Here is a 57,671-nt window from a genome sequence, read left to right as displayed (position 1 = left end):
ACAAAGCCGTCGGTGTGGTTGGCGGCGCGGGCGCGGCCGTTGGCGGTGAACGGGAATTTGCCGGATTTGTAGGCGATGCCCTTGGCCTTCAAATCTTCTTCGGTGGCGCCGACGCAGGCGATCTCGGGGCTGGTGTAGACCACGCCGGGGATCACCTCGTAATTCACATGGCCATGCTGGCCCGCCAAAATCTCGGCGACGGCCACGCCTTCGTCCTCGGCCTTGTGGGCGAGCATCGGGCCGCGCACCACGTCGCCGATGGCGTAAATGCCGGGCACGTTGGTGGCGAAATGATTGTCGATGACGATCTGGCCGCGCTCCAGCGCGACGCCGACGCCCTCGAGACCGAGTCCATCCGTATAGGGACGCCGGCCGATGGCGACCAGCACCACATCGGCGTCGAGCACGGAGGCGTCGCCGCCGGCGGCGGGCTCGACGGTGACCTTGGCGGCCTTGCTGGTGGTCTCGACTTTCGAAACCTTGGAGCCCAGCTGGAATTTGATCCCCTGCTTCTCCAGCAGGCGCTGGAACTGCTTGCAGGTCTCGAGATCGAGGCCGGGCAGGATGCGATCCAAATATTCGACGACCGTGACTTCGGCCCCGAGACGCCGCCAGACCGAACCGAGTTCAAGCCCGATCACGCCGGCGCCGACCACGATCAGTTTTCCCGGCACCTTTCCAAGCTCAAGCGCGCCAGTCGACGAGACGACAATCTTTTCGTCAATGGTGACGCCAGGAAGCTGGGCGACATCCGAGCCGGTGGCGATGACGATGTTCTTGGTTTCCAAAACCTGCTTGGAGCCGTCAGCGGCGGTCACTTCCACTTTGCCGGCGGCCGGAATGGAACCGGTACCGAAAAAAGTGTCGACCTTGTTCTTCTTCAGCAGGAAGCCGACGCCCTGGACGTTGGCGGCGACCGTGTCTTCCTTGTGCTTCATCATGGCGGCAAGGTCGAGTTTCGGCTTGCCGACGGTCACCCCGAGCTTGCCCAGGCCATGCGCGACGTCCTCGAAAACTTCGGAGGCGTGCAGCAGCGCCTTGGACGGGATGCAGCCAATGTTCAGGCAGGTGCCGCCATGGGTCTTGCGCTTTTCCACGATGGCGGTCTTGAGGCCCAGCTGCGCCGCGCGAATGGCGCAGACATAGCCGCCGGGGCCGGAGCCGATGACGATGAGGTCGTAGGACATAAAAATCTCCGCTGGGAAGCATCATGCCCGGCGAGGCCGGGCATTGGGGGCGTGATCAGAGGTCGAGGACCAGACGCGCCGGGTCTTCCAGCGCTTCCTTCACGCGGACCAGGAAGGTCACGGCTTCCTTGCCGTCGACGATGCGGTGGTCATAGGACAAAGCCAGATACATCATCGGGCGGATTTCGATCTTGCCGCCGATCACCACCGGGCGCTCCTGGATCTTGTGCATGCCCAGAATGCCCGACTGCGGCGCGTTCAGGATCGGCGTCGACATCAGCGACCCGTACACGCCGCCATTGGAGATGGTGAAGGTGCCGCCCTGCATCTCGTCGATCTTGAGCTGGCCGTCACGCGCCCGCTTGCCGAAATCGGCGATGGTCTTTTCGACCCCCGCGATCGACAATTTGTCCGCGTCGCGCACCACAGGAACGACCAAGCCCTTGTCGGTGCCGACGGCGACGCCGACGTGACAAAAATTCTTGTAGATGATGTCGGTGCCGTCGATCTCGGCGTTCACCGCCGGGATTTCCTTGAGCGCATGCGTACAGGCCTTCACGAAAAAGCCCATGAAGCCGAGCTTCACGCCATGCTTCTTCTCGAACAGGTCCTTGTACTGGGTGCGCAGGCTCATCAGCGGCTGCATGTCCACTTCGTTGAACGTGGTCAGCATGGCCGCGGTGGCTTGCGCCTCCTTCAGGCGGCGCGCGATGGTCTGGCGCAGCTTGGTCATTTTCACGCGCTCTTCGCGCGAGGCGTCCGACGGCGCCGAGGGGGCGCGCAGGACGGGCGCAGGCGCGGCGGCCGGCGGCGTATAGGCGAGCACGTCGCCCTTCAACACCTGGCCGCGCTTGCCGGAGCCCGGCACGGCGGAGACATCGATGCCGCGATCGGCGGCGTTTTTCGCTGCGGCCGGGGAGGGCGGCGCGCCAGCGCCAGCGGTGGCCGGAGCGGCGGCGGGCGCGGCAACCGGAGCCGGCGCGGCGGCGGGCGCCGCGGCCGGGGCGGCCGCAACAGCGGCGCCGGCGCCGCCGATCTTGCCGAGCAGCGCGCCCGGCGAAACCGTATCGCCGTCCTTAGCGATGATTTCGGCCAAAGTGCCGGCGGCCGGCGCATTGACTTCGAGCGTGACCTTGTCGGTTTCAAGCTCCAGGAGGGGCTCGTCGGCCTTCACCGCATCGCCGATCTTCTTGAACCAGCGGCCGATGGTGGCTTCCGAAACGGATTCGCCAAGGGTGGGAACGATAACGTCGGTGGACATGTGCAACCTCATCCGCGAAAGCCGCGGGCTCAATGGGAAAGGAGGGGGACGCCGTGCGGCGTCCCGATTCAGTTGGCGAAAGCGTCGTCCAGAAAAGCCTGGAGCTGGGCGAGGTGGCGCGACATGGTGCCGGTCGCCGTGGCGGCGGAGGCCGGACGGCCCACGTAACGGGCGCGCGTGCTCTTGCCCCCGGCGTTCGTGCACACCCATTCCAGATAGGGCTCGACGAAGGACCAGGCGCCCATGTTCTTCGGCTCTTCCTGGCACCAGACCACATCGGCCTTCTTCCAGCGCTTCAGGCGCTCGACCAGCGCCTTGAGCGGCATGGGATAGAGCTGCTCGACGCGCAGCAGATAGACGTCGTCGATGCCGCGCTTTTCGCGTTCCTCATAGAGGTCGTAATAGACCTTGCCGGTGCACAGGATGACGCGACGGATCTTGTCGTCCTTGACCAGCTTGATCTTCTCGTTGGCGTCGGTCTCGGCGGTGTCGGAGAGCAGGCGGCGGAAATGGCCGTCGCCGGTGAGTTCGTCGAGCGTGCAGACCGCGCGCTTGTGGCGCAGCAGCGATTTCGGCGTCATCAGGATCAGCGGCTTGCGAATGTCGCGCTTCAGCTGCCGGCGCAGAATATGAAAATAGTTCGCCGGGCTGGAGCAGTTCGCCACCTGCATATTGTCTTCGGCGCAGAGCTGCAGATAGCGCTCCAGGCGCGCCGAGCTGTGCTCGGGCCCCTGGCCCTCATAGCCGTGCGGCAGCAGGCAGACCAGGCCCGACATGCGCAGCCACTTGCGTTCGCCCGAGGAGATGAACTGGTCGAACAGCACCTGCGCGCCATTGGCGAAATCGCCGAATTGCGCCTCCCACAGCACCAGCGCATTGGGCTCGGCCAAGGAATAGCCGTATTCGAAGCCAAGCACCGCCTCTTCCGAGAGCATGGAATTGATGACTTCGTAATAGCCCTGACCCTCGCGGACGTGGTTCAGCGGCACGTAGCGGCTTTCGTTTTCCTGGTCGATCAGCACTGAATGGCGCTGCGAGAACGTGCCGCGCTCGCAATCCTGGCCGGAGAGGCGGACGCGATAGCCGTCGTCGAGAATCGAGGCGAAGGCCAGGGCTTCGGCGGTCGCCCAGTCGATGCCCTCGCCGGTGTCGATCGCCTTGGCGCGATTGTCGAGGAAGCGCTGGATGGTCTTGTGAAGGTTGAACCCCTGGGGGACCGTGGTCAGAACTTTTCCGTAGGCCTTGACCTTGTCGACATCGAGCGCGGTCTTGCCGCGACGCGCGTCTTCGAGATCGGCGCTGGGCACGGCGCGCAGGCCGGACCAGCGGCCGTCGAGCCAGTCGGCCTTGTTCGGCTTGAACCCTTGGCTCGCCTCATATTCGGCGTCCAGGCGGCTGCGCCAGTCGGCCTTCATCTTGTCGACTTCGCCCTGGGTGACCAGGCCTTCGGCGATCAGTTTTTCCGCATAAATATCCAGCGTCGACTTATGCGACCGGATCTTCTTGTACATCAGCGGCTGGGTGAAGGACGGCTCGTCGCCTTCGTTATGGCCGAAGCGCCGATAGCACCACATGTCGATGACGACGGGTTTCTGGAATTTCTGGCGGAATTCCGTCGCCACCTTGGCGCAGAACACCACGGCCTCCGGGTCGTCGCCGTTGCAATGGAAGATCGGCGCCTCCACGGTCTTCGCCACGTCGGACGGATAGGGCGAGGAGCGGGAATAGCGCGGATAGGTGGTGAAGCCGATCTGGTTGTTGATGATGAAATGCAGCGACCCGCCGGTGCGATGGCCCTTCAGGCCCGACAGGCCAAAGCATTCGGCGACCACACCCTGGCCGGCGAAAGCGGCGTCGCCGTGGATCAGCAGCGGCATGATCGAGCGGCGGTCGTCGGGGGCGCGGTCCGTGTCCTGGTCGAGTTTTGCGCGCACTTTGCCCAAAACCACGGGATCGACGATTTCCAGGTGCGAGGGATTCGCCGTCAGCGACAGATGCACCTTGTTGTGGTCGAATTCGCGATCCGACGAGGCGCCGAGATGGTATTTGACGTCGCCCGAACCCTCGATTTCATCGGGCAGGAACGAGCCGCCCTTGAACTCGTTGAACAGAGCGCGGTGCGGCTTGCCCATCACCTGGCACAAAATGTTCAGGCGGCCGCGATGGGCCATGCCCAGCACGATTTCCTTGGCGCCGAGCGCGCCGCCGCGCTTGATGATCTGTTCGAGCGCCGGCAGCATGGCTTCGCCGCCGTCCAGACCGAAGCGCTTGGTGCCGGTGTAGCGCACGTCGAGGAATTTCTCGAAGCCCTCGCCCTCGATCAGCTTCTGCAGGATGGCGCGCTTGCCTTCCTTGGTGAAGCTGACCTCCTTGTCCGGACCTTCGATGCGTTCCTGAATCCAGGCTTTTTCAGCCGGATCGGAAATGTGCATGAACTCCCAGCCGATGGTCGAGCAATAGGTGCGGCGCAGGATCGCCAGCATCTCGCGGATAGTGGCGTAGTCGAGGCCGAGCACGTGATCGATGAAGATCTTGCGGTCGTAATCGGCTTCGGTGAAGCCGTAGGAGGAGGGATGCAGCTCCTCGTGATCCTTCTGCGGATCGATGCCCAAAGGATCCAGGTCGGCGTGCAAATGGCCGCGCATGCGATAGGCGCGGATCATCATGATGGCGCGCACGGAATCCTGGGTGGCGCGGTGCAGTTCAGCGGTGGAAATCTCACCCTTGCCAGCCGCCGCCGCCTTGCCCTTGATCTTGTCGGCGAGCGCCTTTTCATTGACCGGCCATTGGCCGTCGAGCGCGGCGACCAACTCGCTCTGCGGCGCCAGCGGCCAGTTCTTGCGCTTCCACGAGGCGCCTCGGGCATTGGCCTCGACGGAGGCCGCGTCGTCGTTCAGGCCGCCGAAGAATTCGCGCCACTCGGCGTCGACGGCGGCGGGATTCTGCTCATAGAGCGCGTAGAGCTGCTCGATATAGGCGGCGTTGCCGCCAAACAGGAAGGACGAATCGGCGAAAGCCTCGTTCGTCTGCGATCGGCCGTTTCCTCCGCCGCCATTGGTTGTGCTGTCGTGACGCGCCATGGTTGTTCCTCTCGACCCGCCGCCGCCGAAGCGACTTGCCCGCGGGATCAAAGCATTCGTTCAAGAACGCATTCGAGCCTCGTCTTCCCGGCCCCGCCGACGGCTCTATTGATCGGCGGAACAAAAACGCGGGCGAATGTTCAATTCGCCCGCGCCGAAATCACTTGCCCTTGAGCACTTCAACCAGGGTGGAGCCCAGTCGCGCCGGCGAGGGAGAGACGCGGATGCCCGCGGCTTCCATCGCGGCGATCTTGTCTTCCGCGCCGCCCTTGCCGCCGGCGATGATCGCGCCGGCATGGCCCATGCGGCGTCCGGGAGGGGCGGTGCGGCCCGCAATGAAGCCGACCATGGGCTTCTTGCGGCCGCGCTTGGCTTCGTCGGCGATGAACTGCGCCGCATCCTCTTCCGCCGAACCGCCGATCTCGCCGATCATGATGATCGACTCGGTCTTGGGGTCGGCCAGGAACAGTTCGAGCATTTCGATGAATTCGGTGCCCTTGACGGGGTCGCCGCCGATGCCGACCGCGGTGGTCTGGCCGAGGCCGACCTGCGAGGTCTGGAACACCGCTTCATAGGTCAGCGTGCCCGAACGCGAGAGAATGCCGACATTGCCCTTCTTGAAGATATTGCCGGGCATGATGCCGATCTTGCACTCGTTCGCGGTCATGACGCCCGGGCAGTTCGGGCCGATCAGGCGCGACTTCGAGCCCATCAGCGAGCGCTTCACCTTGATCATGTCCTCGACCGGGATGCCCTCGGTGATGCAGACGATCAGCGGGATTTCCGCGTCGATGGCCTCGCAGATCGCGTCCGCGGCGCCGGGCGGCGGGACGTAGATCACGGAGGCGTCGGCGCCCGTGGCGTGCTTGGCTTCGGCGACGGTGTCGAACACCGGCAGGCCCAGATGCTTGGTGCCGCCCTTGCCGGGCGAAGTGCCGCCGACGACCTTGGTGCCGAAATAAGCAAGGGCCTGCTCAGAGTGGAACGTGCCGTTCTTGCCGGTAAAACCCTGGGTGATGATCTTGGTGTTGTTGTCGATCAGGATGGACATTTCTCAAGCCTCCTTCACGGCCTTGACGATTTTCTGGGCGGCGTCGTCGAGGTCGTCCGCAGGGATGACATTGAGACCCGATTCGGAGATGATCTTCTTGCCGAGATCGACATTGGTGCCTTCCAGGCGCACCACCAGCGGAACTTTCAAGCCCACTTCCTTCACCGCCGCGATCACGCCTTCGGCGATCACGTCGCATTTCATGATGCCGCCGAAAATATTGACCAGAATGCCCTTCACATTCGGGTCGGCGGTGATGATCTTGAACGCCGCCGTCACCTTCTCCTTGCTGGCGCCGCCGCCGACGTCGAGGAAGTTGGCGGGCTCCATGCCATAGAGCTTGATGATGTCCATGGTCGCCATGGCGAGGCCGGCGCCATTGACCATGCAGCCGATGTCGCCGTCGAGCGCGACATAGGACAGGTCATATTTGGAGGCTTCGATCTCCTTGGCGTCTTCCTCGGTCTCGTCGCGCAAAGCGAGAATGTCGGGGTGACGGTAGAGCGCGTTGGAGTCGAACGACACCTTGGCGTCGAGCACCTTGAGGTCGCCCTGCTTGGTGACGATCAGCGGGTTGATCTCCAGCATGGACATGTCTTTGGCGACGAAGGCCTTGTAGAGAATGTCCACCAGCTTGCCCGCCTGCTTGGCGAGTTCGCCGGAAAGATTCAGCGCCTGCGCCACGGTGCGGCCGTGGTGAGGCATGACGCCGGTGGCCGGATCAACGGAAAAGGTCTTGATCTTTTCAGGGGTGTGGTGGGCGACTTCTTCGATGTCCATGCCGCCTTCGGTTGATACGACGAAGGAGACGCGGGAGGTCACGCGGTCGACGAGCGCGGAAAGGTAAAACTCCTTCTCGATGTCGGAGCCTTCCTCGATATAGAGGCGGTTGACCTGCTTGCCCGCGGGGCCGGTCTGGATGGTGACCAGGGTATTGCCAAGCATCTGCTTGACGTTTTCCTTCACCTCTTCGACGGATTTGGCGAGGCGCACGCCGCCCTTTTCACCGGCGGCGGCTTCCTTGAACTTGCCCTTGCCGCGGCCGCCGGCGTGAATCTGCGACTTGACGACCCAGAGCGGACCGCCGAGCTCCTTCGCGGCGGCCTCGGCCTCCTCGACTTTCAAAACAGGAATGCCGCGCGAAACGGGCGCGCCGAATTCCTTGAGGATGGCTTTCGCCTGGTACTCGTGAATATTCATTCAAAACCTCCCGGGGAGAGATGGACGGCGCCGCCAACCTGTGTTCGTCGCGCGGCGCCGCGGTCCCCGGCCAGGGCCGGGGACTTTAAAAATCAGGCGAGCGCCGGATTGATCTGCTTGCAGGCGGCGATCAGGCCCTGGACCGAGGCCAGCGACTTCGCGAACTGTTCCTTCTCGGTCGCGTCGAAGGAGACTTCGATGATCTTCTCCACGCCATTGGCGCCGATCAGCGCGGGCACGCCGACATAGGTGTCCTTCACGCCATAGGGGCCGTCGAGATAGGCGGCGACCGGCAGGACGCGCTTCTGGTCCTTGAGATAGGATTCAGCCATGGCGATGGCGGAGGCGGCGGGCGCATAGAAGGCCGAGCCGGTCTTCAGCAGCGCGACGATCTCGCCGCCGCCCTTGCGGGTGCGGTCGACGATGGCGTCGAGCTTTTCCTGGCTGATCCAGCCGGACTTGACCAGTTCCGGCAGCGGCACGCCGCCGACCGTGGAATAGCGCACCAGCGGCACCATGTCGTCGCCATGGCCGCCGAGCGTCATCGCATGGATGTCCTTGACCGAGACGCCGGTGGCTTCGGAGAGGAAATAGCGGAAACGGGCGGAATCGAGCACGCCGGCCATGCCGACGACCTTGTTGGCCGGCAGGCCCGACGACTTCTGCAGCGCCCAGACCATGGCGTCGAGCGGGTTGGTGATGCAGATGACAAAGGCGTTGGGGGCATATTGCTTGATGCCGGCGCCGACCTGATCCATGACCTTGAGGTTGATGCCGAGCAGGTCGTCGCGGCTCATGCCGGGCTTGCGCGGCACGCCGGCGGTGACGATCACGACGTCGGCGCCTTCGATGGCCTTGTAGTCATTGGCGCCGGAGAGCGACGCGTCAAAACCGTCGACGGGGGAGGACTCGGCGAGGTCGAGGGCCTTGCCCTGGGGGGTGCCTTCGGCGATGTCGAACAGGACGATGTCGCCAAGCTCCTTGAGGCCGGCGAGATGGGCCAGCGTGCCGCCGATCTGGCCAGCTCCGATCAGTGCAATCTTGTTACGCGCCATGGGTCCTAGTCCTTGCTCTTGGTGTCCGCGCCGGAGGCCGCGGGGGTGGCGTCAATGTCGGAGAGGGCTTGTGCCTCCAAGCGGTCAGGCTTTCAAGTCGGGAGAAAGACTAACGGGGGCGCCCCGGCGCCCCCTGCTGCGACAACAGGCCGCAGCTTTAGCTGAAAAAGCCCTGCAGGAACAGAGGAGTGCAGCAGATTGTGGCGCGCCCGCCCCCTTGCGCGGGGAACGGGTGACAAAAAACAATTTTTGTCAGATATCAAAGTCGGGATCGCCGTAAACCAGGCTGCGCTGGATCGCGGCGAAAGCCCGGCCGGCGCGAAAGGCGAGGTCCGGCGCGGGAATGCCGCGGTCGAGCGCGATGGAGATCGGCTGGATGAAACGGTGGGCGAGGTCGAACACCAGCGCCATCGCCCGGCGCCGGTCGGTCATGCGGAACGAGCCCGCACTGATCCCCTCCTCGACAATGGCCTGAATCTCGCCCTGGATCTTGTTGCGATGCTTGCGCGCCACCACGCGATTGGTCTCGATGGCGTCGCAGAGCAGTTGGAACAGGGCCGGATCGGCCTCGAGCTTGGCGCGATAGGTTTTTTGAATGGCCGAAAGCGCCCGCTCCAGCTTGTCATAGGCGGGATCGGGCCCCTCCTTGATCACCCGCAACTGACCTTCGAGCGCCGCCAGCCAGTTCGCCGTGACCGCGTCGAACAGCGCGAGTTTGGAGGGGAAGTAACGATAGACATTGGCGTGCGACATGCCGGCGGCTTCGGCGATGTCGAGAATGGTCGTCCGCTTCGGACCGAACCGGCGCAGATGATCGCAGGCGTGCTCCAGGATTTTCTGGTCCGCCGTCGCCTCGATCTGCCGCGCCGGGGCGGTCATGTGTCGATCAGTCCCGCCATGTCGCCGCTGGCGCCGATGCTGCCGTGGGGCAGCGCCAGATAGTCTTTCGACCGCATTTCGATCAGCCGCGATACCGTCCGATCGAATTCGAAGGCTTCGCGCCCCTCCGGCGCCCGATAGATCTCATGCGGCTCGACCGCGGCGGAAGCCAGCAGCTTGACCCGCTTGTCATAGAGCGCGTCGATCAGATTGATGAACCTCTTGGCCTCGTTGCGCTCGTCGGGGGCGATCACCGGGATGTTGTCGACGACCAGAGCGTGGAAACATTCGGCGATCATGACGAAATCCGCCGCGCCCAAAGGTTTTTTGCACAGATCGGCATAGTCGAAACGGGCGACATGGCCGGCGGCCTGCGGCACAACGATCTCGCGCCCGAGGATCGGCAACCGGCTTTCCGCGCCTTTGATCACGCCGCTGAGTTCGGCGAAGGCCTTGTCGAGAATTTTTCGCGCCGTTTCGTCCGGCGGCGTCAGCCAGACCGGGGCGTTTTCCAGCCGCTCCAGCCGGAAATCCCGGGGCGCGTCGAGCTTGACCACCTCCATATGCGCGCGGATCAGCTCGATAAACGGCAGGAACAGCGCGCGGTTGAGGCCGTCCTTGTAGAGATCGACGGGATCGACATTGGAGGTGGCGACCACGGTGACATTGCGCGCCCAGAGCGCCTGGAACAGCCGCCCCAGGATCATGGCGTCGGTGATGTCGGTGACGGCGAATTCGTCGAAACACAGCAGCGTCGCGTCTTTCGCCAGCGCCTCCGCCACGGGAGCGATGGGGTCGTCGCCCTTGACGGAATTCGCCTTCTTCTTCTGCCGCCAGTCGAAAATCCGCCGATGCGCGTCGGCCATGAAGGCGTGGAAATGGACGCGGCGCTTGGTCTCCAGCACGACGGAGTCGAAAAACATGTCCATCAGCATGGTCTTGCCGCGCCCGACCGACCCCCAGATGTACAGGCCCTTTGGCGCTTCGGCGGGACGTTTCGCGCCGAACATCCAGCCGAGCGCGCTGGATTTTTTGGCGAGGCGCTGCACGTCGAGCGCCTCGCGCAGCTTGTCGAGCTTGGCGGCGACGGCGGCCTGATGCGGGTCGTGCTCGATGCGTCCCCGCGCCACCAGGGATTGGTAATGCTCGACGATGGGGGGGAAGGCGCTTTCCATTGGCTCGAACTAACGGCGCCGCAAAACCGCTGGCAACCCTTTCTTTCGCCCATAGAGCGGGAAATCGTGGACAAAGGGCTGGCGACGCCCGCGCGGCTCTGGTTTTCTTCAACAAACCGACGATTCGATTCGCTTGCGGGAACCGACCATGATCAAACCCGTCCTCCAGGCGCCCGTCCCCCCCGAAGCCGAGAAACGCAAGCCGGCGCGGCTGCTGGAGCTTCCCGGCGAGAACGGCGATCTCGCCGGCCTGCTGCGCCAGGCGGCGGCGGCGCAGCGGCTGGCGGAGGAACGGCTGCTCGCCGATCTCGGCATCACCCCGCCGCAAATGGCCGTGCTGCAGCTTCTGGGCGCCCAGCCCGGATTGCTGGCCGCCGATATCGCGCGGCGCGCCAAACTGACGCCGCAGACCATCAGCCTGATCGTCGCCAATCTGCGCCGCGCCGGCCTGGTGCGGGAGGAGGAGGGAACGCTTCGCGCGCGTCCGCTCGCCCTGACCGAACAGGGCGAGACGGTGTTGCGGCGCGGACGCGAGCGGGTCGAGGCGGCGTCGGCCCGGCTTGTCGAGGGCATGCGGCCGAAACGCGAGCGCGCCCTGCGCCGCTGGCTCGCCGGCGTCGCCGCCGGGATCGCGCAGCCCGGCGCGCTCGACGGCGACGATCTATAGGCCGCCGAGCGCCCTGATCGCCCGCCAATGTTCGGCCGAGACCGGCTGAACCGAAAGGCGGGTGTTCTTCACCAGCGCCATTTCGGCAAAACGCGGATCGGCCTTGATCTCGTCCAGCGTCACCGGACGCGGCAAAGGTTCGACCGCGCGCAGGTCCACCATGCCGAATTTCTGGCTCTCATCAGTCGGGTCAGGGTGAAACGTCTTGATCACCTCGACCACGCCGACCACGGCCTTGCCGACATTGGAATGGTAGAAGAAGCCGAGATCGCCGAGCTGCATCGCCTGCATCTGTTTTTTGGCGAGATGGTTGCGGACGCCGGTCCAGCCGGTTCCGTCCTTGCCGCAGGCGACCATCTGGTCCCACGACCACGCGTCCGGCTCGCTCTTGAACAGCCAGTAGGCGCTCACGCCACATAGGTCCCGACGACGGGCTTGTAGGCGCGCAATTCGACCGAAGCGAACAGGCCGGCCTGCGCATAGGGGTCCTGGGCCAGCATGGCCCGGGCTTCCGCCTCGTCGGCGCAGTCGAGCACCAGCATCGAGCCGCACATCTGGCCGGCCGCGTCGAGGAAGGGGCCGCCGAGCTTCACCTTGGGGGCGTGGGCGGCGAGGAAGGCGAGATGCGCGGCGCGATTTTCGGTGCGGACGCTGAGGGACTCGGGCTTGTCGAGGCAGAGGGCGACGTAGTGCATGGAGACGACCGGATTTTGGAAGGGGCCAAATGCTTGCACCAAGCCTCGCCCGCATTCAATCCCTATATCTTGCCCCATATCTTGTAAGCGTCGCGCGTTGGCCCTAGCCTGACCGGCGTTGCGATGTGGAATTTTTCTCAAGAACCCGGCAGGTCCCCATGAGCATCTTCGGTTCGATCATCGGCAAGATTTTTGGTTCGTCTCACGCGCAAGCGGCGCCGGCCGACACGCCCGCCACCGAGACACCGGCCGCGCCCGCCGCCGCCTCTCCCGCCGCCGCGGCCGTCGATATCGCCAAAGTGTTGGACGATCTCAACGAAACCAATCCGGAAACGCTGGACTGGCGCGTGTCCATCGTCGATCTGTTGAAAGTGCTGGGTCTGGACTCCAGCCTCACAGCCCGCAAACAGCTCGCCGCCGAACTGAAATTCGACGGCGACACCAGCGATTCCGCTGCGATGAACATCTGGCTGCACAAAAAGGTCATCGAACTCGTCGCCGCCAATGGCGGCAAGGTTCCGGCGGACCTGCTGAAGAAGTAACCCGGAAAATCGTGGACCGCCCTCGTGCTTCGAGACGCGACCTCCCGTCGCTCCTCAGCATGAGGGCTACTCAATTGTTCCTATAGAGAAATCCCTCATGGTGAGGAGCCCGCGGAGCGGGCGTCTCGAACCATGGCCATGGGAAGAAAGGGTCGCGCTACCCCTCAGCCTTGAACGGCCTGCGCATCAGCGCGCCGATGGCTTCGCCGACGCCGGTGCGCCCTTCTAAAATCGCCTGCACCGCTTCCGCGATCGGCATTTCGACGCCGAGGCTGCGCGCCTTTTCGGTGAGGACCGGCGCGGTCCAGGCGCCTTCGGTCAGCGCCCCGTGGCCGGCGACCTCAGGCTTTTCGCCCTGTCCGATGGCGAAGCCGAGCGAATAATTGCGCGATTGCGGCGAGGAGCAGGTGAGCGCCAGATCTCCGAGCCCTGACAGACCCATGAGCGTCTCGGTTTTCGCCCCCTGCGCCAGCGCAAACCGCCGCATCTCCGCGAACCCGCGCGCCAGAAGCGCGGCATGAGCGCTGGCCCCGAGGCCGGCGCCCAGCGCCACGCCGCAGGCGATGGCCAAAACGTTTTTCACGGCCCCGCCGATTTCGACGCCCATGAGATCGTCCGAGCGATAGAGCCGGAAATGCGGGGCCGCGAGTCGCGCGCACAAAATTTCGGCGAGTTCGATGCGGTCGGCGGCGAGCGTCACGGCGGTGGGCAGGCCGCGCCCGACGTCATGGGCGAAGCTCGGCCCCGAAAGCGCCGCGCCGGGCTGGTCCGGCAGCACTTCTTTCAGCACCTCGCGCATATAAAGACCGGTGCCGCGCTCAATGCCCTTGGCGCAGCTCACGATGGCGGAGTCCGGGCGGAGGCGCCCCTTGAGCTGCTCGCAGACCGAGCGCACCACCTGGGCCGGCGTCACCATCAGCACATGATCGGCGTCGCGCACGCAATCGAGCTCGTCGGTCGGCTCGATATTTTCTGCGAGCGGCACGCCGGGCAGCAGCGCCTTGTTCTCGCGATCCGCGCGCAGCGCCGCCGCGAGCCAGGATTCGTGCGCCCACACAAAAACTTTGGAATGCTGCCCCGCCGCCATATTGGCGAGCGCGGTGCCCCAGGCGCCGGCGCCGAGCACGGCGAGTGTGGGACGCGCGCTCATCGGCTGGCCTCGCTGTTGTCGCGCCGCGCCCAGATCGAATCGAAATGGCGGGTGAAGGCGCCCGCGGCCTCGGGGCTGTCGATCACCAGAATGTCATTGTCCTGGCGCCGCTCGCCCGCCCAGGAGAAATTGGCGGAGCCGGCGCGCAGCCAGCGCCCGTCCACGGCGAAAGTTTTCAAGTGCATCATGTCGTTCTGCTCGGCCTTGATCCTGGCGCTCACATTGGGCTGATTGACCAGCGCTACCACATTTACATTGGCGTCGGCGATGCGGCGAAATTGTTCGGGGTCAAGGTAAATCCGGATTTTGACTCCCCGCTCCGCCGCCGCCGACAGCGCCTCGATGATCCGCTGGTCGCTGAGGACGTAAGCGGCCATGTCGATCCTGTCCCTGGCCCGGCCGATCAGATCGAGGTCGATGCTGTCAAAACCGTTTCCGGGACCATAGGCGATGCGAACCGGCGCGGTCACGGAGGAGTCCAGGCGCAACAAGGCCTTGGGCGCCGCGAGCGCGACCAGCATCGCCCCGGCGAAAAACAAGAGTTTCCAGGGCATCACGCCTTGCCATGCCAGCGCGGATCCTGCCGGCTGTCGAGCGGCCAGCGCGGACGCGCGGCGAAATCCATGCCGTCGACAAACCCCAGCCGGAACCGCTCCAGGCCGGCCCAGGCGATCATCGCGCCATTGTCCGAGCACAGGCCGATCGGCGGCAGCGCCAACTGCAAGCCGCTTTCGAGGCACAGCCGCGCCAGCCCGCGCCGGATCGCGCCATTGGCGGCGACGCCGCCCGCCGCCACCAGCGCGGTCGGCGGTTTTTCCGCGAGCAGCCGCAAAGCCGCCCGGCAGCGGTCGACGATCACATCCACCGCCGCCGCCTGGAAGGAGGCGCAGAGATCGAACACGTCCTGGTCCGTCAACGGCGCGATCTTCTCGGCTTCGAGCCGCACCGCCGTCTTCAGCCCGGAAAAGGAAAAATCGGGATTGCGCCGGCCGGCCATCGGCCGGGGAAATTCGAACCTTTCGGGATCGCCAAGCGCCGCCGCCTTTTCCACCTGGGGACCGCCGGGATAGGGCAGGCCCAAAAGTTTCGCCGCCTTGTCGAAAGCCTCGCCGAGGGCGTCGTCCACCGTCGAGCCGAGCCGGCGATATTCGCCGACGCCCTCGACCGAAATCAGCTGGCTGTGGCCGCCGGAGACGAGCAGCAGCAGATAAGGAAATTCGACGCCATCGGTCAGGCGCGGGGTGAGCGCATGGCCCTCGAGATGATTGACGGCGACGAACGGTTTTTTTGTCGCCAGCGCGATCGCCTTGCCCATGGTCAGGCCGATCATTACCCCACCGATCAGGCCGGGGCCGGCGGCGGCGGCGACGGCGTCGATGTCGGCCAAAGTGCAGCCCGCCTCGTCGAGCGCGCGGCGAATCAGAGGGTCGAGCGCGTCAATATGGGCGCGCGCGGCGATTTCCGGCACCACGCCGCCATAGGCCGCATGTTCGGCGATCTGGCTCAAAACGGCGTTGGAGAGAATTTTTCCACGCCCGGCGGCGTCGGCCTCGACGACAGCGGCGGCCGTTTCATCGCAGGTGCTCTCGATGCCAAGCACGCGCAAGGCTTGCATAGCCCCCTCCAACGCGGCGAATCGCCGCAAAAAAATGCCAAATTTCGGACAAAGCTCGGCTTCCGTCGCCGAACTCTTTTCCCTATAGTCCGGCGCCCGAAGAAAAGAAAACCGCAAACAACCTTTCTGGAGTTTCGTCTTGACCGTCCGGCTTAAAATTGGGACGCGCGGCAGCCCTCTGGCCCTTGCGCAGGCCTACGAAACCCGCCGGCGTCTCGCCGCGCATTTCAAGACCTCGGAAGACGCGTTCGAAATCTGCATCATCAAGGTGATGGGAGACGAAATCCTTGATCGCGCCCTGAGCGAGGCCGGCGGCAAGGGTTTGTTCACCCGCGAACTCGACCAGGCCCAGCTTGACGGCCAGGTCGACATTTGCGTGCATTCCGCCAAGGATCTGCCGACCCTGCTGCCCGAGGGCCTGATCGTCGCCGGCTATCTGCCGCGCGAAGACGTCCGCGACGCCTTCATCGGCGGCGCCGCTCCCACGCTGATGGAACTGCCGCAAGGCGCCCGCGTCGGCTCGGCCTCGCTGCGCCGTCAGGCGATGATTCGGCGCTTACGCCCTGATTTGCAGATCGAGCTGTTGCGCGGAAATGTCCAGACCCGTCTGAACAAGGTCGCCAGCGGCGAATTCGCCGCCACCCTGCTGGCGCTCGCCGGCCTGCGCCGCCTCGGCCTCGCCGACAAGGTGACCTCGGTTCTGACGCTCGACGAATTCCCGCCGGCTTGCGGCCAGGGCGCCATCGCCATCACGGCGCGTCCCCAGGACAAGCAGCTCCTGGAAGACATTGCGGCGATCTGCGATCCCGCGACCGGCTATGCGCTGAACGCCGAGCGCGCCTTCCTGCATGTGCTCGACGGCTCCTGCCGCACGCCCATCGCCGGCCACGCCACCGTCTCCGGCGACCAGCTCAAATTCTACGGCCTGGTGCTGCGCAAGGACGGCTCCGAATCCTACGACGCCCGCGTCGAAGGCCCGGTCGCCAACGCCGCCGCCCTCGGCGAGGAAGCGGCCCGGAAAATCCTGGCCGCCGCGCCGAGCGACATTCTGGCGTTCTGAGCCATGCGCCTGCTGGTGACGCGCCCCGTTGACGAGGCGGAGCGCACCGCCGGCCGGCTGTCGGCTCTCGGCCATGAGGCGCTGGTCGCGCCGGTGATGGAGGTCGCGCCGACCGGCGCGGCGCTCCCTAACGGTCCCTTCGATCTTGTGATCGCGACCAGCGCCCGCGCGCTGCAAAATGGCGCGCCCCTCGCTGCGCCTCTGGCCTGCGTCGGCGAAAAGACCGCCGCGGCCGGCCGCAAGGCCGGCTTTGCGGTCGCCGCGGTCGCGCCCGATGCGGAACGGCTCGCCGATCTGCTGCTCAAGGAGCCGGGGACAAAAAAAATCCTCTATCTCGCCGGGCGCGAACGTCGGGCGGACCTCGAATCCCGCCTGGGCGAGGCCGGTTGGCGCGTCGAGCTCGTCGAGGTCTATGCGGCCCGCCCCGTCGCCGCCTGGCCCAAAAAAATCGTCGATGCGCTCGCGGCCGGCGAGGTCGACGGCGTGCTGCATTATTCGCCGCGCAGCGCCGGCCTGGCGCTGCCGCTGATGGGCGAGGCGCGCGGGCGCCTGAAACACTTCTGCCTGTCGCCGGCGGTGGCGCTGGCCTGCGCGGAAATTCCGGCCGAAAAAGTCTTCGTCGCTTCTCAACCGACGGAAGACTCTTTATTGAGCCTGCTCAAGGGGCTCTAGGCCTCGAAGGAACCAATAACAAATGAGACTCCTGGCGGCTTCGGTCCTCGCCATGCTTGTTCTGCCCGCCGCCGCGGCCGAGACGCAGCCGGCCGCGATCGGCCTGTGGCGCGTCGCCGACGGCTCCGCGACCATCCGCATCAAGCGTTGCGATGAGGCTTTGTGCGGTTTCGTCGCCTCGGCTCCGGCGCCTGAGCCGGGCGCCGCCTCCGCCATCGGCCAAAAAATCCTCATCGACATGCGCCAGGACGGTCCCATCTGGCGCGGCGCCATTTTCAATCTCGACGACGGCCAGATCTATACCGGCGAGATCGCGGTCGAGGGCGACCTTCTCAAGGTCAAGGGCTGTCTGCCCGCCGGTATTTGCGGCGGCGAGACCTGGCGGCGCGAGCCGGACGAACCGGAACCCGCGCCCGAGCCTCAGCCGAAGCCCAAGACCAAGAAGAAAGCGCATAAACCGCCGCCGCGTTGACAAGGCGCCGCCCCCCTCTTAAGTCTTCGCCGCTTCGCGCGCGGAAAGCGCAAAATGGTGTTTGGATTGCGTCGGCTTGTCACAGAACGCCTGACGCTCCTTGTGCTATGCAACAACGCCTCCCACATCTGGGCGGCGCGACAGTCGTCGATTGAAGGGTCGTTGGAATGTTCGGAAGCCTTGCAAAAAAAATCTTCGGCACCGCCAACGATCGCCGCCTGAAGAGCTACAAGCCCCGCGTCGCCGCGATCAACGCGCTGGAGCCGGAAGTCGCGGCTTTGTCCGACGAGGCGCTTCGCGCCCGCACCGACGAATTCCGCGCGCAGCTCGCCAAGGGCGCCAAACTGGACGATCTGCTGGTTCCCGCTTTCGCCACCGTGCGCGAGGCCGCCAAGCGGTCGCTGGGCCTGCGCCATTTCGATGTGCAGCTGATCGGCGGCATGGTGCTGCATGAAGGCGCCATCGCCGAGATGAAGACCGGCGAAGGCAAGACGCTGGTCGCGACGCTCGCCTGCTATCTCAATGCGCTCGCCGGCAAGGGCGTGCATGTCGTCACCGTCAACGACTATCTCGCCCGCCGCGACGCCGAGAATATGGGCCGCGTCTACAGCTTTTTGGGCATGACCACCGGCGTCATCGTCCACGGTCTCGACGACAGCGAGCGCGCCCGGGCTTACGCCGCCGACATCACCTATGGCACGAACAACGAGTTCGGCTTCGACTATCTGCGCGACAACATGAAATATGAGCTGAACCACATGGTTCAGCGCGGCCACGCCTTCGCCATCGTCGACGAGGTCGATTCGATCCTGGTCGACGAGGCGCGTACGCCGCTGATCATCTCCGGCCCGTCCGACGACAAGTCCGACCTCTATGTCGCCATCGACAAGCTGATCCCGCATCTGGTCGCCGGCGATTTCGATCTCGACGAGAAGCAGCGCAACGTGTCGCTGACCGAGCAGGGCAACGAGCGCGTCGAGGAGCTGTTGCGCGAGCATGGCCTGCTCACCGAGGGCTCGCTCTACGAATCCGCCAATGTGACGCTCGTCCATCACGTCAATCAGGCTTTGCGCGCCCATAAGCTTTATGCGCGCGACAAGGATTACATCGTCCGCAATGGCGAGGTCGTCATCATCGACGAATTCACCGGCCGCATGATGCCGGGCCGTCGCTATTCGGAAGGCCAGCACCAGGCGCTGGAAGCCAAGGAAAACGTGCAGGTCCAGCCGGAAAACGTCACGCTGGCGACCATCACCTTCCAGAACTATTTCCGCCTCTATGGCAAGCTCGCGGGCATGACCGGCACCGCCGCGACCGAGGCCAACGAATTCGCCGAAATCTACCGGCTGGACGTGGTGGAAATCCCCACCAACATGCCGATGGTCCGCATCGACGCCGACGACGAGGTCTATCGCACCAGCGAGGAAAAGCTCAACGCCATCCTCGCCGAAATCGAGGAGGCCACCGCAAAGGCGCAGCCGCTGCTGGTCGGCACCACCTCGATCGAAAAGTCCGAACAGCTCGCCGACCTCTTGAAGTCGCGCGGCTACAAGCAGATCGATTTCGGCGCGCCCGGCGCGCTCGACAAGCTCTATGCTTCGGCGCGTTCCGGCAAACCCTCGAAGAATTTCGCGGTTCTTAACGCCCGCTTCCATGAGCAGGAAGCCTATGTGGTCGCCGAGGCCGGCGTGCCCGGCGCCATCACCGTCGCCACCAATATGGCGGGCCGCGGCACCGACATTCAGCTTGGCGGCAATGTCGACATGCGCCTGCGCCAGGAATGCGAGGGGCTCGAGGGCGAGGCCCGCGCCGCCAAGGAAAAGGCGATCCGCGCCGAAGTCTCGGAATTCAAGCGCAAGGCGCTGGAGGCCGGCGGCCTCTACATCATCGGCACCGAGCGCCACGAAAGCCGCCGCATCGACAACCAGCTGCGCGGCCGTTCGGGACGCCAGGGCGATCCCGGCAAATCCAAATTCTTCCTGTCGCTGCAGGACGACCTGATGCGCATCTTCGGCTCCGACCGCATGGACAGCATGCTGGTCAAGCTCGGGCTGAAGGAAGGCGAGGCGATCATCCACCCCTGGATCAACAAGGCGCTGGAAAAGGCGCAGCAGAAGGTGGAAGCGCGCAATTTCGACATGCGCAAGAACGTGTTGAAATTCGACAATGTGATGAACGACCAGCGCAAGGTGGTGTTCGAACAGCGTCGCGACATGATGGCCCAGGAATCCATCGCCGACGTGATCACCGAAATGCGCCATGGCGTGGTCGACGATCTCGTCTCCTCCAACGTGCCGCATGACGCCTATCCCGAGGCCTGGAACATCGCCGGTCTCGACGAGGGCGTGAAGGCGCAGCTCAATCTGGAGCTGCCGCTCGCCGACTGGTCCAAGGAAGAGGGCATTGCCGACGAGGAATTGCGCGAGCGCATCGAAAAGGCGGCGGACGAGTCCTATGAGGCGCGCGAGCAGCGCAACTCGCCCGAGATCATGCGCTATGTCGAGAAGCAGATCCTGTTGCAGACCCTCGACCATTTGTGGCGCGAGCATCTGGTCGTGCTCGACCATTTGCGCCAGGTGATCGGCTGGCGCGGCATGGCGCAGCGCGATCCGCTCAACGAATACAAGTCGGAAGCGTTCGAACTGTTCGACGCCCTGATCACGCGGCTGCGCGAGGTCACGACGGCGCAATTGATGCGCGTGGAAGTGTCGGTGGAGCCGCCGTCCATGCCGTCGCCGCCGCCGATGTTCGGCTCGCATGTCGATCCGGCGACCGGCGAGGACGAGGAGGCGCTTTCGCGCATCAATGCGGCGATCGCCGCCGGCGAATTCACGCCGGTCCCGCTGACCGGCGAAGACGCGGCGCCGCGCGATCCGAACAATCCGGAAAGCTGGGGCCGGGTCGGCCGAAACGAACAATGCCCCTGCGGCTCCGGCAAGAAGTACAAGCACTGCCACGGCGCCACCGCCTGATCTGAGTCGGCGGTTAGGATCACGTCTGCGGCGCGCCCTTCTCCCATAGCCCGTCGAAAGACGGGCGTCCCTTTGGACGCCCTATGGCGGGAGAAGGTGGCCCCGAAGGGGTCGGATGAGGGGTTCTTCCCGAAACGATAGGATGTTGCGCGGTGACGAACGCCCCCTCATCCGTCTCGCGGTCTGACGACCGCGAGCCACCTTCTCCCGCAAGGGGAGAAGGGATGGCGCCGACAATCGCCGAAGTCCTGGTCCCCGTCGCGGTCGACCAAACCTATTCCTATGCGATCCCGCCGGGTCTCGCCTTGTCATCAGGCGAATTCGTCGAAGTCCCACTCGGCGCCCGCAAAACCTACGGCGTCGTCTGGGCCGTTCGCCCTGGCGGCGCCGCCAATCTCAAGCCCATCGAAGCGCGGCTGGATTTTCCGCCGCTCCCGCAAAAACTCCGCGATTTCCTCGACTGGGTGGCCGCCTGGTCGCTGGCGCCGCGCGGCATGGTGCTGCGCATGTCGACCCATGCGGCGGTCGAGGCCGGGCCTGAGCCGTTGCGCATCGGCCTGCGCGCCACCGGGGTGCCGCCCAAGCGTCTGACGGAAGCGCGGGGGCGGGCGCTGGCGGCGCTGCCCGCCGAGACGGCGCTGACCAAGGCGGAGCTGGCGCGCGTCGCCGGCGTGTCGCCGAGCGTGATCGACGCCCTGATCGACGATGGCGCGCTTCAACCCGTGGCGCTCGGGCCCGAGCCCGCCGCCCACGCCCCGGACCCGGACTTCTGCCGCGCGCGCCTCTCCGAAGATCAGGCCAAGGCCGCGGCCGCCTTGCGCGAGGCGGCGGGTCGAAAAGAATTCAAGCCGATCTTGCTGGAGGGCGTGACCGGTTCGGGCAAAACGGAAGTCTATTTCGAGGCGGTCGCCGAGGTTTTGGCGGGCGGCGGGCAGGTGTTGATCCTGATGCCCGAGATCGCGCTGACTTCGCAGTTCCGCGATCGCTTTTCCCAACGTTTTGGCGCCGCCCCCGCCGAATGGCATTCGGAACTGACGCCGCGCCGCCGCGCCCGCGTCTGGCGCGGCGCTGCGGACGGCGAGGTCCGGGTCGTCGCCGGGGCGCGTTCGGCCCTGTTCCTGCCCTTCCAAGATCTGCGGCTGATCGTGGTCGATGAGGAGCACGAAGCCGCCTACAAGCAGGAAGAAGGCGTAATCTATCACGCCCGCGACATGGCGGTGGTGCGCGCGCGAAACGAGGGCTGCGCTGTCGTGCTGGCCTCAGCGACCCCGTCGATTGAAACGCGCGAAAACGCCCGGCAGGGGCGCTACGGTTCTTTGCGTCTGCAAAGCCGGTTTGCCGGCCGGCTGATGCCGGCGATCAAGGCCATCGACTTGCGCGCGAACGCGGCGTCGCGCGGAAAATGGGTGTCGCCGCCGCTGGTCGAGGCGCTCAAGCGCAATCTCGAGAGGGGCGAGCAATCGCTGCTGTTCCTCAACCGCCGCGGCTATGCGCCGCTCACATTGTGCCGCGCCTGCGGCCACAAGTTCGAATGCCCCAATTGTTCGGCCTGGCTGGTCGAGCATCGTTTTCGTCGCGCCCTGGTCTGCCATCATTGCGGCCATGTCGAGCGCCGCCCCGACATTTGCCCCGCTTGCTCCGAGGCTGACACGCTGTCGGCCTGTGGGCCGGGCGTCGAGCGGCTGGCGGAGGAGGCGGCCGAGATTTTGCCCGACGCGCGATTGCTTGTCCTGTCCTCCGACATGCCCGGCGGAACCGAAAGGATGCGCGCGGAATTGCAGGCGATCGCCGACCACAAGGTCGATCTGGTGATCGGCACCCAGCTCGTCGCCAAGGGCCACAATTTTCCCCACCTCACCCTGGTCGGCGTGGTCGACGCCGATATTGGTCTGTCCAACGGCGACCCGCGCGCGGCGGAGCGCACGTTCCAGCTGCTCAACCAGGTCGCCGGACGCGCCGGTCGCGGCGAGAAGCCGGGCGCGGCGCTGCTCCAGACCTATCAGCCCGACCATCCCGTGCTGCGCGCGTTGCTGTCGGGGGATTTCGAGCGTTTTTACGCCGAGGAAACACAGGCGCGGCGTATCGCGCGCCTGCCGCCGTTCGGCCGGCTCGCCGGGGTGATCGTCTCCGGCTCCGACCGCAACGCCGCCGAACTTTTCGCCCGCGCGCTCGCCCGCGCCGCCGCGCTTCCGCCGGAAAATCGCGCCTGGCGCGTGGCGCCGCCCGGCGCCCTTCCTGGAGAGGACGACATCGCCGTTTTCGGCCCCGTCGAGGCGCCGATCGCCATGGTTCGCGGCAGATATCGCTTCCGTCTGCTGATCAAAGCGCCACGCAAGGCGAATATTCAGGCGTTCCTGCGCGCCATGCGCGCAAATGCGCCAAAGCCCACCAAAGACTTGAAGATCAGCATCGACGTCGACCCCCAAAACTTTCTCTGACTTTGCGTGTCCTCATTTGGTAGCAGGGCGTGATTTCGCAGGCTCTCCATGGGTTGCGCCGCCCGGCGCCCTATGTTACGTGAACGCCGCCTTTCGGTTGGAGCGCCTCGGCTGATCCAACCGTCTCCAGACAGTCCTGCCCGGATCAAAGCTTGGCTTGAGCGCCAGACATTCCACGGGCATGCGTCAGACTTAATATAGGGGGCCTTTCCGCGTGGCTGAAGTCGAAGACTCCGTTAATCCGACATCTGGCGTTGCGGAACGCTATGCCCAGGCCCTGTTCTCGCTGGCTCAGGAAAAGAACGTCACCGAAGCCGTCGCCGAAGCGCTCGGCAATTTCGGCGCGATGATCGAGCAGTCGCCTGATCTGAAGCGTTTCGTCGCCAGCCCGGTGTTCTCCGCCGAAGAGCAGCTCAAGGCGATCACCGCTCTGCTTGGCCAGTGCGGCTTTGGCGACATCACCGCCAATTTCATCAAGCTCGTGGCCTCCAAGCGCCGCCTGTTCGTCCTGCCCGACATGATTCGCGCCTATACTGCGCTGAACGACAAGGCCAAGGGCGTCGCCCGCGCCGAGGTCGTGGTCGCGGCTCCGCTTTCGTCCGATCATTCCGCCGCGCTCGATTCCGCGCTGCGTCAGGTGTCGGGCGGTCAGACCGTTAAGGTCAACGTCAAGGTCGATCCCTCGATCATTGGCGGCATCGTCGTCAAGCTCGGTTCGCGCATGGTCGATGCCTCGCTCAAAACCAAGCTCAATTCGCTCCGCACACGTATGAAAGAGGTCGGCTGATGGATATCCGCGCCGCAGAAATCTCTGCGATTCTCAAGAACGAGATCGCGAATTTCGGGAATGAAGCCCAGATCACCGAAGTCGGCCAGGTTCTGTCCGTCGGCGACGGCATCGCCCGCGTCTATGGTCTCGACAACGTCCAGGCGGGCGAAATGGTCGAGTTCGAGAACGGCATCCGCGGCATGGCGCTGAACCTCGAAGCCGACAATGTCGGCGTCGTGATCTTCGGTTCCGACCGCGACATCAAGGAAGGCCAGACCGTCAAGCGCACCGGCGCCATCGTCGACGTCCCCGTCGGCAAGGGCCTTTTGGGACGCGTTGTCGACGCTCTGGGCAATCCCATCGACGGCAAGGGTCCGATCGTCGCCGACAAGCGCGCCCGCGTCGACGTCAAGGCTCCCGGCATCATTCCGCGCAAGTCGGTGCATGAGCCGATGGCGACCGGCCTCAAGGCCATCGACGCCCTGATCCCGATCGGCCGCGGCCAGCGCGAGCTGATCATCGGCGACCGTCAGACCGGCAAGACCGCCGTCGCCCTCGACGCCATTCTGAACCAGAAGCCGCTGAACCAGGGCACCGACGAAAGCGCCAAGCTGTACTGCGTCTATGTCGCCGTCGGCCAGAAGCGCTCCACCGTCGCCCAGTTCGTGAAGGTGCTGGAAGAGCAGGGCGCGCTCGAATATTCGATCGTCGTCGCCGCCACCGCCTCCGACCCGGCCCCGATGCAGTTCCTGGCGCCGTTCGCCGGCGCCGCCATGGGCGAGTTCTTCCGCGACAATGGCATGCACTCGCTGATCGTCTATGACGATCTGACCAAGCAGGCCGTCGCCTACCGTCAGATGTCGCTGCTGCTGCGTCGTCCTCCGGGCCGCGAAGCTTATCCGGGCGACGTGTTCTATCTGCACAGCCGCCTGCTGGAGCGCGCCGCCAAGCTCAACGACGCCAATGGCGCGGGCTCGATGACCGCTCTGCCGGTGATCGAAACCCAGGCCAACGACGTGTCGGCCTATATCCCGACCAACGTGATCTCGATCACCGACGGCCAGATCTTCCTCGAAACCGATCTGTTCTACCAGGGCATCCGCCCGGCGGTGAACGTCGGCCTCTCCGTGTCGCGCGTCGGTTCGTCGGCGCAGACCAAGGCGATGAAGAAAGTGGCCGGCAAGATCAAGGGCGAGCTCGCCCAGTATCGCGAAATGGCCGCCTTCGCCCAGTTTGGCTCGGACCTCGACGCCACCACCCAGCGCCTGCTCAACCGCGGCGCGCGCCTGACGGAGCTTCTGAAGCAGCCGCAATTCGCGCCGCTGAAGATGGAAGAGCAGGTTTCGGTGATCTACGCCGGCGTCAACGGCTATCTCGACGGCCTGCCGGTCGCGCGCATCAAGGCTTATGAGGAGGGTCTCCTCAACCTGCTGCGCACCAGCCATGCCGAGATCCTGGAAGCGATCCGCTCCTCCAAGGACCTCAAGGACGACGTCGCCGACAAGCTGAAGGCGGTCGTCGAAGGCTACACCAAGTCCTTCGCCTAATCCGAACCGGACCCGTCGTTTCGGCGACGGGTCCGCTCCCATTAAAGCTCCGGCCTAAAAATCGCGAGCGGCTTTCGAGCGGATGAACCATGCCCTCGTTGAAGGATCTTCGTAACCGCATCGCTTCCGTGAAGGCGACGCAGAAAATCACCAAGGCCATGCAAATGGTCGCCGCGGCGAAGCTGCGCCGCGCGCAGACGGCCGCGGAAGCTGCTCGCCCCTATGCCGAACGCATGGAGACGGTGCTGGCCAATCTCGCTTCCGGCATTTCCGGCGGCGGGCCGGCCCTGCTTTCGGGCAATGGCAAGAGCGAGACGCATCTTCTCATCGTCGCCACCGCCGAGCGCGGCCTGTGCGGCGGCTTCAACTCCTCGATCGTCCGCCTTGCGCGCGAACGCATCACGGCGTTGCAGGCCGAGGGCAAGACGGTCAAAATCCTCTGCATCGGCAAGAAGGGTTATGAGCAGCTCAAGCGCCAGTATGAAAAGCTGATCGTTGAGGTCATCGACCTGCGTTCGGTGCGCCAGCTCGGCTTCGAAAACGCCGATCCCATCGGCAAGAAGATCATCGGCTGGTTCGAAGATGGCCAGTTCGATGTGGCGACCCTGTTCTATTCGAAATTCCGTTCGGTGATCGCGCAGATTCCGACCGCCCAGCAGCTCATTCCGGCCGATATCCAGGGCGGCGCGCCGCTGTCGGGCGCTTACGACTGCGAGCCCGGCGAGGACGAAATCCTCGAGGCGCTGCTGCCGCGCAACATTTCCGTGCAGATTTTCCGCGGTTTGCTGGAAAACGCCGCTTCGGAGCAGGGCGCTCGCATGAGCGCCATGGATAGCGCCACGCGCAACGCCGGCGAAATGATCAAGAAGCAGACGACGATCTACAACAGGTCGCGTCAGGCGATGATCACCAAGGAACTGATCGAAATCATCTCGGGCGCCGAAGCGCTCTGACCGTCATAAAGAATGTGAGGACGAGAAATGGCTAACCTGTCCAAGGGCCGCGTCACCCAGGTCATCGGCGCCGTCGTTGACGTGAAGTTCGACGGTCACCTGCCTGAAATCCTGAACGCGCTGGAAACCACCAACAATGGCGCCCGCCTCGTTCTCGAAGTGGCTCAGCACCTCGGTGAGAATTCCGTGCGCTGCATCGCCATGGACGTGTGCGAAGGCCTCGTGCGCGGTCAGGAAGTGACCGACACCGGCGCCCCGATCACGGTTCCGGTCGGCGACGCCTGCCTCGGCCGCATCATCAACGTCATCGGCTCCCCGGTCGACGAACTCGGCCCGGTCAACGCCGACAACAGCCGCGCCATTCACCAGCCGGCCCCGTCCTATGCGGAGCAGGCCACCGAAGCCCAGATCCTCGAGACCGGCATCAAGGTCGTCGACCTGCTCGCCCCCTACGCCAAGGGCGGCAAGATCGGCCTGTTCGGCGGCGCGGGCGTCGGCAAGACCGTGCTCATCATGGAGCTGATCAACAATATCGCCAAGGCGCACGGCGGTTATTCCGTGTTCGCCGGCGTCGGCGAGCGCACCCGCGAAGGCAACGACCTCTATCACGAAATGATCGAGTCGCGCGTCAACGTCGACCCGCATGAGAACAACGGCTCGGTCGCCGGCTCCAAATGCGCCCTGGTCTATGGCCAGATGAACGAGCCTCCGGGCGCCCGCGCCCGCGTCGCGCTCACCGGCCTGACCATTGCGGAAGACTTCCGCGACAAGGGCCAGGACGTGCTGTTCTTCGTCGACAACATCTTCCGCTTCACCCAGGCGGGTTCGGAAGTGTCGGCGCTGCTCGGCCGCATCCCCTCGGCGGTGGGCTATCAGCCGACGCTCGCCACCGACATGGGCGCGCTGCAGGAACGCATCACCACCACCACCAAGGGCTCGATCACTTCGGTGCAGGCGATTTACGTCCCGGCCGACGACTTGACCGACCCGGCGCCGGCCACCTCCTTCGCCCATTTGGACGCCACCACCGTGTTGTCGCGCTCCATCGCGGAAAAGGGCATTTATCCGGCGGTGGACCCGCTCGACTCGACCTCGCGCATGCTGTCGCCGGCCGTCGTCGGCGAGGAGCACTACGAAGTCGCCCGTAAGGTGCAGTCGACCCTCCAGCGCTACAAGTCGCTGCAGGACATCATCGCGATCCTGGGCATGGACGAGCTGTCTGAAGAGGACAAGCTGGTCGTGGCCCGCGCCCGCAAGATCGAGCGCTTCCTGTCGCAGCCCTTCCACGTCGCGGAAGTGTTCACGGGTTCGCCCGGCAAGCTGGTCTCGCTCTCCGACACCATCAAAGGCTTCAAGGGCCTGGTGAACGGCGACTACGACCACCTTCCGGAAGCCGCCTTCTACATGGTCGGCTCGATCGACGAAGCGGTCGAAAAGGCCCAGAAGCTGGCTGCGCAGGCCGCCTGATTTTTCGCCGACGGCCCGGCTTCCCGCCGGGCCGCTTGAATCTGCGCCGAGACGGAGAGTTTTATGGCGACATTTCACTTCGAGCTGGTTTCGCCGGAAAAGCTGCTTTATTCGGGCGAAGTCGAAGCCGTGGTCGTGCCCGGCATTGAAGGCCTGTTCACGGTGATGAAGGACCACGCGCCCGTCATGACCGTCCTCAAGGCCGGCGTCGTCGAGATCGACGAAGCGGCGAACAAGAAGACCAAGCTGTTTGTGCGCGGCGGTTTCGCCGACGTGGCCGCGGGCGGCCTGACCATCCTGGCCGAATCGGCCAAGCCGCTGGAAGAGCTGAACGCCGCCCAGCTGGCGCAGGAAATCCAGAACGCCGAGGAAGATTTCGCGGACGCCACCAGCGAAACCGCGAAGAAGCAGGCGTCGGAAAAGATCGATCAACTCAAGGAGCTCCAGGCCGCGCTCGCGGCGTGAAGGTCGGATGGTTGGTTGAAAGAATTGAGCGGCCCGCGAGGGCCGCTTTATTTTTGTTGAAGCGTGTCGGGACCGCCATGGTTTGAGACGGCGCTTTCAGCGCCTCTATTCAGTAGCCCTCATCCTGAGGAAGCCGCGCAGCGGCTGTCTCGAAGGACGAGGGCGGTCCACGCATCTCGCTTGCGCCTCAGACCGGCCGCTCCAGCGCGATCAGATAATTCACATCCGTGTCGCCGGACAGGCGCCAGTCGTCGAGCAGCGGATTGTACACCATTCCCGAGCGGTCGATTTCCTGCAGCCCGGCCTTCACCAGGGGACGCACGATCTCGCTCGGCGTCAAAAACTTGTTCCAGTCGTGGGTGCCGGGCTCCACCCAGCGCAAAAGATATTCGGCGCCGACGATCGCCAGCGCATAGCTTTTCAAAGTGCGGTTGAGGGTGGCGCCGACGAACAGGCCGCCGGGGCGCACCAGCGAGGCGGCGGCGGCTAAAAAGCTGCCGACGTCGGCGACATGCTCGAGCACCTCCATCCCGAGCACCACGTCATAAATTTCGCCAGCGGCCGCCAGCGATTCGACGGTCACCGGCCGATAGTCGATGTCGAGACCGCCCAGTTCCGCATGGCGGCGCGCCACATTGATATTTTCGTCGGCGGGATCGATGGCGGTCACGGTCGCGCCAAGCTTGGCCAGCGGTTCGGCGAGCAGCCCGCCGCCGCAGCCGCAATCGACGATTTTCAGGCCGGCGAGCGGTTTCTCGGAATTGCGCCGCCTCGGCTTGTCTCCGTCCGGAAAATGCGCGCACAAAAGGTTGCGCAAATAGCCGATGCGCACCGGGTTGAGCTTGTGCAGAGCCGCTTGCGGCCCCTTCAAATCCCACCATTGGTCGCCGAGGCGGGCGAAGCGGGCGAGTTCCTCGGGGTCGGTGCTGGCGGAGCGATTCTCGGACATTTTGATCTCGATTAGGCGGAAGCGCAGATTGACAGGCGCCGGGCGCGCCGTCATGTATAGCCGCCCCAAGGGCGAGGTCTACAGCGATTTAATCAGGGCATTATGGCGCGTCTGGTGATGAAGTTCGGCGGCACGTCCGTCGCCAATATCGAACGTATCCGCAATGTGGCGCGTCACGTCAAACGAGAGATCGAGGCCGGCTTCGATGTCGCCGTGGTCGTCTCCGCCATGTCCGGCAAGACCAACGAACTCGTCGGCTGGGTCAACGAATCCAACAAGCACTACGATCCCCGCGAATATGACGCCGTGGTCGCCTCGGGCGAACAGGTGACGTCCGGTCTGCTCGCCATCGTCCTGCAGGAAATGGGCATTCCGGCCCGCTCCTGGCAGGGCTGGCAGATTCCGATCGAAACCGACAACGCCCATGGCTCCGCGCGAATCGCGGGGATCGACGGTTCGAAACTGATCGAGGGCTTTGGCCGCAAGGAAGTCGCCGTGATCGCCGGTTTTCAGGGCGTCGATCCCGCCACCGGCCGCATCGCCACGCTGGGACGCGGCGGCTCCGACACCAGCGCGGTCGCCATCGCCGCCGCAATTAAGGCGGATCGCTGCGACATCTATACCGACGTCGACGGCGTTTACACGACCGACCCCCGCGTCGTGCCGAAGGCGCGCCGGCTCGACAAGGTGGCCTTCGAGGAAATGCTCGAAATGGCCTCGCTGGGCGCAAAAGTCTTGCAGGTGCGCTCGGTCGAAATGGCCATGGTCCATGGCGTCAAAACCTATGTGCGGTCGTCCTTCGACGATCCCGAAAACCCCCAGCTGGGCACGCTGATTTGCGACGAGGAGGATATTGTGGAGCAGCAGGTCGTGACCGGAATCGCCTTCTCGAAGGACGAGGCGCAGCTCACCTTGCGCAAGGTCGCCGACAAGCCTGGCGTCGCCGCGGCGGTGTTCAAGCCGCTGGCCGAAGCCAACATCAATGTCGACATGATCATCCAGGTCGTGTCCGACGACGCCGCCCACACCGACATCACCTTTACCGTCCCGGCCGCCGAATTCGAGCGCACCCGCGCCATTCTGGAAAAGGCCAAGGACGACATCGGCTACACCAGCCTGCAATCCTCGGGCGATGTGGTGAAAATTTCGGCGATTGGCGTCGGCATGCGCAGCCATGCCGGCGTCGCCGCCGCCGCTTTCCGCGCGCTCGCGGAAAAAAGCATCAATATTCGCGCGATCACCACCTCGGAGATCAAATTTTCCGTGTTGATCGACGCCGCTTACACCGAATTGGCGGTGCGCACGCTTCATTCGCTTTACGGCCTGGACAAGGCCTGAAGTTACAGACTTTCGGACCCTTGCGGTCCGGACTTTGCATCCTTATTGGTGGCGGGAAGGCGACGCAAGAATCGCCTTGATATTTGCCAAGGCGTTCGCGTCTTGGATAGGTGATAGGAACGTTATGAGGAGCGCGTTTTCCGCGCGTTCCAGACAGGACGGCACAATGCGCGGCGGTTTGGGCGGACCTCGTCTGCTTCTGCGCCGGCTTCGCGAGGTTATGGCGGAGCCGGTGAGCGCGCAGGCGCGCCTCGATCGCATCGTCATCCATATCGCCGCCAATATGGTGGCCGAAGTCTGCTCGGTCTATGTGCTGCGCTCCGACGGCAAGCTCGAGCTCTACGCCACCGAGGGTCTGAACCGCGAGGCGGTCCACCTCACCACCATGACAACAGGCGAAGGCCTGGTCGGCCTGATCGCGGAAAAAGCCGAGCCGCTCGCGCTCGCCGACGCCCAGGCCCATCCCGCCTTCAGCTACCGCCCGGAGACGGGCGAAGAGGTCTATCAAAGTTTCCTCGGCGTGCCGATCCTGCGCGGCGGCAATACGCTCGGCGTCCTCGTCGTGCAGAACCGGGCGCGGCGCACCTATTCGGAAGAGGAAGTCGAGGCGCTGCAGACCACGGCCATGCTGCTGGCCGAAATGATCGCCTCGGGCGAGCTGCAGTCGCTGGCCGCGCCCGGCCAGAGTCTGAGCCTGCAAAAGCCGATGGCGCTGGTGGGCTCGCCGCTCTCCGAAGGCGTCGGCCTCGGCCATGTCGTGCTGCATGAGCCGCGCATCATCGTCAAGCAACTGGTCGCCGAGAGTTTTGAAACCGAGAACGCCCGGCTCGACGCGGCGATCCAGGCCATGCGCGAGCAGATCGACGTGCTGATCGCGCGCGGCGACCGCTATGGCGCCGGCGAGCACCGCGACGTGCTCGAAACCGTGCGCATGTTCGCCAATGATCGCGGCTGGATGCGGCGGCTGCGCGAAGCCTTGGATTCCGGCCTGACGGCGGAAGCGGCGGTCGAGCGCGTCCAGAACGACGCCCGCGCCAAATTGCAGCGCCAGACCGATCCCTATTTGCGCGAGCGTCTGCACGATCTCGACGATCTCGCCAATCGCCTGCTGCAGCAGCTCACCGGCGTCACCCCGCCCCATGGCGGCGCGCTGCCCGACAACGCCATTCTCGTCGCCCGCAACATGGGGCCGGCCTCGCTGCTCGACTATGAGCGCGCCAATCTGCGCGGCCTGGTGCTGGAGGATGGCGGGCCGACCAGCCATGTCGCCATCATCGCCCGCGCGCTCGGCATTCCCGCCGTCGGCGAAGTGCCGAATGTCACCGACCTCGTCGAAACCGGCGACGCCATCATCGTCGACGGCGGCTCCGGCGAGGTGCAGCTGCGGCCGCCGCCGGATGTCGAAACCGCTTACGGCGAAAAAGCGCGGCTGCGGGCGCGGCGGCGCGAGCAATATCACAAGCTGCGCGATGTCCCCGCCGTCACCAAGGACGGGGTGGAGATCGGCCTGCACATGAATGCCGGCCTGCTGATCGACTGCCAGCACGCCGAAGAGGTGGGCGCGCAATCCATCGGCCTGTTCCGCACCGAATTGCAGTTCATGGTCGCGCCGAGCTTCCCGCGCCAGTCCCAGCAATATGCGCTCTATCGCAAAGTGTTGGATTCCGTGGGCAATATTCCCGTGACCTTCCGCACGCTGGACATCGGCTCGGACAAGGTCCTGCCCTATATGGCCAAGGTCGAGGAGGAGAATCCGGCGCTCGGCTGGCGCGCGATCCGCATCGGCCTCGACCGTCCTGGACTGCTGCGCATGCAGATCCGCGCCATGCTGCGCGCCGCCGAAGGCCGGATGCTGCGCATCATGTTCCCCATGGTGGCCAAAACCAGCGAATTCGTCGCCGCCCGCGACATTTGCGTGCGCGAGATGGAGTTCTTGCGCCGGCACGACTACAAGACGCCGAGCAACCTGCAACTGGGCGTCATGGTCGAGGTGCCCTCGCTGCTGTGGCAGCTCGACGAAATCTGCGAACTCGCCGATTTCCTCTCGGTCGGCTCCAACGACCTCACCCAATATTTGTTCGCGGCGGACCGCGACAACAAAAGGGTCTCCGCGCGCTTCGACGATCTCTCCGCCCCCAATCTGCGGGCGCTGAAATCCATCGTCGACGTCGCCTCCCGATACGAGAAACCCGTGACCCTGTGCGGCGAAATGGGTGGCAAGCCGCTCGAGGCGCTGGCTTTGGCGGCGATCGGTTTTCGCGGCCTGTCGATGACGCCCTCGTCGATCGGCCCGGTCAAGGCCGCGATCCGCGCCGTCGATCTCGGCGCGCTCAACGCGCTGCTGATGCCGATGATCGAACGGCTCGATCACAGTTTTTCCATTCGGCGGGAATTGCAGGCTTTTGCCGAAGCGCATTGCGTTCCGCTCTAGCGCGCATTAGCAAGTCCAGATGCTTCCTGCCGAAAAACTCGACATCATTCTGCGCCGCCATGAGGAGATCGAACATCGCCTCGCCCAGGGCGATGCGAGCGCGTTCTCGGCCCTGTCGCGCGAACTCGCCGATCTCGAGCCGGTCGCCGCCTCGATCCGCGCCTATCGCGCGCTGCTGACGGAGGTCGACGATCTCGAAGGCCTGACGTCGTCCGCCGATGCTGACATGCGCGCCATGGCCTCGGAAGAATTGCCGGGGGCGCGCGAAAAACTCGCCGAAGCCGAGCGCGCCCTGCGCCTGTCGCTGCTGCCGCGCGACGCGGCGGATGAAAAAGGCGCCATCCTGGAAATCCGCGCCGGAACCGGCGGCGACGAGGCCGCTTTGTTCGCCGGCGACCTGTTTCGCATGTACCAGAAATATGCGGCGCTCCACGGCTGGAAGATGGAGCTATTGTCCGCGAGCGAGGGCACGGCGGGCGGGTTCAAGGAAATCATCGCCCAGGTCCAGGGCAGGGGCGTGTTCGCCCGGCTGAAATTCGAAAGCGGCACCCATCGCGTGCAGCGCGTGCCCGCGACCGAAACGCAGGGGCGCATCCACACCTCCGCCGCGACCGTCGCCGTGCTGCCCGAGGCGCAGGAGGTCGATCTCGCCATCGACGAAGGCGATTTGCGCATCGACACGATGCGCGCCGGCGGCGCCGGCGGCCAGCACGTCAACAAGACGGAATCGGCGATCCGCATCACCCATATCCCCAGCGGCATTGTGGTGATGATGCAGGAGGAGCGCTCGCAGCACCGCAACAAGGCCAAGGCCATGGAAGTGTTGCGCTCGCGCCTGTTCGACCTTGAACGGAACCGGTTGGACTCCGAGCGCGCCGCCGATCGCAAGGCGCAGGTCGGCTCCGGCGATCGCTCCGAGCGCATCCGCACCTATAATTTCCCCCAGGGACGCGTCAGCGAGCACCGCATCAATCTCACCCTCTACAAGATCGACAAGGTCATGGAAGGCGAGGCGCTGGACGAGATTTTGGATCCGCTGATCGCCGACCATCAGGCGCGGCTGCTGGCCGAAAGCGAAGCCGCGTAGGCGCGCCGCCGGTTGTGGCGACGAGAATGTCTTGTGGGAGCCGTATTGCAGGGCTAATCCTTGGCGATACGCGATGCGGGGGATGCATGAACAAAATCATTCCAGTGATCATGTGCGGCGGCGCGGGCACGCGGGTGTGGCCCGCCTCGCGCGAAAGCATGCCCAAACAATTCATTGCTCTGCTCGGCGAGCGCTCCACCTTTCAAAACACTTTGTTGCGCCTGAATGCGGAGGCTTTCGCCGCGCCGGTGATCGTCACCAACCACGACTACCGCTTTCTCGTGCAGGAGCAGATGGCGCAGATCGGGGTTCAGGGGCAGATCGTGCTTGAGCCGGAGCGCCGCGATTCTGCCGCTGCCGTGGCCATCGCCTGCGAAATCGCCGCCGCCCGCGCGCCGGACTCCGTGGTCGCGGTGTTCGCCGCGGACCATGTGGTGCAGAAGATCGAGGCCTTTCAGGCCCTGTGCGTGAAGGCGGCTGAGGCGGCGGCCCAGGGCCATATCGTGACGCTCGGCATTACGCCCACCGGTCCCGCCACAGGCTATGGCTACATCAGGCCCGGCGCCGTCGCCGTCGCCGAATCGGGCGTCGCCAAGGTCGAGGCTTTCGTCGAAAAGCCCGACGCCAAAACGGCGGAAAAATACATCGCGCAGGGCTATCTCTGGAATTCCGGCAATTTCTTCTTCCGCGCCGATGTGATGCGCGGCGAACTCGACGCCTTCGAGCCGGAAATCGCCGCCGCCGCCGCAGAAGCTTTCACCAAGGCCAGGACGGATCTGGGTTTTCTCGCGCTCGACAAGGCCGCTTTCGGCAAGGCGCCGAAAACCTCGATCGACTATGCGGTGATGGAGCGCACCTCGCACGCCGCCGTCATTCCCGCCGACATCGGCTGGTCGGACGTCGGCAACTGGCAGGCGGTCTGGGAGCTCTCGGACAAGGACGATCGCGGCAACGCCGTGCGCGGCCATGGCGTCGTGGTGGGCGGCGAGAATTGCTACGTTCGCGCCGACGACACGCTGACGGCGGTGCTGGGCGTCAAGGATGTCATTGTCGTCACCACCGATGACGCCGTGCTGGTCCTCGGCGCGCAATATGGCGACAAGGTCAAGGAACTCGTCGACGAGCTGAAGCGGCGCAAGCGCAAGGAGGCGCAGGAGCATCGCCGCGTCTACAGGCCCTGGGGCTATTACCAGTCGATCGACGGCGGCGACCGGCATCAGGTCAAGCGCATCGTCGTCAAGCCCGGCCATAAGCTGTCGCTGCAAAAGCATTTTCACCGGGCCGAGCACTGGATCGTGGTGCGTGGCGTGGCCGAAGTCACGCGCGACGCCGACACATTGATGGTGCACGAAAACGAGTCGATTTATCTGCCGATAGGCAGCGTCCATCGGCTGGTCAATCCGGGAAAGATCGACCTGGAGCTGATCGAAGTGCAGACCGGCTCCTATCTCGGCGAGGACGACATCGTCCGCATCGAGGACGTTTATCACCGCGCATAAGCACGAGTTTTCGGCGCGCGCTTCCTTCTCCCCATAGCCCGTCGGCCGACGGGCGTCCTTTCGGAAGCCCTATGGCGGGAGAAGGTGGCGCGCAAAGCGCGCCGGATGAGGGGTTCGTCCCTGCGACGCGCGGACAAACGTGCTATTCCACGCCCGCCTTTCGCTTTGCGAGTCCCACATGCTGCCCAAACCCGTCGCCGTCCTCGAGCCGAACACCTTCGAATATGAGCGCCTGCCGCTGGTCAAACCCACCGGCTTTCGCGAATACGACGCGCGCTGGCTGTTCGGCAAGGAGCTGAACCTGTTGGGCGTGCAGGCGCTCGGCCTCGGCCTCGCCACGCTGCTGCACGAAATGGGCGTCAAACCCCGCCTCGCCACCGGCCATGATTTCCGCTCCTATTCGCTGTCGATCAAGCAGGCGCTGATCTGCGGCCTGATGTCCGGCGGCGTCGAAGTGGTGGACATCGGCTTGGCCCTGTCGCCCATGGCCTATTTCGCCCAGTTCGCGCTGGATTGCCCTGCGGTGGCCATGGTCACGGCCTCGCACAATGACAATGGCTGGACCGGGGTCAAAATGGGCGCGCAGCGTCCGGTGACCTTTGGCCCGGACGAAATGGGGCGGCTGCGCGACATCGTGCTCGCCGGGCGCTTTGAAAGCCGGTCCGGCGGCTCCTACGAATATGTCGAGAACTTTGGCCGCATCTATCTCGACGATCTCGCCTCCGGGAAAAAACTGAAGCGCAAGCTCAAGGTGGTCGCCGCCTGCGGCAATGGCACGGCCGGCGCCTTCGCGCCGCAGCTTCTGGAGCGCCTGGGCTGCGAAGTCGTCCCGCTCGACGTCACCCCCGACTACACGTTTCCGCGCTACAATCCCAATCCCGAAGATTTGGAGATGCTGCACGCCATGGCGGCGAAGGTGCGCGAAACCGGCGCCGACGTGGGCTTGGGCTTTGATGGCGACGGCGACCGCTGCGGCGTGGTCGACAATAACGGCGAGGAGATTTTTGCCGACAAGATCGGCGTCATGCTGGCGCGAGATCTCTCCAAACTGCACCGGGGCGCCACGTTCGTGGTCGACGTCAAAAGCACAGGCCTGTTCGCCAGCGATCCCATGCTGCTCGCCCATGGCGTCAAGACCGATTACTGGAAGACCGGGCACAGCTACATCAAGCGCCGCGTCACCGAGCTTCAGGCGCTCGCCGGCTTCGAAAAATCCGGCCATTTCTTCTTCAATGCGCCGATTGGCCGCGGCTATGACGACGGCCTGCTCACCGCGGTGCATGTGCTCGACATGCTCGACCGCAACCCCGGCAAGAGCATGGCCGATCTCTATGCCGACCTGCCGAAAACCTGGGGCTCGCCGACCATGTCGCCGCATTGCGCCGACGAGGTGAAATATGAGGTTGTCGACCGCGTGATTGCGCGCTTCGAGGCCATGCAGGCCGCCGGCGAAAAGATCATCGGCCAGGACATTGTCAGCCTCGTCACAGTCAACGGCGTGCGCGTCACCGTCGCCGACGGCACCTGGGGTCTGGTGCGCGCCTCCTCGAACAAGCCGGAGCTGGTCGTGGTTGTGGAAAGCCCGGCTTCCGGCGCGAATCTGCACGCCATGTTCAAGGCGGTCGACGCCGTGCTGCGCGAAAATCCGGAAGTGGGCGCCTACAACCAGACGATCTGACGCAAAGCGGGAATTGCAAAATTCGCGTGGGCGTCATGAGAATTTCATCCTATTTTCCGTCCAGGCCGCCGGCGCAAGCCGGCCACTGACGGGAGTCGTTGATGGAAGTTCTCGGTTTCGCCGCCCCCGGCGAGAAGCAGGCGCTGGCGCCCTGGCGTTTCAGCCGGCGCGCCCTGCGCGCGGACGATGTGCAGATCGACGTGAAATTCTGCGGGGTCTGCCATTCCGACCTGCATCAGGTCGACAATGACTGGGGCGGTTCGATCTATCCGATGGTGCCCGGCCATGAGGTCATCGGCATCGTTTCGGCGGTCGGGCCGAAAGCGGTGCGCTTCAAGGTCGGCGACCGCGTCGGCGTCGGCTGCATGGTGGATTCCTGCCAGAGCTGCGAGCCCTGCGGGCAGGGGCTGGAGCAATATTGCGAGGCGGTCCCCACCTACACTTATAATAGTCTCGACCGCCGCGACGGGACGCCGACCTATGGCGGCTATTCGGAACAAATCGTCGTCTCGGAAAAATTCGTCGTCCGCATCCCCGACGCGCTCGACCTCGCCGGCGCCGCGCCGCTGCTATGCGCGGGCATTACGACCTGGTCGCCGCTGCGGCATTGGAAGGTTCACGCGGGCAGCCGCGTCGGGGTGATCGGCCTGGGCGGCCTCGGCCATATGGCGCTGAAACTCGCCAAGGCGCTGGGCGCCCATGTCACCCTGTTCACCCGCTCGCCGAGCAAGGAGGCCGACGCGCGGCGCCTGGGCGCCGATCATGTGGTGCTGTCCACGGACAGGGCGCAGATGAAAGCGGTGGCGGGCGGCTTCGATCTGATCATCGACACCGCCCCCAACGACCACGATGTGAACCCCTATATTCCTACGCTGGCGCTCGACGGGACGCTGGTTCTGGTCGGGTTCATCGGCAAGGGCAAGGACCCCGTGGACACCGTGCCGCTGATCTTCGGCCGGCGCTCCGTGGCGGGCTCGATCATCGGCGGCATCCGCGAGACCCAGGAAATGCTGGACTTTTGCGGCAAGCACGGCATTCACGCCGAGATCGAGACGATCAAGATCCAGGAGATCAACGAGGCCTACAAGCGCATGGCGAACAGCGACCTGAGACATCGCTACGTCATCGACATCGCCTCGCTGCGCGCATAGCGGCGCGCCCTCGAGACGGAGGCTCCGCCTCCGCCTCGCAGGGCTACTGGTCGCGCGTGTAGCGCGCCGTCCGCGTCCGCAGGGTGACCAATTCCTCGGCCGCGGACGGATGCAACGCCATGGTGGCGTCGAAATCGGCCTTTTTCGCGCCCAGCCTCAGCGAAATGGCGAGCGCCTGCACGATTTCGCCGGCGTCCTCGCCCAGAATATGGACTCCGAGCACGCGGTCGCTGTCGCCATCGACGACGATTTTCATGCGCGTGCGCTCAGACCCACCCGAGAGCGTCGCCTTCATCGGGCGGAAGCTGGTCTGGTAAACATCGACAGTCTGAAATTTCTCGCGCGCCAAATCCTCGGGGAGGCCGACCGTGCCGATTTCCGGCGTGGTGAAGACGGCGGTGGGGATGAAATCGTAATCGACCATTTGGATGCCGCCGCCAAACAGGCGGTCCGCCAGAAGATGGCCCTCGCGGATCGCCACCGGCGTCAGGTTGATGCGGTGGGTGACGTCGCCGACCGCATGGATCGACGGCACATTGGTCCGGCTTTCCGCATCGACCCGGACCGCGCCGTTCCAGTCCAGTTCGACGCCCGCTTTCTCCAACCCGAGCCCCGCCGTGTGCGGGGCGCGGCCGGTGGCGACCAGAATCTGGTCGGCGGCGAGCGTTCCGCCGTTGGAAAGGCCGACGCGCAGGCCCTCAACAGTTTTTTCGATGGAGGTTGGCAGCACGCCGGCTAATTGCCTCACCCCCGCCGCAGCCAAGGCCTCCGCCAAGCCGTCGCGCATAAAATCATCGAAACCGCGTAAAATGCGGTCGGCGCGGAACAGCAGCGTGACCTCCGCGCCAAGCCGGGCAAAAATGCTGGCGAATTCGACGGCGATATAGCCGCTGCCGACCACAACCAATCTTTGCGGAAATTTCGGCAGGTCAAAAATTTCGTTGGAGGAAATGGCGTGTTCGATCCCGGGAATTTCGGGATGCATCTGCGGCGCGCCGCCGGTCGCCACCAGAATGTGTCTTGCTGTGAGGCGCCGGCCCGAGCTTTTCAGCCGCACCTCGTTGGGCCCCTCGATCTCGGCGCGCTCCTGCACGATCTCGACATTGGCCTTGCCGAGATTGGCGGCATAGAGCCCTGACAGACGACTGATCTCGGCCTCCTTGGCCGCCACCAGTTTTGTCCAGTCGAAGGTCGGCTTTTGCGCCAGACGCCAGCCAAAACTCCCCGCCGCCTCGAAATCGCCGGCGAAACGCGAGGCATAGACATAGAGCTTTTTCGGCACGCAGCCGCGGATGACGCAGGTTCCGCCAATGCGGAATTCCTCGGCGACCATCACCTTGGCGCCATGGCCCGCCGCGATGCGCGCGGCGCGCACGCCGCCCGAACCGGCGCCGATGACGAAAAGGTCGAGGTCGAAGCTCATCCTAAAAATCCTTGCCTTTGGCGCGCAATTTTTCGCGCAGCCTCGTGGTGAGGGTCACGGAGGCCGTGCGGCGCCAGTCTTCGAGGATGGGACCGAGCTCGGCGAGGATCGCCGGCTGCGCCGCGACATAGGCTTTTCCCGATGGGCCCGCGAAAAACACTGCGCAATCCGCGAGTTCGCGCCGCGACAGTTTTTGCGCGTAAATGGCGGCGGCTTTCCCCGTCATCTCGTCGGCCTCGGCGTCGAAGGCGGGCTGCATGTCGGCCAGAGCCGCCTGGAGGTCGCCGGCGAGGTCCGGCCGCGTCACGGCGGCGCGCGAAAAATCCGCGCGCATGGCCTCGGTCAGTCCGTGGAACGAGCGCGACAGCCCCGAGCTTTCGACCACCAGCCGCGCCAGCCGCAGCGAGTCCTCCTCCTGCGCCTGGACGGGGAAGGCGAGCGCGGCGACCAGCAGCGGGGCGAACAGGCGGCGCACTTTTTTCGTCCTCAGGCCGAGAGATCGCCGAGCACGCGAATGCCGGCGGGGTCGGCGATGATAATAGCGGTGGCGAGGCCGATGAACAGCCCATGCTCGACCACGCCGGGAATGGCGTTAAGGGCGCTCGCGAGTCCGTCGGCATCGGGGATCACGCCGAAATCGCAGTCGAAGATGGCGTTGCCGCCGTCGGTGACGAACAGCGCGCCTGAGTTTTTTCGCAGGCTGACAGCGCCCTGACAGCCATTTGCCGTGGCCGCTTTTTCGATCTGCCGCGCTGTCGCCGTGAGCCCAAAAAGGTCCGCTTCGACCGGCAGCTTGAACTTGCCCAGCGTCGCCACTTCCTTGGAGGCGTCGGTGATCACCACCATGCGCTTCGACGCCGCGGCGACGATCTTTTCCCGCAGCAGAGCGCCGCCGCCGCCCTTGATCAAGCGCAGTTTCGGATCGAACTCGTCGGCGCCGTCGACGGTGAGATCGAGCTCCGGCGTTTCATCCAGGGTCGAAAGCTTGATGTTCAAACCTTCGGCCTGGGCGCGCGTGCGCTCGGAGGTGGGGACACAAATGACATCGAGACCGTCGCGGACCTTTTCGCCGATGCAATCGACAAAATGGGCGGCCGTCGAGCCGGTGCCCAGGCCCAGCTTCATTCCGGAGCGCACCAGCGCGGCGGCGCGCTCCGCGGCGTGCCGTTTCAATTGTTCGACGGGGGAAAGAGACAAGGCGCAATCTCCTGATATCGGCACTAGGGCTAATGGCTCAGCCGTCGAAAGGCAATCGGCCTAAATCTGCGATGCGCCAAACAATTCTTCGTCGTCGCGTTTTTCCTCGGGCGGGACCACCGGCATGTCTTCCTGCGCCTGCCCCTCCTGTTCTGCGAGTTGGCGGTTCCACAAGGCCGCGTAGACCCCGCCCTGGGCGAGCAGGGTCTCGTGATCGCCGCGCTCGACCAGCGCGCCCTTGTCCATGACCAGGATTTCGTCGGCGTTGACGATGGTTGACAGACGGTGGGCGATCACGATCGTTGCGCCCCGGCGCGGAAGCTCCTCGAGCGTCGCCTGGATTTCACGTTCGGTCAGCGTGTCCAAAGCGCTGGTCGCCTCGTCAAGCACCAGAATGTCGGGATCTTTCAAAAGCGTGCGGGCGATGGCGACGCGCTGCTTTTCGCCGCCGGACAATTTGAGGCCACGTTCGCCGACCTGCGCATCATAGCCGCCCGGCGCCAGTTCGACGAATTTATCGATCCGCGCCAGGGCCGCCGCCGCCCGCATCTCCTCCTCGCTCGCCTCGGGGCGTCCGTACAAAATATTGTAGCGGATGGTGTCGTTGAACAGCACATTGTCCTGGGCCGCCATGCCAATGCTGGCGCGCAGCGATTCCAGCGAAACCTTGGAAATATCCTGGCCGTCGATGAGGATGCGGCCCTGCTGCGGCTGATAAAAGCGGAAGATCAGCCGCGAAATCGTGCTCTTGCCGGCGCCGGAGGGGCCGACGATCGCTACGGTTTTGCCGGCGGGGGCCTCGAAACTCAAGCCCCGCAAAATGGGCCGGGCGGGGTCATAGGCGAAATGCACGTCGTCGAAACGCACGGCGCCGGCGCTGACCGCCAGGGCGGGGGCGTCGGGAGCGTCGGAGATTTCGTTCGGCTGCCGCAAAATGTCGAACATGGCGGCGATATCGAGCAGCGCCTGCTTGGTCTCGCGATAGAGCATGCCCATGAAATTCAGTGGCTGGTAGAGCTGGATCATCATGGTGTTGAGCAGGACGAAATCGCCGACGGTGTGGCGTCCTTCCTTGATGCCGACGACGCAGAGCGCCATCATCGCGATCATGCCAATGGTGAAGATCAGCGCCTGACCGAAATTCAGCACGTTGAGCGATACATAGCTCAGCACGCTGTTGCGCTCATAGCGCGCCATGGTGCGGTCGTAACGCTCGGCCTCGCGCTTTTCCGCGCCGAAATATTTGACCGTCTCATAGTTCAGCAGCGAGTCGATCGCCTTGGCGTTGGCGTCGGTGTCGCTTTCGTTCATCGAGGCGCGAATGCCGATCCGCCAATTGGTGGCGACGAACGTGTAGGCGAGATAGGCGACCACCGTCGCCGCCACGATCCCCACATAACGCGCGTCGAACTGGAAGTAGAGCACGCCCGCGACCAGGGCCAGCTCCAAAATGGTTGGAAAGCCGGTCAGCATGACCAGGCGGGTCAGCGTCTCGATGGCGTTGCGGCCGCGCTCGAGCACGCGCGTCAGGGCGCCGGTCTTGCGCTCCAGATGAAAGCGCAGCGGCAGGGCGTGCAGATGAACGAAAACGTCGAGCGCCAGGCGGCGCACCGCATTCATCGCCACTTTGGCGAACATGCCGTCGCGCGCCTGGGTGAAGCCGACCATGGCGACCCGCAGCGCGCCATAGAGCACGGTCATGGCGATGGGCCCGGCGATCAGGCCGGGCGACACCTCCACGCCCTTGGAGAGCTCGGTGAGCGCGTCGGTCGCCCATTTGAACGCGTAGGGCATGCCGATCGTCGCCAGTTTGGCGAGGATCAGCAGGATGAAGGAGATGAGAATGCGAATTTTCAGGTCTGCGCGGCGGCTGGGCCAGACATAGGGCCACAACTCACGCAGGACCGTCCACAGGCGGGGGGCGTTTTCGTTCATCGTCAGCGTGCATATAGGAGCGACGGGCGCCCCGACAAGCGTATTCGCTGGCCGTCAGCCGTGCAGGCCCGGCTGGTCGCCGCGCTCGGGGATTTTTTGCGCGCGCGGCTTGCGCCGGCCGAATTCGCCCTTGAAGGCGGCTTTCCAGATCGCGATGGCCTCGTCCTCGTCGCTCGCGGTGATGAAGCGCGGCGGGGTCGCGGGCAGGCCGTCGCGCTCGCAACAGGCCACCATGAACATCGACAAATGTTTCGGATTGCTCGCCTTGGCCTGTTTGAGCAGGTCGCCGGCGTCGCAAATGGCGTCCTGCAGCTGGATCAGCCCGTCGCGGGCCTCGGGCGTGGCCGCCTCGATCGCCTCCGCCCACAGGCGCAAGCCGGCGGCCTCGTAGAGATCGCCGGCCAGCTTGCGCGCGCGCGCCAGCGGCAGGGTGAGCGTCAGCTTGCCGGCCACGCGTTTCTTTTGCTTGAGGGGAGCGGATTTCGCCGGCGTCGCCCGGGCGCCGGTTGCGCGCGCCTTGCTCTTCTTTGCCATGGTGAACAACAAACTCTGGTTCTGTGACTCGAAACTTGGTTCTGTCTTGACGCCGTTCTGTGCCTTGGCGGTCATGTTATCGGAAAATCCGCGCGGCGACAGGGGCGCCGCTCCCGCTTGACAAGCCCGGGGCAAGCCGTTGCGCGTGAGCTTAGATTTGAAGTGTTTCGAAACAATGCTAGCTCTTGTCAATCGTGGCGACGCCGCCGATGCTTGATGGGCGTAAGAGACAGAGGCGAGAGGCCGATGCTGGACACGTGCAAGAAATCGGCGCTTGCCGTTGGCCTCGCCTTGGCCGCTCTCATCTGCGCCGCCCCAATCTGCGCCAGCTCGGCGCGCGCCGATGACGGGCCGCCCTCGATCGTCACGTCGGTCCCGGCGCTCGCCCCCTATGGCGACTTCAAGAAAATGCTCGCCGACGACGGCGTGACGCTGCAAAACACCTATATTGGCGAAGTCCTGGGCAATCCGACCGGCGGCGCCCGCCAGGGCGTGATCGGCGAAGGCCGGCTCGACACCGTGTTCGAATTCGACATGGGTAAGTTCGCCCATCTGAACGGCGGAACTGTCCACGCCGAGGGATTTTGGATCCAGGGCGTCGGACTGTCGCGGTACTATCTGAACAACCTGCTGCCGGTCAGCTATATCGAGGCCATGCCCACCATCCGGCTCTATGAGCTGTGGTACGAGCAGAAGCTGTTCGACGACAAGGTCGCGGTGCGCATCGGCCAGCTCGGCGCCGACACGGATTTCGTCTCGTCGAAATATGCGCAGCTGTTCATCAATTCGACGACGGGATGGCCCGGCCTGCTCGCCTGGGACATGCCGAGCGGCGGCCCCGCCTATCCGTTTTCGGCTTTGGGCGCGCGGGTCAAATATGACATCAACGACACCTTCACCTATGTCGTCGCCGTCTATGACGGCAATCCCGCGGGACCGGGGACCGGCGACCCGCAGGTCCGCGATCCCTATGGCCTCAATTTCCGCCTGACCGATCCGCCGCTGGTGATGCAGGAGCTGCAGATCAAATACAACCAGGACAAGGACGCCTCGGGCCTTGCGGGAACGATCAAGCTGGGCGCCTGGCGCAATTTCGGCATGTTCAACGACGTCGACGGCCGCCCCTTCGTCATCGCCGGCCTGCCCGTGCCGGTTCACTCCGGCGATTACGGTTTTTACGGCATGATCGACCAGCAGCTGATCAGGGCGCCGGGCGATGCGACCAAGGGGCTGGGCGCCTTTTTCCGCGCCTTCACCGCGCCGGGCGACCGCAACGTCTCGGATTTTTATTTCGACACCGGGTTCAACCTGTCCGGCTTCTTCGACAGGCGGCCGAACGACATCGCCGGCCTGTGCTTCGCCTTCATGCGCATTTCCAACGCCACGGCGAATTCCGTCGTCGAGGCGGGCTTTCCCTATCGTCCCGATTTCGAGGCGCTGGTCGAGGCGACTTATCAGGCGCAGGTCGTTCCGGGCCTCAGCGTGCAGCCGGTCGTCCAATATGTGATTCATCCCGGCGCGCAGCTGGACGGCGGCTATCACCCCAACGCCCTGGTGCTGGGCGTCCGCAGCACCGTGAATTTCTGAAAAGGCTGGAAACTGGCGGCGCCGCAAGCGTGGTTTCGCATGGAACTCGCTTGCCGGAAAACACGCTTGGTCGTAACATCCGATCCATGTCGCAGGCGCTCATCACCATCAGACGCGCAATGCCCGGCGATGCCGACCAGATCGCCGCAGTCCACGACGCTGCTTGGCGCGAGGCCTACCGCGGCGTGATTCCCGGACGCGAGCTTGAGCGGCTGATCGCCCGGCGGGGCCCGGACTGGTGGCGCAGCGCCGTCCTCCAGGGCAGCCGGCTTCTGGTCCTGTCCACCCATGGGCGGCTCGGCGGCTATGTCTCCTACGGACGCAACCGGGCGCCCTCGCTCGACTATGACGGCGAGATTTTTGAGCTTTATCTGGCGCCGGAATATCAGGGGCTCGGCTTTGGCCGGCGCCTGTTCCTGGGCGGGCGTGACGATCTCGCCGCCAATGGCATCGACCGGGTGCTGGTCTGGTCGCTCGCCGACAACACGCGGGCGCTGGATTTCTACCGTCGGCTCGGCGGTCGCGAGATCAGGCGCGCCCGCGAAATCTTCGGCGGCGTCCGGCTGGGACGCGTGGCTTTCGGATTTGAAGGCGCGTGACCTAACGATTCCGGTTGCGATTGTCCAGTGAATGACTAAACAAGGGCTCAGATCAATCATTGGAGAGCCCAATGCGTCTCGACGCCATCACCATCGGCAAGAATTATCCCGAAGACGTCAATGTCGTCATCGAAGTTCCGATCGGCGGCGAGCCGATCAAATATGAGATGGACAAGCCGTCGGGCGCGTTGATGGTGGATCGCTTCCTCTATACGCCGATGCGCTATCCCGGCAATTACGGCTTCATCCCGCACACCCTGTCCGAGGACGGCGATCCCTGCGACGTGCTGGTGGCCAACACCCGCCCGATCATTCCCGGCGCGATCATCAATGTCCGTCCGATCGGCGTGTTGAAGATGACCGACGAGGGCGGCGGCGACGAAAAGATTCTGGCGGTCCCCAGCCCCAAGCTCACCAAGCGCTATGAGAAGGTGAAGAACTACACCGACCTGCCCGAGATCACCTGGAAGCAGATCGAGCATTTCTTCGTCCACTACAAGGACCTGGAGCCGGGCAAGTGGGTGAAGTTCGCCGGCTGGGGCGATGCGGACGAAGCCAAGCGCGTCATTCTCGAATCCATTGAACGCGCCAAGATCGAGAAGAAGTAAGTTCGGTTTGAACTGAACCGAAGGCGCGGCCGGCAAACGGCCGCGCTTTTTTCATGGGCGGAACGCCGCCGCCGCGCCGAACAGGCCGGGCTGCGGGTGGACGATCATCCAGATGGGAATGTTCGCCATCATCTCGCGATAGCGCCCCTTGGCGACGAAACGTTCGGCGAAACGCGACTCCGCGAGCAGCGGGGCGATGCGCGGCGCGAGCCCCCCGGCGAGAATGACGGCTTCGGCGCCATGGACCAGGGCGAGATCGCCCGCGACCGCGCCCAGGCACGCGCAGAATCTTTCCAGGGCGGCGCGGGCGACATCGTCGGTTCCGGCGATGGCCGCGGCCCAGAGAGCGGGGGCGTCGGGAGGCTCCGCGTCCGAGAGCGCGGCGAAAATTTCCTCGAGCCCCGGCCCCGACACGACGCGTTCGATCGAGACGCGGCCGAATTTTTCCCGCAGGCGCACCAGCAGCCCGTCCTCGAAGGCGTCGTGCGGCGCGAAGTCGATGTGGCCGCCCTCGGTTTCGACCACCCGATGGTCATCGGCGTCGAGGATCAATTGCGCGACGCCCAGGCCCGTGCCCGGTCCGAGAATCGAGATCACCCCGGAGCGCGGCGGCCGATCCGGTCCGCAAATGTGCGAAAAACAGGACAGATCGGCCTTGGCCGCCGCATGGGCGACGGCGCCGAAATCGTTGAGCAGCCGCACCTCGTCGAGCCCCAGCTCCGCCGCGAGCGTTTTCGGGCGCAAGGTCCAGGGATTGTTGGTGAATTTCAGCGTTTCGCCTCGGATTGGGCAGGCGAGGGCGAAGCTGGCGCGCCGGGGCCGCGCGCCCTCGATCTGGTCCGCGAAGGCTTCGTAAGCGGAGGCGAGATCGGGATAGTCGGCGGTGCGCAACACCACGGCCTCGCCGAGTTCCGGCCCGGCGTCGCGGTCGATCCCGGCCAGCGCGAAACGGGCGTGGGTGCCGCCGATATCGGCGACAGCGATGATTTCAGAGCCGTTGGCCGCCACGAAAAGCCTCCTGCGCGTCAGCCTAAGTCTAGCGCCAAAGCGCGTCGCGCGCACACTTTCCTTCGCCGCCGGCCTGGGCCAGATTGGCGCGGGGGCGCGCATGAGTGAAACGGACAAGAACCGCTGGTTGTTTCGAGGCCTGAGCGGCGTCGGCGTCTTTTGGCGCGCCGATCTGCTCGCGGGCCTGACGCTTGCCGCCATCGCCGCGCCCGAACAAATGGCGACGGCGCGGCTCGGCGGCTTCGCCCCCTCGATCGGCTTTTTCGCCTTCATCGCGGGAACGCTCGGCTTCGCCCTGTTCGGCGCCAACCGCCTGATGTCGGTGGGCGCGGATTCGACGATCACGCCCATTTTCGCCGCCGCGCTCGCCCTGATCGTCCCGGCGGGCGGCGCCGATTACGCCATGCTCGCGGCGCTGCTCGCTTATCTCGTCGGGGCCATGATGTGCGGGGCGGGGCTGTTTCGCGCCGGCTGGGTCGCCAATCTGCTGTCGATTCCCGTGCTGACCGGGTTTCTGGCGGGCATAGCCGTCCATATCGTGCTGTCGCAAGCGCCGGCGCTGCTGGGCCTGCCCGCGGGTTCGGGCGATGCGGTGCAGCGGGTCGGGGAGATCGCGGCGCGGATCCACGAGGTCAAGCCGCTGGCGTTGGCCCTGGGCCTCGTCAGCCTCGCCTTCATCATCGCCTGCGAGTCCCTGGCGCCCCGGCTGCCTGCCGCCTTGCTGGCCGCGGGCGCGGCCACCTTCGCCGTCCTGTGGTTCGACCTCGATCCCGCCGCGCTGCCGGTGATCGGCGCTTTTCCCGTGGCCTGGCCGAAATTCGCCCCGCCCGACGGCGGCGTCGAGCAAATCTTCAGGCTGGTCGGCCTCGCTGTCCTGCTGACGCTTGTCATCATGGTGCAGAGCGCGGCGGTGTCGCGCGCCTATGGGGCGCCGGACGGGGCTTCCGACATCAACCGGGATTTTCTCGGCCTGGGCGCGGGCGGCCTGCTCGCGGGCCTTTTTGGCGCCTTTCCGGTCAATTCCAGTCCGCCCAGAACCGCCATGGTCGAGGCGACGGGCGGGCGGACGCAGCTTGCGGGACTGGTCGCCGCGGCGGCGCTGGCGCTACTGGCGGCCTATGGCGAAAGCTTCCTCAGCCACACGCCCGAAGCGTCGCTCGCCGCCATCCTGCTGTTCATCGCCGGCCGCATTTTCAGGCTGCGCGACATGCGCGACATTTTCCGGCGCTCGCGGCCGGAATTCCTGCTGATGGCGGTCACGGCGGCGGCGGTGGTGCTGCTGCCGGTGCAGATGGGCGTGGCGCTGGCGATCATCCTGTCGCTGATCCACGGCGTCTGGTCCACCACCGAGACCGATCTGCAAACCTTCGAGCGCCTGCCCGGCGAAACCGTGTGGTGGCCGCGCAATCCCACTTGCCCCGGCGAGACGCTGGACGGGGTCGCGGTGGTCGGGTTTCAGGCGCCGCTGTCCTATCTCAACGCCGACCGGTTCCGGATGCAATTGCAAGCGGTGGCCCAGGACCAGCCGATGCGGCTCATCGTTCTAGAGGCCTCCGCCATCGCCGCCATCGATTACACGGCGGCGCGGGCTTTGGCGGCGGCGATCGCGCATTGCCACGCTCTCGGCTGCGATTTCGCCATTGCGCGCCTTGAGTCGCTGCGGGCGCAGGCGGCCCTGCGCGCCTCCGGCGTGGTGGCGGCGCTCGCCCGCCCGCCAGGCTCCGGCGACGACCCTGGCGTGAGCGGCGAGGCGCGTATTTTCCACAGTGTCGATGAAGCCTTGCGCCAACTGGTGGGCGTGCATGAAAATGGCGTAAACCTGCACGAAGAACGCAATGCTCCGGGAGAAGCGGCGCGATGAATGGGACTGAAAGGGCGATTTACGTCTGCGAGGACGAAAGCGACCTGTTTCTGGCGATTGAACGCGAATTGGCCGAGCGCTATCGCGTCGTGCATTCGGAAGATGGCGCGGAAGCCCTGGTCGCCGCGCGGGAAGGCCGGGCGCTGCTGCTGGTGATGGACCGCAAGCTCAAGGGCGCCGACGGACTTGAGTTGGTGCAGCGGCTTCGCGCCGGCGGCGACCGGACGCCGGTCCTGATGATGAGCGGCATGAGCGCGGTCGACGACCGCGTCGCCGGTCTGCGGGCGGGCGGCGACGATTATCTGGTCAAGCCTTTCGCCATGTCGGAATTTTCCGCGCGGGTCGACGCGCTGGTGCGGCGCTTCGCCGATTCCGGGGCTTCGCGGCTTGCCGTGGGCGCTCTCGCCATGGATCGGATCGCGCGAAAAGTTTGGCGCAACCAGCGCGAGATCGCCCTTGTGCCGCGCGAATTCCAACTGCTCGAATTTTTCATGCTGCGCCCGGGCCAGCTGGTCACGCGCCAGATGCTGCTGGAGACGGTCTGGAATTACAAGTTCCCGGCCAACACCAATGTGGTCGACGTCCATATCCGCAATCTGCGCCAGAAACTCGAAGGTCCCGGCGAATCGCGTCTGATCGTCAATCTGCGCGGCGAGGGGTTCAGGCTCGATCACCATGCGTAGCCTCGCGCAATCGACCCCGCTGCGCTTCGCCGGCGCCTTCGCCTTCGCCATTTTCCTGCTCAGCAGCCTGGTCTTCGTGGTGATCTACGAAACGGCGACCCGCGCCTGGGTCGCCGAACTCACCCATGTCTTCGCCGACGAGGCGGAGAAGGCGGCCGCCGCGGACGACGCGCGCTTGCGGCGGTCGCTCGACTTGCGCCTCACCCGGGATTTTCGCCGGCTGCAATATGTCGCCCTCTACGATCCCGCGGGGGCGCTGGCGTTCGGCAATCTCGACACCCGACCCGACATTCCCGCGGACGGAAAAGTCCGCTATTTCGCCGAGTTCCGGGCCAGCGCCGCGGCGCCAGCGACCCCGACCATTCTGGTGGCGCGCCGGCGCTCCGACGGATCGGTGATCGTGCTCGGGCGCAGCCTCGACGAAGCCGTCGCGCTGCGCGGGTTTCTATTCAAGGCGCTGGCCTTCGGCATCGTCCCCCTCGCCGTGGGCGCGCTGCTGCTCGGGCTCTTCGCCGCCCGGCGCGCCGCCGCCCGGCTGCGCGCGGTCGACCGCAGCATCAGCGTGATCGTCAATGGCGACCTGCGCGCCCGCTTGCCCGTCGCCACGGGGTTCCGCGAACTTGACGACCTGGTGGTCTCGGTCAACGCCATGCTCGACGAGATCGAGCGCCTGCTCGCGCAAATGGCGACGGTGGGCGACAACATCGCCCACGACCTGCGCGCACCCGTCGCCAACGTCAGAGCGACGCTCGAGGACGCGCTCAAGGACGCGCCCAGGGACGATCGTCTGCGCCCGCCGGTGCAGGCCGCGCTGCGGCAGCTCGATCGCGCCATGAAGTCGATCGCGGCGCTGCAGCGAATCTCGGCCATCGAGGCGGAGCATCGCCTGTCCGGGTTCCGCGACGCCGACATCGCCGCGCTTTGCCTTGAGCTGCACGATTTTTACGCGCCGCTGGCCGCAGCCAAGGGCGTGGCTTTGCTGGTCGAAGCGCCCGCGCCGCTGGTGCGTCGCGCCGACCCCGACCTCTTGCGCGAGGCCTTGGCCAATCTGATCGACAACGCCTTGAAATTCACCCCGCGCGGCGGGAAGGTGACCGTCGCGGCGCGCGAATCGGGGGGCAGGGCGGAGATCACCGTCAGCGACAATGGCCGCGGCGTGCCCGTGGCGAAGAAGCGCGACATTTTTCGCCGGTTCGTTCGCCTCAAGCAAGGCGAGGAGGAGGGCTCCGGCCTGGGCCTGAGCATTGTCGAGTCGATCGCGCGCTTGCACGGCTGGGTTTTGGACATCGAGGACAATGCGCCCGGCGCGCGCTTCATCCTGGCGCAGGCCACGGAGTTTAAAGTTTAATTTAGTGGCGGCTCTGGCTCCGCCTCGACTAAGGTCCGCCCGCTCAGAATCGCCGCGCGAAAGGTCAAATGCTCGCTCTCGTTCGCATTGCGCTGAACCGGCCCTATACTTTCGTGGTGATGGCGATGTTGATCGTCATCGCTGGCGTGATGTCTTGGGTGCGCACCCCGACGGACATCTTCCCCGCGATCCGGATTCCCGTGGTCGCCGTGGTCTGGACTTACAATGGATTGCCGCCGGAAGACATGTCCGGCCGCGTCGTCTATTTCTACGAGCGCGCCATCAGCTCCGTGGTCAACGACATCGAGCATGTCGAATCGCAATCGATGTCCGGCTATGGCGTGGTCAAAATCTTCTTCCAGCCGTCGGTCAACATCAATGCCGCGCTGGCGCAGATTTCGGCGGCTTCGCAGACGGTGCTGAAACTGCTGCCGCCCGGCATCACGCCGCCCTATGTCCTGAGTTTCAACGCCTCGAGCGTGCCGGTCATCCAGATCGCGGTGTCGAGCGACACCATGTCCCAGTCGCAGATCTTCGATTACGCCCAGAACTTCATCCGGCCGCAGCTCGCCACGGTGGCCGGCGCCGCCGTGCCCTCGCCTTATGGGGGCAAGGTCCGGCAGGTCCAGATCGACGCCGATCAGGACAAGATGCGCTCCTACAACATCACGGCCGCCGAGGTGGTCGCGGCGATCGGCCAGCAGGACGTCATCACGCCGGTCGGGACCCAGAAGGTCGGCTCCAAGGAATATGTCGTCAATCTCAATGGCTCGCCCGAGAGCGTCGAGGCGCTGAACGACCTGCCGATCAAGACGGTCAATGGCGCGACGGTGCGGATCGGCGACGTCGCCTATGTCCACGATTCCTCGCCGCCGCAGATCAATCTGGTGCGCGTCGACGGCTCGAATGCGGTGTTGATGACCATCGTCAAGGCGGGCTCGGCCTCCACCATTGACGTGATCGACGGCGTCAAGACTCTGATGCCGCGCTTGCGCGAGATCGTCCCGCCCGAGGTCAAGCTGGCGCTGGTCGGCGACCAGTCCGCCTTCGTCGAATCGGCGGTGCATTCCGTGATCTTCGAGGGCGTCCTCGCCGCCGCCCTCACCGGCATGATGATCCTGATCTTCCTGGGGAGCTGGCGCTCGACCCTGATCATCATCGTTTCGATTCCCCTGGCGATCCTGACCTCCGTGGCGCTGCTCGCCGCCACCGGCGAAAACATCAATGTCATGACGCTCGGCGGTCTGGCGCTGGCGGTCGGCATTCTCGTCGACGACGCCACCGTCACCATCGAGAACATCAATTACCAGCTGGAGCAGAAGAAGGAGATCGAGGTCGCGATCATGGACGGCGCCCGCCAGATCGTCATTCCCGCGACGGTCTCGCTGTTGTGCATCTGCATCGTGTTCGTCCCCATGTTCGGCCTCGGCGGCGTCTCCGGCTATCTGTTCCTGCCCATGGCCAAGGCGGTGGTGTTCGCGCTGATCGGCTCCTACCTGCTGTCGCGCACGCTGGTGCCGACCATGGCGAACTATCTGCTTCGCGGCCACGCCCACGACCCCGACGCGCCGCCGCGCACCATATTCGGCAAGTTCCAGCACGGGTTCGAGCGCGTCTTCGGCGCGCTGCGCGACGCGTACGCCCGGACGCTCACCGCCGCCATCGCGCTGCGCTGGCGTTTCGTCCTGTCCTTCGTCGGCTTCTCCCTGGCGTCGCTGCTGCTTGTCCCCTTGCTCGGACAGAATTTCTTTCCGACGGTGGAAACCGCGCAGATCAAGCTGCACGTGCGCGGGCCGACGGGTCTGCGCATCGAGGAAACCGGCCGGCTTCTGAGCCAGGTCGAGGAGGCGATCCGCACTGTCGCCGGCCCGGAGTCCGTCGCCTCCATCGTCGACAATATCGGCATGCCGATCAGCGGCATCAACGTCGCCTACGGCAATTCCGGCACGATCGGAACGGCGGACGCGGACGTGCTGATCACGCTGCAACCCGAAAAGGAGACGGAGAGCGAAGCGCTGGTCGAGAAATTGCGCGAAAAGCTGCCGGAGCTGTTTCCCAGCGTGACCTTCTCCTTCCTGCCCGCCGACATCGTCACCCAGATCCTCAATTTCGGCTTGCCCGCGCCCATCGACGTGCAGGTGGTCGGCAGCAACGCCGCCGGCAACCGCATCCTCGCCAACAAATTGTTGAAACGCATCGCCTTGGTCACCGGGGTTGCGGACGCCCGCATCCAGCAGCCCGCGGACCAGCCGACCATCAAGGTGAACGTCGACCGCATCCACGCCAACCAGCTCGCGGTCACCGAAAAGGATGTCGCGACCTCGCTGCAGATCAGCCTCGCCGGTTCGATCCAGACCAATCCGGTGTTCTGGCTCAATCCGAAGAATGGCGTGTCCTATCCTGTGGTGGCGCAGACGCCGCAATATTGGATGCAGGGCCTGAGCGATCTCGCGCGCATTCCGGCCTCGCAAGGGAATTCCTCGCAGATCCTCGGCGCCGTCGCCAGCATCAGCCGCGCCAACAGCAGCGCTGTCGTCTCCCATTATTCGGTGCAGCCGGTGATCGACATTTACGCGACGACCAACGGCCGCGACCTCGGCGCCGTTTCCGCCGACATCCGGAAAATCATCGCCGAACTTAACGCGGAAAAACCGAGGGGCACGCTGATCGTTCTGCGCGGCCAGACCGACACGATGAATTCCGCCTATAGCCAGCTCTATGCCGGCCTGGCGCTGGCGATCGTGTTGATCTACCTGCTGATCGTGGTCAATTTCCAATCCTGGCTCGATCCCTTCGTCATCGTCACCGCTCTGCCCGCCGCGCTGGCGGGTGTGGCCTGGATGCTGTTCGCCACCCACACCACCCTGTCGGTGCCGGCCCTGACCGGCGCGATCATGTGCATGGGCGTCGCGACCGCAAACTCCATTCTGGTGGTGAGCTTCGCCCGCGCCCAGCTGGCCGAGGGCAGCACCGCCGTCCAAGCCGCTTTGGAGGCGGGCGTCGGACGCTTCCGTCCGGTGCTGATGACGGCGCTCGCCATGATCATCGGCATGGCGCCCATGGCGCTGAGCGCCGAACAGAATGCGCCGCTCGGGCGCGCCGTGATCGGTGGCCTTATTTTGGCCACCATCGCCACCCTCATCTTCGTGCCTGTGGTCTTTTCCATGGTTCATTCCCGCAAGTCGCGTGCGGACGACGCGGCGCCGCAAATCGAGACGGAGCCGCGTCATGGTTGAAGACACCGCCGCTCCGCCGAAGCGCCGCTCGAGGGCCCGTTGGCTGTTGCTTCTGGTCGTGCTGGCGCTGAGCGCCTATGTCGGCCTGTCCGTGTTGCACCGGCGCGCGCAACAGGCGGAGCTCTCGACATGGACGCGCGCCCGCGCCGTTCCCTATGTCTCGGTCATCCACCCGCACATCGACCTGAAGCCGCAGGCGCTGAGCCTGCCCGGCCGGATCGCGGCCTGGTACGAGGCGTCGATCCACGCGCAGGTGTCCGGCTATGTCGCCAGCTGGTCCAAGGACATCGGCGCCGAGGTGAAGAAGAACGACGTTCTCGCGGTGATCGACACGCCCGAACTGGACGAGCGCCTGTCCGAAGCGCGCGAGAAGCTGTCCAAGGCCAAGGCGGCGCTGGAGCTCGCCAAGGTGACGTCGCAGCGCTGGTCCGCGCTTCGCAATTCCTCGGCGGTGTCGAAACAGTCGGCCGACGAGAAGGCGAGCGACGAGCAGGTGCGGCAGGCCGATCTCGGCGCGGCCGCGGCCAATCTCGACCGGCTCAAGGCGCAAAAAGCCTTCGCCAAGATCACCGCGCCCTTTGAGGGCGTGGTGACGGCGCGCAATATCGACATCGGCTCCTATGTCGCGCCCAGCCAGACCGGCGAGCCCACGTTCAAGGTCGCCGACATCCACGAGGTCCGCGTCTACGTGAATGTGCCGCAGGTCTATTCCGCGCAGCTCAAGCCGGGCATGAACGCGACCTTCACCACGCCGCAATGGCCGGGCCGCACGTTCAGCACGACCATCGCCACCACCTCCAACGCCATCGGCGCGCTGACCGGCAGCCTGCTGGTCGAGATGGACACGCCCAATCCGGACAGCGCCCTTCTGCCCGGCTCCTTCGCGACGGTGCATTTCGAGATTCCCACCGACCCCAGCGCCCTGCGCATCGTGTCGAGCGCCTTGTCCTTCGATGAGCACGGCATGCGGGTGGCGACGGTCGGTCCCGACAATCGGGTGCGGTTCAAGCCGGTGGCCATCGCCAAGGATTTTGGCGCGGAAGTGTTGGTGGCCTCGGGGCTCAAGCTTGAGGACCAGGTCATCAACAATCCGCCGGAAACCCTCGCCGAGGGCGATGAGGTCCGCATCGGCGCCGCCGCAGCCCCCGCCGCGAGCGCGGCGAAATGAAGCGGCTCGGCCTTCTCGCGCTCTGCGCCCCCCTCGCGCTGGGCGCATGCGATTTCGCGCCGCAATATCATGTGCCGGACGTCGCGGTTCCCTCGAAGTACAAGACGGCGACCCCCGCCCGCGCGGGCCAGTTGAGCGAAAGCTGGTGGCGGGACTTCCACAGCGCCGAGCTCAACCGGCTGGAAGCGCGCATCGAGTCCGACAATCCGGATTACGCCATCGCGCTCGCGCGCTACGAGCGCGCCCGGGCGATCCTCGATCTGAACGCCTCCGCCTTCTATCCGCAGGTCGGATCGAACGAGGCGCTCAGCTTCAACAAGCAGTCGCAGCACCGGCCGTTGCGCTCGGCGAACCAGCCGACCTATTACGGCGCCAACCAGTTGCTCGGCCAATTGTCCTGGGAAATCGACCTTTGGGGACGGGTGCGCGACCAGGTCAAGGCCGCCCAGGCCGGCGCCCAGGCCAATGACGATCTGCTCGCCGCAAGCCGCATCTCGCTGCATGCGAGCCTCGCCCGCGCCTATATCGCGCTGCGCGGCGCCGACGCCCAATATGATCTGCTCACCCGCACCATCGGCGTCTATGGCGAAGCGCTCAAGCTGACGCAGGAGCGGCTGAAGCAGAACATCGCGCCGCCGATCGACGTCGAGCGCGCCAAGGTGCAGCTCGCCACCGCGCAGGCGCTGGCCGCCTCGATCGCCCAGACCCGGTCGGTGCTCGAGAACGCCATCGGCGCCATTGTCGGCGAAACCCCGTCCCTGTTCAGGATCAAGCCGGAGCCGAAACAGCCGGCCTTCCCTCGTCCGCCGCGCGTCGCGCCCGCCGTGCTGCTGCTGCGCCGGCCCGATGTCGCCGCGAACGAGCGGTTGCTGTTCGCCGCCAACCAGGGGATCGGCGTCGCCAAGGCCGACTTCCTGCCGCGCTTCTATCTTGCGCTCTCCGGCGGAACGCAATCGACCAATCTCGATCTGATGAACTTCCACAATTCCTTGTGGAGCTACGGGCCGAACGTGGTTGCGCCGGTGTTCGACGGCGGGCGGCGGCAGGCCGACCTGGATATCGCGCGCGCCGATTTCAACGCCGCCGCCGCCGCCTACAAGGCCTCGGTGCTCGCCGCCTATCAGGAGGTGGAGAACGCGAGTTCCGCGATCAAGCTGCTTGGCGAGCAGAACAAGGCGCTGGCGACCGCCGCGCAGGCGGCCCAGCGCGCGCTCGACATGTCCATGAGCCTCTACAAGGACGGCGCCGTGTCGTCGCTGGACCTGATCACCGCCCAGACCGCCGCGCTGGACGCCCAGCGCGCGCAGCTGACCGTGCAGACCCAGCTTCTCGGCGAATACGCCAATCTCGCGCTCGCGCTCGGCGGGGGATGGACCGGGCAGGCGCCGTCGCCGGAACCGAAGGAGGACCGGAACATTGCCGTTCTCGGTTGGCAGGGACAGGATCCCGGCGAGGCGGCGCAAGCGGGGGAGGAAGCGGGGAAATGAGCGGCGAGGCTGAAAAATGCGCGGCGTGCGTCTACTGGAAAATGGCCCGGCCGAACGAGGGCTCCTGCCAGCGCCACGCGCCGACGCCAGCTTATGTGTCCGACAGCGTGGCGCATTGGCCGACCACGCATGGCGGCCAGGGCTGCGGGGAGTTCCTGGTCCAGGGCTCGGCGGTCGATCTCGCGGTCTGCGCCGAGTGCCGCTATTGGCGCAGTCCCAAAGGCGGATTGGACCCGACCGACCGCGGCGACAAGCCGCTGCAATGGTGGGGGAGGGCCGGGCTTTGCACCCGACACGCCCCTGCGCCGCAATCCGAACCGGGACCGCGCGCTTTTTGGCGCGCCACCCACGCCACCGACCTGTGCGCCGAATCCATCCGCCGCGCGGCGCAGGTTTCTTAGAGCGCGTTCGGCGGCTTCAGATTCAATGGGGGATTCCCAACTGGCTTGAACAATGCGATTCTTTCTTCGTGATTGCGAGGGAGGAATCCCA

At 65.1% G+C, this 57,671-nt stretch carries 48 protein-coding genes (1 of these 48 running past the window's edge); 28 read left to right on the top strand and 20 right to left on the bottom strand.

The genetic code is table 11. The annotated features are described in order from the left end of the window. From lpdA to zapE, 8 genes are all read right to left on the bottom strand, one after another. On the bottom strand, positions 1–1,187 hold the 5' portion of the coding sequence (gene lpdA / locus M2320_RS18135) for a dihydrolipoyl dehydrogenase (protein WP_264598478.1). It extends 211 nt beyond the left edge of the window; the window shows 1,187 of its 1,398 coding nt (coding positions 1–1,187); it begins with the start codon at positions 1,185–1,187; its stop codon lies beyond the left edge, outside the window. A gap of 55 nt (positions 1,188–1,242) precedes the next feature. After that, a complete protein-coding gene (gene odhB / locus M2320_RS18130) occupies positions 1,243–2,448 on the bottom strand; it encodes a 2-oxoglutarate dehydrogenase complex dihydrolipoyllysine-residue succinyltransferase (protein ID WP_264598477.1) in 1,206 nt (401 codons plus the stop codon). A gap of 68 nt (positions 2,449–2,516) precedes the next feature. Next, positions 2,517–5,528 (bottom strand): 2-oxoglutarate dehydrogenase E1 component, encoded by a 3,012-nt coding sequence (locus tag M2320_RS18125; protein WP_184426646.1) that lies wholly within the window; start codon positions 5,526–5,528, stop codon positions 2,517–2,519. A gap of 160 nt (positions 5,529–5,688) precedes the next feature. Next, positions 5,689–6,579 (bottom strand): succinate--CoA ligase subunit alpha, encoded by an 891-nt coding sequence (gene sucD / locus M2320_RS18120; RefSeq protein ID WP_184426644.1) that lies wholly within the window; start codon positions 6,577–6,579, stop codon positions 5,689–5,691. A 3-nt stretch (positions 6,580–6,582) separates the two neighbouring features. Beyond that, positions 6,583–7,779, bottom strand: coding sequence for an ADP-forming succinate--CoA ligase subunit beta (gene sucC / locus M2320_RS18115; protein WP_264598476.1), 1,197 nt, complete (start codon positions 7,777–7,779; stop codon positions 6,583–6,585). Between the two features lie 92 nt (positions 7,780–7,871). Next, positions 7,872–8,834 carry a malate dehydrogenase gene (mdh, locus tag M2320_RS18110; protein ID WP_264598475.1) on the bottom strand — a complete coding sequence of 321 codons (963 nt, stop codon included), beginning with the start codon at positions 8,832–8,834 and terminating at the stop codon, positions 7,872–7,874. A gap of 252 nt (positions 8,835–9,086) precedes the next feature. Then, positions 9,087–9,713, bottom strand: a complete 627-nt coding sequence (locus tag M2320_RS18105; protein ID WP_264598474.1) for a TetR/AcrR family transcriptional regulator — start codon at positions 9,711–9,713, stop codon at positions 9,087–9,089. Further along, positions 9,710–10,888, bottom strand: a complete 1,179-nt coding sequence (gene zapE, locus M2320_RS18100) for a cell division protein ZapE (protein WP_264598473.1) — start codon at positions 10,886–10,888, stop codon at positions 9,710–9,712. The genes M2320_RS18105 and zapE overlap by 4 nt, the downstream gene beginning before the upstream one ends. 148 nt (positions 10,889–11,036) lie before the next feature. Here zapE and M2320_RS18095 point away from each other — a divergent pair, with 148 nt between their 5' ends. Then, a complete protein-coding gene (locus M2320_RS18095) occupies positions 11,037–11,555 on the top strand; it encodes a MarR family winged helix-turn-helix transcriptional regulator (RefSeq protein ID WP_264598472.1) in 519 nt (172 codons plus the stop codon). Here M2320_RS18095 and M2320_RS18090 read toward each other — a convergent pair. Together M2320_RS18090 and M2320_RS18085 are read right to left on the bottom strand one after the other, a co-directional pair. Beyond that, positions 11,550–11,966: an EVE domain-containing protein gene (locus tag M2320_RS18090; RefSeq protein WP_184426632.1), complete on the bottom strand. Its 417-nt coding sequence runs from the start codon at positions 11,964–11,966 to the stop codon at positions 11,550–11,552. The genes M2320_RS18095 and M2320_RS18090 overlap by 6 nt on opposite strands. Beyond that, positions 11,963–12,250, bottom strand: coding sequence for a YciI family protein (locus M2320_RS18085; protein WP_264598471.1), 288 nt, complete (start codon positions 12,248–12,250; stop codon positions 11,963–11,965). The genes M2320_RS18090 and M2320_RS18085 overlap by 4 nt, the downstream gene beginning before the upstream one ends. Before the next feature lie 158 nt (positions 12,251–12,408). Between M2320_RS18085 and M2320_RS18080 the strand changes: the two genes are divergently transcribed. Next, entirely contained in the window at positions 12,409–12,792 is a 384-nt protein-coding gene (locus M2320_RS18080; protein ID WP_264598470.1) for a DUF3597 domain-containing protein, read from the top strand. A gap of 157 nt (positions 12,793–12,949) precedes the next feature. Here M2320_RS18080 and M2320_RS18075 read toward each other — a convergent pair whose 3' ends face one another. The 3 genes from M2320_RS18075 to tsaD are packed head-to-tail and all read right to left on the bottom strand — an operon-like array spanning position 12,950 to position 15,548. Next, on the bottom strand, positions 12,950–13,942 hold the full coding sequence (locus tag M2320_RS18075) for an NAD(P)H-dependent glycerol-3-phosphate dehydrogenase (RefSeq protein ID WP_264598469.1): 993 nt from the start codon (positions 13,940–13,942) through the stop codon (positions 12,950–12,952). Beyond that, positions 13,939–14,496 (bottom strand): phospholipase D-like domain-containing protein, encoded by a 558-nt coding sequence (locus M2320_RS18070; RefSeq protein WP_264598468.1) that lies wholly within the window; start codon positions 14,494–14,496, stop codon positions 13,939–13,941. Before M2320_RS18070 ends, M2320_RS18075 begins: the two co-directional genes overlap by 4 nt. Next, positions 14,496–15,548: a tRNA (adenosine(37)-N6)-threonylcarbamoyltransferase complex transferase subunit TsaD gene (gene tsaD, locus M2320_RS18065; protein WP_264598486.1), complete on the bottom strand. Its 1,053-nt coding sequence runs from the start codon at positions 15,546–15,548 to the stop codon at positions 14,496–14,498. The genes M2320_RS18070 and tsaD overlap by 1 nt, the downstream gene beginning before the upstream one ends. 148 nt (positions 15,549–15,696) lie before the next feature. Between tsaD and hemC the strand changes: the two genes are divergently transcribed. The 10 genes from hemC (at position 15,697) to M2320_RS18015 (ending at position 28,372) form a co-directional block, all read left to right on the top strand. Further along, a complete protein-coding gene (gene hemC / locus M2320_RS18060) occupies positions 15,697–16,617 on the top strand; it encodes a hydroxymethylbilane synthase (protein ID WP_184426622.1) in 921 nt (306 codons plus the stop codon). Positions 16,618–16,620: 3 nt separating this feature from the next. Beyond that, entirely contained in the window at positions 16,621–17,289 is a 669-nt protein-coding gene (locus M2320_RS18055) for a uroporphyrinogen-III synthase (RefSeq protein WP_264598467.1), read from the top strand. A 22-nt stretch (positions 17,290–17,311) separates the two neighbouring features. Continuing rightward, positions 17,312–17,761, top strand: a complete 450-nt coding sequence (locus M2320_RS18050) for a DUF2147 domain-containing protein (protein WP_264598466.1) — start codon at positions 17,312–17,314, stop codon at positions 17,759–17,761. A gap of 167 nt (positions 17,762–17,928) precedes the next feature. Then, positions 17,929–20,733, top strand: a complete 2,805-nt coding sequence (gene secA / locus M2320_RS18045) for a preprotein translocase subunit SecA (RefSeq protein ID WP_264598465.1) — start codon at positions 17,929–17,931, stop codon at positions 20,731–20,733. Between the two features lie 224 nt (positions 20,734–20,957). Next, positions 20,958–23,171 (top strand): primosomal protein N', encoded by a 2,214-nt coding sequence (locus M2320_RS18040; RefSeq protein ID WP_264598464.1) that lies wholly within the window; start codon positions 20,958–20,960, stop codon positions 23,169–23,171. Positions 23,172–23,385: 214 nt separating this feature from the next. Beyond that, positions 23,386–23,958, top strand: a complete 573-nt coding sequence (locus M2320_RS18035; RefSeq protein ID WP_184426614.1) for a F0F1 ATP synthase subunit delta — start codon at positions 23,386–23,388, stop codon at positions 23,956–23,958. Continuing rightward, positions 23,958–25,487 carry a F0F1 ATP synthase subunit alpha gene (atpA, locus tag M2320_RS18030; RefSeq protein ID WP_184426612.1) on the top strand — a complete coding sequence of 510 codons (1,530 nt, stop codon included), beginning with the start codon at positions 23,958–23,960 and terminating at the stop codon, positions 25,485–25,487. Before M2320_RS18035 ends, atpA begins: the two co-directional genes overlap by 1 nt. Before the next feature lie 89 nt (positions 25,488–25,576). Continuing rightward, a complete protein-coding gene (locus tag M2320_RS18025) occupies positions 25,577–26,440 on the top strand; it encodes a F0F1 ATP synthase subunit gamma (RefSeq protein ID WP_184426610.1) in 864 nt (287 codons plus the stop codon). A 27-nt stretch (positions 26,441–26,467) separates the two neighbouring features. Further along, entirely contained in the window at positions 26,468–27,907 is a 1,440-nt protein-coding gene (gene atpD, locus M2320_RS18020; RefSeq protein ID WP_184426608.1) for a F0F1 ATP synthase subunit beta, read from the top strand. A gap of 63 nt (positions 27,908–27,970) precedes the next feature. Further along, the gene (locus tag M2320_RS18015; RefSeq protein ID WP_184426606.1) at positions 27,971–28,372 is read left to right on the top strand and encodes a F0F1 ATP synthase subunit epsilon; all 402 of its coding nucleotides are present in this window, start codon (positions 27,971–27,973) and stop codon (positions 28,370–28,372) included. Between the two features lie 187 nt (positions 28,373–28,559). Here M2320_RS18015 and ubiG read toward each other — a convergent pair whose 3' ends face one another. Continuing rightward, positions 28,560–29,321, bottom strand: coding sequence for a bifunctional 2-polyprenyl-6-hydroxyphenol methylase/3-demethylubiquinol 3-O-methyltransferase UbiG (gene ubiG, locus M2320_RS18010; protein WP_264598463.1), 762 nt, complete (start codon positions 29,319–29,321; stop codon positions 28,560–28,562). 102 nt (positions 29,322–29,423) lie between these two features. Between ubiG and M2320_RS18005 the strand changes: the two genes are divergently transcribed. The 6 genes from M2320_RS18005 (at position 29,424) to M2320_RS17980 (ending at position 38,505) form a co-directional block, all read left to right on the top strand. After that, positions 29,424–30,659, top strand: a complete 1,236-nt coding sequence (locus M2320_RS18005; protein ID WP_264598462.1) for an aspartate kinase — start codon at positions 29,424–29,426, stop codon at positions 30,657–30,659. A gap of 166 nt (positions 30,660–30,825) precedes the next feature. Then, a complete protein-coding gene (gene ptsP, locus M2320_RS18000) occupies positions 30,826–33,090 on the top strand; it encodes a phosphoenolpyruvate--protein phosphotransferase (RefSeq protein WP_184426600.1) in 2,265 nt (754 codons plus the stop codon). Positions 33,091–33,109: 19 nt separating this feature from the next. Further along, positions 33,110–34,177, top strand: coding sequence for a peptide chain release factor 1 (prfA, locus tag M2320_RS17995; protein ID WP_264598461.1), 1,068 nt, complete (start codon positions 33,110–33,112; stop codon positions 34,175–34,177). Between the two features lie 86 nt (positions 34,178–34,263). After that, a complete protein-coding gene (locus tag M2320_RS17990) occupies positions 34,264–35,676 on the top strand; it encodes a mannose-1-phosphate guanylyltransferase/mannose-6-phosphate isomerase (RefSeq protein WP_264598460.1) in 1,413 nt (470 codons plus the stop codon). 178 nt (positions 35,677–35,854) lie between these two features. Continuing rightward, entirely contained in the window at positions 35,855–37,354 is a 1,500-nt protein-coding gene (locus M2320_RS17985; RefSeq protein WP_264598459.1) for a phosphomannomutase/phosphoglucomutase, read from the top strand. Between the two features lie 101 nt (positions 37,355–37,455). Continuing rightward, complete coding sequence (locus M2320_RS17980; protein ID WP_264598458.1) at positions 37,456–38,505, top strand: NAD(P)-dependent alcohol dehydrogenase; 1,050 nt, start codon at positions 37,456–37,458, stop codon at positions 38,503–38,505. 43 nt (positions 38,506–38,548) lie between these two features. Here M2320_RS17980 and gor read toward each other — a convergent pair whose 3' ends face one another. Genes gor through M2320_RS17955 form a run of 5 tightly spaced genes read right to left on the bottom strand, consistent with a single transcriptional unit; the run spans position 38,549 to position 43,669 of the window. After that, positions 38,549–39,928 (bottom strand): glutathione-disulfide reductase, encoded by a 1,380-nt coding sequence (gene gor / locus M2320_RS17975; protein ID WP_264598457.1) that lies wholly within the window; start codon positions 39,926–39,928, stop codon positions 38,549–38,551. A gap of 1 nt (position 39,929) precedes the next feature. Then, on the bottom strand, positions 39,930–40,403 hold the full coding sequence (locus M2320_RS17970) for a DUF2059 domain-containing protein (protein WP_264598456.1): 474 nt from the start codon (positions 40,401–40,403) through the stop codon (positions 39,930–39,932). An 11-nt stretch (positions 40,404–40,414) separates the two neighbouring features. Beyond that, entirely contained in the window at positions 40,415–41,125 is a 711-nt protein-coding gene (gene rpiA / locus M2320_RS17965) for a ribose-5-phosphate isomerase RpiA (protein WP_264598455.1), read from the bottom strand. 60 nt (positions 41,126–41,185) lie between these two features. After that, a complete protein-coding gene (locus tag M2320_RS17960) occupies positions 41,186–43,060 on the bottom strand; it encodes an ABCB family ABC transporter ATP-binding protein/permease (protein ID WP_264598454.1) in 1,875 nt (624 codons plus the stop codon). Positions 43,061–43,114: 54 nt separating this feature from the next. Then, entirely contained in the window at positions 43,115–43,669 is a 555-nt protein-coding gene (locus tag M2320_RS17955; RefSeq protein WP_264598453.1) for a hypothetical protein, read from the bottom strand. Between the two features lie 171 nt (positions 43,670–43,840). Here M2320_RS17955 and M2320_RS17950 point away from each other — a divergent pair, with 171 nt between their 5' ends. The 3 genes from M2320_RS17950 (at position 43,841) to ppa (ending at position 46,388) form a co-directional block, all read left to right on the top strand. Then, a complete protein-coding gene (locus M2320_RS17950) occupies positions 43,841–45,181 on the top strand; it encodes a carbohydrate porin (protein ID WP_264598452.1) in 1,341 nt (446 codons plus the stop codon). Between the two features lie 86 nt (positions 45,182–45,267). Continuing rightward, entirely contained in the window at positions 45,268–45,780 is a 513-nt protein-coding gene (locus M2320_RS17945; RefSeq protein WP_184426579.1) for a GNAT family N-acetyltransferase, read from the top strand. Positions 45,781–45,851: 71 nt separating this feature from the next. Further along, positions 45,852–46,388, top strand: a complete 537-nt coding sequence (gene ppa, locus M2320_RS17940) for an inorganic diphosphatase (protein WP_184426577.1) — start codon at positions 45,852–45,854, stop codon at positions 46,386–46,388. Between the two features lie 51 nt (positions 46,389–46,439). Here ppa and glk read toward each other — a convergent pair whose 3' ends face one another. Continuing rightward, the gene (glk, locus tag M2320_RS17935) at positions 46,440–47,396 is read right to left on the bottom strand and encodes a glucokinase (RefSeq protein WP_264598450.1); all 957 of its coding nucleotides are present in this window, start codon (positions 47,394–47,396) and stop codon (positions 46,440–46,442) included. A 100-nt stretch (positions 47,397–47,496) separates the two neighbouring features. On the opposite strand from glk, the gene M2320_RS17930 reads away from it, so the two are divergent. The 7 genes from M2320_RS17930 to M2320_RS17900 all read left to right on the top strand — a co-directional run bounded on the left by M2320_RS17930 (position 47,497) and on the right by M2320_RS17900 (position 57,580). Beyond that, entirely contained in the window at positions 47,497–49,257 is a 1,761-nt protein-coding gene (locus M2320_RS17930) for a SulP family inorganic anion transporter (RefSeq protein WP_264598449.1), read from the top strand. Further along, positions 49,254–49,940 (top strand): response regulator transcription factor, encoded by a 687-nt coding sequence (locus M2320_RS17925; protein ID WP_184426573.1) that lies wholly within the window; start codon positions 49,254–49,256, stop codon positions 49,938–49,940. The genes M2320_RS17930 and M2320_RS17925 overlap by 4 nt, the downstream gene beginning before the upstream one ends. Further along, complete coding sequence (locus M2320_RS17920) at positions 49,933–51,288, top strand: sensor histidine kinase (protein WP_264598448.1); 1,356 nt, start codon at positions 49,933–49,935, stop codon at positions 51,286–51,288. The genes M2320_RS17925 and M2320_RS17920 overlap by 8 nt, the downstream gene beginning before the upstream one ends. A 68-nt stretch (positions 51,289–51,356) precedes the next feature. Next, positions 51,357–54,524: an efflux RND transporter permease subunit gene (locus tag M2320_RS17915; RefSeq protein WP_264598447.1), complete on the top strand. Its 3,168-nt coding sequence runs from the start codon at positions 51,357–51,359 to the stop codon at positions 54,522–54,524. Next, the gene (locus tag M2320_RS17910) at positions 54,517–55,692 is read left to right on the top strand and encodes an efflux RND transporter periplasmic adaptor subunit (protein ID WP_264598446.1); all 1,176 of its coding nucleotides are present in this window, start codon (positions 54,517–54,519) and stop codon (positions 55,690–55,692) included. Before M2320_RS17915 ends, M2320_RS17910 begins: the two co-directional genes overlap by 8 nt. Beyond that, on the top strand, positions 55,689–57,179 hold the full coding sequence (locus M2320_RS17905) for an efflux transporter outer membrane subunit (protein WP_264598445.1): 1,491 nt from the start codon (positions 55,689–55,691) through the stop codon (positions 57,177–57,179). Before M2320_RS17910 ends, M2320_RS17905 begins: the two co-directional genes overlap by 4 nt. Beyond that, on the top strand, positions 57,176–57,580 hold the full coding sequence (locus tag M2320_RS17900; RefSeq protein ID WP_184426563.1) for a hypothetical protein: 405 nt from the start codon (positions 57,176–57,178) through the stop codon (positions 57,578–57,580). The genes M2320_RS17905 and M2320_RS17900 overlap by 4 nt, the downstream gene beginning before the upstream one ends. Positions 57,581–57,671: the final 91 nt, after the last annotated feature.

Origin of the sequence: Rhodoblastus acidophilus, from assembly GCF_025961575.1 — a bacterium.
GTDB lineage: Bacteria > Pseudomonadota > Alphaproteobacteria > Rhizobiales > Beijerinckiaceae > Rhodoblastus > Rhodoblastus acidophilus_C.
This window is presented reverse-complemented; position numbering and strand designations above follow the sequence as displayed.

What these genes read in the sequence shown, in the direction of transcription:
- odhB (WP_264598477.1), bottom strand. Translation starts at nt 2,448, where the DNA reads ATGTCCACCGACGTTATCGTTCCCACCCTTGGCGAATCCGTTTCGGAA.
- M2320_RS18125 (WP_184426646.1), bottom strand. Translation starts at nt 5,528, where the DNA reads ATGGCGCGTCACGACAGCACAACCAATGGCGGCGGAGGAAACGGCCGA.
- sucD (WP_184426644.1), bottom strand. Translation starts at nt 6,579, where the DNA reads ATGTCCATCCTGATCGACAACAACACCAAGATCATCACCCAGGGTTTT.
- sucC (WP_264598476.1), bottom strand. Translation starts at nt 7,779, where the DNA reads ATGAATATTCACGAGTACCAGGCGAAAGCCATCCTCAAGGAATTCGGC.
- mdh (WP_264598475.1), bottom strand. Translation starts at nt 8,834, where the DNA reads ATGGCGCGTAACAAGATTGCACTGATCGGAGCTGGCCAGATCGGCGGC.
- M2320_RS18105 (WP_264598474.1), bottom strand. Translation starts at nt 9,713, where the DNA reads ATGACCGCCCCGGCGCGGCAGATCGAGGCGACGGCGGACCAGAAAATC.
- zapE (WP_264598473.1), bottom strand. Translation starts at nt 10,888, where the DNA reads ATGGAAAGCGCCTTCCCCCCCATCGTCGAGCATTACCAATCCCTGGTG.
- M2320_RS18095 (WP_264598472.1), top strand. Translation starts at nt 11,037, where the DNA reads ATGATCAAACCCGTCCTCCAGGCGCCCGTCCCCCCCGAAGCCGAGAAA.
- M2320_RS18085 (WP_264598471.1), bottom strand. Translation starts at nt 12,250, where the DNA reads ATGCACTACGTCGCCCTCTGCCTCGACAAGCCCGAGTCCCTCAGCGTC.
- M2320_RS18080 (WP_264598470.1), top strand. Translation starts at nt 12,409, where the DNA reads ATGAGCATCTTCGGTTCGATCATCGGCAAGATTTTTGGTTCGTCTCAC.
- M2320_RS18075 (WP_264598469.1), bottom strand. Translation starts at nt 13,942, where the DNA reads ATGAGCGCGCGTCCCACACTCGCCGTGCTCGGCGCCGGCGCCTGGGGC.
- M2320_RS18070 (WP_264598468.1), bottom strand. Translation starts at nt 14,496, where the DNA reads ATGCCCTGGAAACTCTTGTTTTTCGCCGGGGCGATGCTGGTCGCGCTC.
- M2320_RS18055 (WP_264598467.1), top strand. Translation starts at nt 16,621, where the DNA reads ATGCGCCTGCTGGTGACGCGCCCCGTTGACGAGGCGGAGCGCACCGCC.
- M2320_RS18050 (WP_264598466.1), top strand. Translation starts at nt 17,312, where the DNA reads ATGAGACTCCTGGCGGCTTCGGTCCTCGCCATGCTTGTTCTGCCCGCC.
- secA (WP_264598465.1), top strand. Translation starts at nt 17,929, where the DNA reads ATGTTCGGAAGCCTTGCAAAAAAAATCTTCGGCACCGCCAACGATCGC.
- M2320_RS18040 (WP_264598464.1), top strand. Translation starts at nt 20,958, where the DNA reads ATGGCGCCGACAATCGCCGAAGTCCTGGTCCCCGTCGCGGTCGACCAA.
- atpA (WP_184426612.1), top strand. Translation starts at nt 23,958, where the DNA reads ATGGATATCCGCGCCGCAGAAATCTCTGCGATTCTCAAGAACGAGATC.
- M2320_RS18025 (WP_184426610.1), top strand. Translation starts at nt 25,577, where the DNA reads ATGCCCTCGTTGAAGGATCTTCGTAACCGCATCGCTTCCGTGAAGGCG.
- atpD (WP_184426608.1), top strand. Translation starts at nt 26,468, where the DNA reads ATGGCTAACCTGTCCAAGGGCCGCGTCACCCAGGTCATCGGCGCCGTC.
- M2320_RS18015 (WP_184426606.1), top strand. Translation starts at nt 27,971, where the DNA reads ATGGCGACATTTCACTTCGAGCTGGTTTCGCCGGAAAAGCTGCTTTAT.
- ubiG (WP_264598463.1), bottom strand. Translation starts at nt 29,321, where the DNA reads ATGTCCGAGAATCGCTCCGCCAGCACCGACCCCGAGGAACTCGCCCGC.
- M2320_RS18005 (WP_264598462.1), top strand. Translation starts at nt 29,424, where the DNA reads ATGGCGCGTCTGGTGATGAAGTTCGGCGGCACGTCCGTCGCCAATATC.
- ptsP (WP_184426600.1), top strand. Translation starts at nt 30,826, where the DNA reads ATGCGCGGCGGTTTGGGCGGACCTCGTCTGCTTCTGCGCCGGCTTCGC.
- prfA (WP_264598461.1), top strand. Translation starts at nt 33,110, where the DNA reads ATGCTTCCTGCCGAAAAACTCGACATCATTCTGCGCCGCCATGAGGAG.
- M2320_RS17990 (WP_264598460.1), top strand. Translation starts at nt 34,264, where the DNA reads ATGAACAAAATCATTCCAGTGATCATGTGCGGCGGCGCGGGCACGCGG.
- M2320_RS17985 (WP_264598459.1), top strand. Translation starts at nt 35,855, where the DNA reads ATGCTGCCCAAACCCGTCGCCGTCCTCGAGCCGAACACCTTCGAATAT.
- M2320_RS17980 (WP_264598458.1), top strand. Translation starts at nt 37,456, where the DNA reads ATGGAAGTTCTCGGTTTCGCCGCCCCCGGCGAGAAGCAGGCGCTGGCG.
- gor (WP_264598457.1), bottom strand. Translation starts at nt 39,928, where the DNA reads ATGAGCTTCGACCTCGACCTTTTCGTCATCGGCGCCGGTTCGGGCGGC.
- M2320_RS17960 (WP_264598454.1), bottom strand. Translation starts at nt 43,060, where the DNA reads ATGAACGAAAACGCCCCCCGCCTGTGGACGGTCCTGCGTGAGTTGTGG.
- M2320_RS17955 (WP_264598453.1), bottom strand. Translation starts at nt 43,669, where the DNA reads ATGACCGCCAAGGCACAGAACGGCGTCAAGACAGAACCAAGTTTCGAG.
- M2320_RS17950 (WP_264598452.1), top strand. Translation starts at nt 43,841, where the DNA reads ATGCTGGACACGTGCAAGAAATCGGCGCTTGCCGTTGGCCTCGCCTTG.
- M2320_RS17945 (WP_184426579.1), top strand. Translation starts at nt 45,268, where the DNA reads ATGTCGCAGGCGCTCATCACCATCAGACGCGCAATGCCCGGCGATGCC.
- ppa (WP_184426577.1), top strand. Translation starts at nt 45,852, where the DNA reads ATGCGTCTCGACGCCATCACCATCGGCAAGAATTATCCCGAAGACGTC.
- M2320_RS17930 (WP_264598449.1), top strand. Translation starts at nt 47,497, where the DNA reads ATGAGTGAAACGGACAAGAACCGCTGGTTGTTTCGAGGCCTGAGCGGC.
- M2320_RS17925 (WP_184426573.1), top strand. Translation starts at nt 49,254, where the DNA reads ATGAATGGGACTGAAAGGGCGATTTACGTCTGCGAGGACGAAAGCGAC.
- M2320_RS17920 (WP_264598448.1), top strand. Translation starts at nt 49,933, where the DNA reads ATGCGTAGCCTCGCGCAATCGACCCCGCTGCGCTTCGCCGGCGCCTTC.
- M2320_RS17915 (WP_264598447.1), top strand. Translation starts at nt 51,357, where the DNA reads ATGCTCGCTCTCGTTCGCATTGCGCTGAACCGGCCCTATACTTTCGTG.
- M2320_RS17910 (WP_264598446.1), top strand. Translation starts at nt 54,517, where the DNA reads ATGGTTGAAGACACCGCCGCTCCGCCGAAGCGCCGCTCGAGGGCCCGT.
- M2320_RS17905 (WP_264598445.1), top strand. Translation starts at nt 55,689, where the DNA reads ATGAAGCGGCTCGGCCTTCTCGCGCTCTGCGCCCCCCTCGCGCTGGGC.
- M2320_RS17900 (WP_184426563.1), top strand. Translation starts at nt 57,176, where the DNA reads ATGAGCGGCGAGGCTGAAAAATGCGCGGCGTGCGTCTACTGGAAAATG.